Genomic DNA, 56,091 nt, shown 5'->3' on the forward strand with positions numbered 1-56,091 from the left:
AGCGGCATAGCCGCAAGATTCACGGCGCGCTGCTCGCCGCGCCTGCCGACCTCGAAACGCCGCTGCCCGCAGGCTACCCGGACTTCGAATCGCTGGCCGGGAACGGTTGGCTTCCGATTCCGCGCAAGCCCCTGCCGTTTCCGAGCATCGTGGGTGCGAGCCGCAACGATCCGCTTGCGCGCTTCGAGCGCGTCGAGACGATGGCGAGGGACTGGGGCAGCCGCCTCGTCGATCTGGGTGAAGTCGGTCACCTGAACCCCGCTGCGGGTTTCGGTGAGTGGCCTATGGCCGAGACGCTGATCGATGAACTTGTCTGACCAAAAGTGGGTGGCGCAGGCGAGCGATACGAGCGAGCGCCCCACGCTGACGATCGAAGCGTTCTTCGACTTCATCTGCCCGTGGTGCCTGATCGGCAAGCGCAATCTGGACGCAGCCGTATCGCGCTTCGCCCAGTCGCGGCCCGAAGTGAAGGTGAAAGTGCAGTGGCGCTCACATCAACTGCTGCCGTGGACGCCGCTCGACGGCATGCCGTATCAGGCGTTCTATCGCGACCGGCTGGGCAGCGACGAGGCAGTGGCGGCAAGGCGCGCGCAAGTGCAGCAAGCGGGCCGCGACGCGGGCGTGGCATTCGCGTTCGACCGCATCGAGGTGCTGCCGAACACCGCCGCGGCGCATGATCTCGTCGCGTTCGCCGCGAGGCGCGGCACGAGCGTGCAGAGCGCGGCACTGATCGACCGCCTGCTCACCGCCTACTTCATGGAAGGCGAGAACATCGGCGATTACGCGGTGCTCGAGCGCCTTGGGCTCGAATGCGGGCTTGAGCGCGAAGCCCTCGCGGCGCGACTGAGCGCATCGAGGCGCCTGGCCGACCCGACGGGCCAGCGCGTGGAAGAGGCGACGCGAGCCAACCCGCACGTGAGCGGCGTGCCGTATGTCGTGTTCAACACGGTGTATTCGCTGTCGGGGGTGTACTCGCCTGTGGCGATTGCGAGCGCGATGGCGCTGGCGGTCGACAGGTGATGCGAACGGAAGTGGACCGATGGTAGTGGAGGGGAAGGGAATGTCACGAGAAGTAGCCGTTGGCACGTTGGATGAACTCGCGCCGGGCCAGCGCAAGCTGGTCTTCGTCGATGGCCGCAGCATCGTACTGTTCAACATCGCCGGCGAGATTCACGCGGTCGACAACTCGTGCCCTCACAACGGCGCCTCGCTCGCGAGCGGCGCGCTCGAAGGATGCATGCTGCGCTGCCCCGCGCACGGGCTGCGCTTCGATGTGCGAACGGGATGCATGCCCGGCGCCGGTGGCCTCAGCCTGACGACATTCCCGGTGCGGGCCGAGGGCGGCAAGCTGGTTGTGAGCGTCGCGGATTCGGCGGCCTCCAGCCAGGCATAATACGGTATTGAATTTGGGTTCGCACGCGAACAAACAGTAGTCATTTAGGATAGCAAACCATGCAAGGTCTGATGATGGAGCAGCCGCTCCTGGTCGCTTCGCTTCTCAAGCATGCAGAACGCCATCACGGCACGCGGGAAATCGTCTCGCGCCGGGTGGAAGGCGATATTCACCGCTACCGCTACCAGGACCTCGCCCAGCGCGCGCGCCGCATGGCGAATGCGCTTTCGAGCCTCGCGATCGCGCCGGGCGAGCGCGTGGGCACGCTGGCATGGAACGGCTACCGGCACATGGAGCTGTACTTCGCCGTGTCGGGCTCCGGCGCGGTGCTCCACACGCTCAATCCGCGGCTGCACGCCGATCAGCTCGTCTACATCATCGAGCATGCGCAGGATCGCGTGATCTTCTTCGATCTCACGTTCCTGCCGTTGATCGAGACCGTCGCCCCGCGCGTGAGCAGCCCGACATTCTTCGTCGCGATGACCGATCGCGAGCACATGCCGCGCAACCATGGCCTCGGCTCGCGGCTGCTCTGTTATGAAGACCTGATCGAAGGACACAAGGCGGATTTCGAGTGGCCGCTGCTCGACGAAAACAGCGCCTCTTCGCTGTGCTATACGTCCGGCACGACCGGCAACCCGAAAGGCGTGCTCTACAGCCACCGCTCGACGCTGCTGCATACCTACGCGGCGGCGCTGCCCGATTCGCTGAACTGCTCGGCGCGCGACGCGATCCTGCCCGTCGTGCCGATGTTCCACGTGAACGCCTGGGGGCTGCCGTACATCGCCTGCATGGTCGGCGCGAAACTCGTTTTTCCGGGTCCGGCGCTCGATGGGAAGTCGCTGTATCAGTTGATCGAGGAAGAGCAGGTCACGCTCTCCGCTGGTGTGCCGACGGTCTGGCAGGGGCTGCTCTCGCACGTCGAATCGATCGAGGGATCGTTCTCCTCGATGCGGCGCACGATCATCGGCGGCGCGCCTTGCCCGACCGCGATGACCCAGGCATTCCAGAAGCGCCATCACGTCGACGTGCTGCACGCGTGGGGCATGACGGAGCTGAGCCCGGTGGGCACGGTGTGCAGTTTCAAGGCGCACCAGTCGGAACTGCCCGAGGATGCGCGCTATGCGCTTCAGGCGAAGCAGGGGCGCTCGGTATTCGGCATCGATATGAAGATCGTCGACGCGGCGGGCAACGAACTGCCGTGGGACGGCATCGCGGCTGGCGACCTGCTGGTGCGCGGTCACTGGGTCACGCGCGGCTATTTTGGCGGAGATTACGCATCGCCGCTGGAGGATGGCTGGTTCCCGACCGGCGACGTGTCGAAGATCGACCCGGACGGTTTCATGCAGATCGTGGATCGCAGCAAGGACGTCATCAAGTCGGGCGGCGAGTGGATCAGTTCAGCGGACATTGAAAACGTCGCGAGCCTGCACCCCGAGGTCGCAACGGCGGTGTGCATCGCCGCGCGCCACCCGAAGTGGGACGAGCGCCCGCTGCTGCTGATCGTGAAGAAGCCGGGCGCAGCGCTCGAAGCGAAGGAACTGCTTGCGTTTTTCGAGGGTCGCGTGGCGAAATGGTGGACACCCGACGCCGTGCTGTTCATCGATTCGGTGCCGATCGGCGCGACGGGCAAGGTTCTCAAGAACCAGTTGCGCGATCAATTCGGCGGCCATTATTTGCCGGCTTGCTGAAACGGCAACCCGGTCACAGCGTTTCATTCAGGTAAGACTCAACAGGTAACACCAAAAGCCGCCGGGACCACCGGCAGGCACCACACGGAGAGAGACAATGAAATTGAAGTTCGGCAGCGTGGCAGCGCTGGTTCTGTTCGCCAGCGCAGCGCATGCGCAATCGTCGGTGACGCTCTATGGCGTCGTGGACTCTGGTTTGCTTTACCAGAGTACGTCGGCACAGCATGCCTTCGCGCCGAAGACCGTGGGCGGCAAACTGTTCAACGGAGATGCAGGGCATCTGTTTGCGCTCAAGGACGGCGGCATTTACTCGAGCATCTTCGGTTTGAAGGGCACGGAAGACCTTGGCGGCGGATACGCGGCCAACTTCAAGCTCCAGGGATCGTATAACAGCTCCAACGGGCAGACGGGATTAAACAGTTCAGCAACTGCGGCCGCGATTTTCAACCAGGTCACCACCATTGGTGTGTCGGGGCCGTTCGGCAAGATCGACTTCGGCCGCCAGTTCGCACCGATGGCCTACGCGATGGCCGAAACGGACGTGCGCAATGCGCAGTACTTCGGCAGCACGCTGACCGCGTGGCTGACCATGAACACGATGTCGGGCTGGGCGGGAAACAACACGAACGCCCAGATTGGCGCGCTCTATGACGACAATGCGATCGTCTACAATTCGCCGTCGTTTTACGGTTTCTCTACCGCACTCGAGTACGCGCCCGGCGGTGTGGCAGGGCAGATGCAGGGCGGTACGCGCGAGTCGGCCATCCTCAAGTATGCGGGCTTTGGCCTGAACGCCGATGCCGTCTACTACAACGGTCACGATGCGAACCCCTACGCGTACTCGAGCCCGCCGACTGCCACGCCGGCAACCGGCCTGAACAACAACCGCTTCGTCTACTTTGGCGCGAAATACACGTGGCACGGTTTCTCGGTTTCTGGCTCGTTCGCCAACGGTCGCAATCCGGCCAACACGAATGGGGCGCCCAAGCCATTTGCTGTCTCCGGTGATTTCGACATGTGGACGGGCGGCCTCGGCTACCGGTTCTCCCCGGCGCTCGAGGTCACGTCGGGTGTCTACTACCTGAAGGACAACCGGAACAACTCGAACCAGTCGACCGCCTACGCAATCGGCGCCGACTACGGCATCTCGCGGCGCACGATGGTTTATGCCCAGGCCGGTTACGTGTCCAACCGCGGCCAGATGAACCAGGAGCTCATTTATGGGACGCCTGTGGCCCCGGGCAAGAACACTACCGCGGTCAACATCGGCTTGCGCCATACCTTCTAAATCGCGTCCGGCCGGAATATCGCTCGTTCCCGCAGTGGCACGCCCCGGCGCAGTCTGCCGACGGCGTTGTCTACTGCTCAGTCAGGTAATTTCAGTCTGTCGGCGTGATAGCCGGTCGGATAACAGCGTTTCACGGAGCAGCAGTAACCATTGGAGTACGGAATGAACACACTTACCAAGACCCTCGGCCTTGCACTCGTCACGCTGCTCACCGCGGCGTCCCTGAACGCGTCGGCCCAACCCGAGGCCAGCGCGGCTAGCGCTGCAGCCGCGGCGGCGACCAGCAACCCGGCATCCGCTACCCCCAGCAACACCAAGCTGCGGCGCGCGGTGTATAAGGCGATCGTGAAGCACAAGGAAATTCAGGGCGGCAGTATCGGCGTCAGCGCCAAGAATGGGGCGATCACGCTGTATGGCACGGTCACGGATGCCGCGCAGGTCGACCGGGTCGCCGAGATCGCCAGGGGCGTTCCCGGCGTGACTTCGGTGACGAACAAGCTGACGGTTCAAAAGCCTTTGGGCGGCATGTGAGCTGCAACAGAAAGCGCGGGGCACGGCAAGGCCAGGGCTGTGGTCGAACCGTGTTCCGCCTGACAGTGCGGAGGCGTCTTCCAGTTCGCCTCCCGCTGCTTTATCCGGACTGCTAATCGCAGTCCGGATCGTCGATCAGGCTCGTGTGCAGGCGCGAGTCTGGAGGCGTGAGGTTCGGCCGTAGAGTCGGAGCGTTTTGTCGCCGTTTCGTGGGTGCGGAACGGCGATTTTTTTATCCCGCCACCGCCCGCACGACCATCGCTACTCCCAACGCAACCGCAGCAACCCCGATCCCCCGCGCGAACCGCCCGCCGGCGCGCAAGGGCACCCACCGCTCCCCCGCAATAGCCGCAGCGACCAACGCCATCGCAGGCCGATCCATCACGCCCGCTGCAAGAAGCGCCGCCATCAAATTTCCGCAGCAGCACACACAATGCCTCCCCAGCCTCAAGCCGTGATGCAGTGCCGAGCGTAAATCGACCCGCGCATCCCCGCACGACGGCGCACCGCCGCAGCATGCAAGCCACCGCGCTTTCCATGCAGAGAACTGCAACACGCCCGCAATTGCGACCACAACACCGGCCAGGGCTGGCGCGGTATGCGCCAACGCAGGCGCCTCTACGGCTAGCGCGGCAAGCTGCGCCCCCACCGCGAACACGAGCACCCCAACCGCGAGCCAGACCAGGAAATAACCCGCCCCCACGATCACGGTCATCGCACCCGCACGTGCCGCGCCTCCATCGTCCGCCGCTTCGAAACACCGCCACAAGGCCGGCGCCATGGCAGGCAGCATCATCGCGACCATCATCACGTTCCACATGCCGGCAAACGACACGGCGGCGTCGAACCAGGTGCGTCCACACATGGGTGTCCAAAGCGCGGACAGCGTCCAGCCGCCAGGCATCGGCGTGCCGCCCATCGCGTCCATCGACGCACACCACACATACGTTGCCGCCGCACTCGCCGCGAATAGCAGCGACGAGACGCAGAAGAAAACCGCACGCGGCGCGCCTTCGCGCCGCCGTACCGTCATGCCGACGTTATCCATGATGATCCTCAAGCCTCGGCGTACTCGTCATGCCGGTGCCACCAGATACCGGCCTCGTTGCGCCCCCTGGGCGCGCGGTCGAGCCACTGATACATGCCCCACAGGCCGTCCAGGCCTCGCGCATACGTGGAGTAGGTGTGATAGACCACGCCGTCTTCCAGCACGAACGCGCTCATGCCCGGACGGTCGCGCGTGTAGGTGGCCGCGTCGGTGCCGCAGCTCGCCGCGAACTCGGCGACGGGCGCGGGCGCCGGTGACATGTCCATTGCGTGGCCGCTGCGCGCGTAGTTGTATTCGATGTCGCCCGCGCGCTGCTGCGCCGTGGTGAACGCCACGTTGAAGTCGAAGTTGAAATCGTTGCCGCTCGAAGAGGCCCACGGAAAACGCCACCCCATGCGCTTGCGGTAGGCCAGCAGCTTCGCGAGCGGCGCGCGCGACACGGCCATGAGCCTCACGTCGTGATTCGCGAGGTGGATGGCGATCCCGTCGAAGCCATCCGCGATCGAGGAGCACGACGGACAGCCCGCCGCGTAGTCCGGACCGAACATGAAGTGATACACGAGCAGTTGCGAGCGCCCCTTGAAGAGATCGGCGAGCGTGGCGCCGCCATCCTCGGTTTCGAAGCGATACGTCTTGTCCACCCGCACCCACGGCAGCGCCTGGCGCTGTTGCGCGAGCGCGTCCGCGCGCCGCGTGTGCTCCTTCTCGGCCGCGAGCAGTTCGATACGTGCCGCAAGCCAGTCTTCGCGTGTTCCTGTGGTATGGGTTGCCATTGCCTGGTGCTCCTATGCATTGAGTGTGGTGGCCGCGTTAGTCAAGCAGTACCTTCGGGGCCGTCTTGCGATCGATGATTCAACTGATCGCCGTGTTAGATTAGGTCCGGTCGGCAACGCAGGGGGAGTGACAAGTGTGGCGGGATTCGCATGAGCATGGATTCGCTGATCACGGCTGCGGCGCACGCGCTCGCGGCCGGTGACCCGCTCGGCGCCCTTAACCGCGTCGCGTTGCGCGAGGACGCGCCCGCGCTCGCGCTGCGCGGCATCGCCATGGCGCAGCTCGGCGATCTCGCGCGCGCAAAGGCGCTGTTGCGCGGCGCGGCGCGCGCCTTCGGCTCGCGCGAGGCCGTGGCCCGCGCGCGCTGCGTCGTCGCCGAGGCCGAAATCGCGCTCGCTTCGCGCGATCTCGGCTGGCCCACCGATACGCTCGCTGCGGCGCGGCAAACGCTCGAAGCCCATGGCGACCGCCTCAATGCCGCGCACGCGCGCTACCTCGAGATTCGCCGTCTGTTGTTGATCGGGCGGCTCGACGAGGCTGGGAGCATGCTTGCGGAAATCGTTTCGGCGCCGCTGCCGCCTGCCTTGCGCGCGGCCCATGAACTCATCGCGGCGGGCATCGCGATGCGGCGCATTCGCACGCGGGACGCCCGCCGGGCGCTGGCCGAGGCGGCGCGCGCGGCGTGCGAGGCGGGCATTGCGGGGCTGATCGCGGAGGTGGAGAGCGCCGCGCTGCTGCTGAGCGCGCCGGCGGCGCGCCTGATCGCGCGAGGTGAGGAACGTGCGCTGCGGCTGGAGGATGTCGAGGCGCTGCTCGCCTCGCGCTCGCTCGTCGTGGACGCGTGCCGCTACGTCGCGCGCGAAGGCGCGACGGTCATCGAACTCGCAAGACGCCCCGTGCTGTTCGTGCTCGCACGCGCGCTTGCCGAGGCGTGGCCCGGCGACGTGCCGCGCGACGCGCTCATCGCGAGCGCGTTCCGCACGAAGCATGCCGACGAAACGCATCGCGCGCGCCTGCGCGTGGAAATCGGCCGGCTGCGCACGCTGCTGCGCGAGGTGGCCGACATTCGCGCGACCCAGCAAGGCTTCGCGCTGGCGCCGCGCAACGCGACCGAGGTGGTGGTGCTGGCGCGCCCCGTCGAGGAAAAGCACGCGGCCGTGCTGGCGTTTCTCGCCGATGGCGAATCGTGGTCGAGCTCGGCGCTCGCGGTGGCGCTCGGCGCGAGCCAGCGCACCGTGCAGCGCGCGCTCGATTCGCTCGCCGCGGCGGACAAGGTGCAGTCGTTCGGCTATGGCCGCGCGCGCCGCTGGACCACGCCGCCCGTCCCCGGATTCGCGACGACCTTGTTACTCCCCGCCCCGCTGCCGGGCGATTAGTATGGACGCCTGAGCCTTCAACCCAGGAGGGAATCATGAAACGTTCGACCGCCGAGGTGATCCGCGAGTACGGCCCGTTTCCGGGCATCGACAAGGTGGGCGGTGTCACGTACGACGGCAAGCAGGTCTGGTTCGCCACAGGCGAGCGCATCGCGTCGCTCGATCCCGGGAGCGGCAACACGCTTCGCTCGATCGACGTCACCGCCCACGCGGGCACGGCCTTCGACGGGCGGCATCTGTTCCAGATCGCCGAGGACCGCATCCAGAAGATCGATCCCGAAACGGGCCGCGTGCTCGCCACGATTCCCGCGCCGGGCGGTGGCGGCGACTCGGGGCTCGCATGGGCGGACGGCACGCTCTGGGTCGGGGTGTATCGCGAGCGCAAGATCCATCAGGTCGACCCGCAGACGGGCGCGATTTTGCGCACCCTCGAATCGAACCGCTTCGTCACGGGCGTGACGTGGGTGGATGGCGAGTTGTGGCACGGCACCTGGGAAGGCGACGAAAGCGACCTGCGCCGCATCGACCCCGGCACGGGCGAAGTGCTGGAGCAGCTCGACATGCCGCCGGGCACGGCCGTGTCGGGGCTGGAGTCCGACGGCGGCGAGCAGTTCTTCTGCGGCGGCGGGAACAGCGGAAAGATTCGTGCGGTGCGGCGACCAAAGCGCGAAAGCTGAGCACGCAGCAAATTCAGCGGGCGAGTGAGCCATCGGCGCGGACTCGCCCGCTCGCGCTCAGCGTCAAAACGTGTAGGTCACCTTACCGAACGCCGTCCGCCCCAGCGAGTTGTACCCGTAAGCCGTCACGTACTGCCGGTTGAACACATTCGCTAGCGTGGCCGAAAGCGCGAGATGTGCGTTGACCTTGTACGAGGCGCGCAGGCCGACGGTCATCCACGAGGGCAGGTAGATCGTGTTGAGCTGGTCGTCGAACGTCGAGCCGTTATACAGCAGCGAAATGCCGGTGCTGAGCGCGTGGAGATGGAACTCGTCCCACGTGTGATCGACGCTCAGGCTCGCCGTCTGGCGCGGGCGGCGATTGAGCCAGGTCTGATCGGTCACGTCCTGCGGATTCAGAATGCCGACCGTGAGGCTCACCGGCGTGTACTGCCCGAGCGTGCCCTTGTACGAGAAGTCGATGCCCTGTATGTGCGCGCGCCCCACGTTCACGGGCAGGAAAGTCTGCGAGTTGTAGGTGATGAGGTCGTGCACGCGCGTGTCGTAGACGGCCGCCGTGAAGGTGCCGATCGAGGTGACGGCGTCGAGCGCGGCCTCGACCGAATCGCTGCGCTCGGGCCGCAGGTCGGGGTTCGAGTAGGTCGGATAGTAGAGGTCGTTGAACGTGGGCAGGCGGAACGCGTTGCCATAGGAAACGCGCGCCGTGTAAACGGGCGTGATCGCCCACGAGAGGGCGACGTTGCCCGTATTCACCGACTGCCCCTGCACGATCTCGTGGCGCCCCGCGAGAAACAGCGTGAGCGCCCCGAGCGTGGTGGACTGGTGCATCGACACGGCGGAATCGTTGCGCGCGGGCAGGCCGCCCGGTATATCCACCGGCAGGAACGCCATCTCGCGCGTGTAGTCGTAGGCGAGCTTCGTCTCGCCTTCCAGCGGCATGCCGAAGAGCGTGTGCCCCCTCTCCTGGTGCGTGACCGACGTCGAGGTGGAAAAGCGCGTCGAGTCGATCTCGTCGGTCGGGATCGTCGGGTCGTTCGAATAGAGGAACTGACGATCCGTCGCGTAGCCCACGGACTGATCGAACTGCGTGGTCGGCGTGATGTCGAGATGGAACGCGAGGCCGGTCGTGAGCTGGTTGTCGCGCTGGCGGTTATTGCCGCCCAGGTTGTCGTACGAGAGATCGGAGCGGTGGTAGAGCGCGAAAGTCGAGACCGACCAGTTGTCGTGCGCGTAGCCGAGGCGCGCGTCCAGGTTCTGCGCGTGGTACGGGTTACGGCCGTCTTCGTGGCCGAAGGCCCAGGGCTGCGTCGCGTCGATCCCGGCCGTGTTGTAGTCGTGCAGGCCCAGCGAATACGTGAGGCCGCTCAACGCGGAAAGCGGCACGGTAGAGGGGATCGTGCCCGAGGTGCGCAACTGCGTGTCGAAGGTGCTGTTCGTGCCGCCGCCGAACGAGACCGTGGTCTGATTCGGCTGATTCGACGCGTGGCGCGTGAAAAGCTGCACGACGCCGCCCACGGCGTCGGCGCCGAACGAAGCGGCCGCGGGACCCGAAATCACCTCGACACGGTCGAACGAGGCGGTCGGCAGATCGGCCCATTCCGCGATGCCCGTGGTGGGCGAGCCCACGCGTATGCCGTCGATGAACACAGGGACCTGGCTCGCCGACGACCCGCGTATGCTCACGCCCGTATAGGCGCCCGGGCCGCCGCTTTGGGAGACGGTGACGTTGGGGAGCGTGGCGAGCGCCTGCGTGATGCTCGGCTCGATGGGGGAGAGCCGGTCGAGATCTTCGCGCGTGAGCACCTGGGTGCTCGCGTAGCGCTGGTCGAACGATTGCGGCAGATGCTGTGCGTCGCCGACGACAAGGATGTTGGGCAGCGTGGCGTCGTCGCCTGGCTGCTCTTGCTGCTGCACCTGCGTGGGCGATGCAACGCCTGCGGCATGCGCGGCTTGCCATGCGCACGCGAGCACGGCGGAGGTAAAGACGAATTGCTGGAACTTCATGAGGCGATGGCTGGAAACAGCTCCTGAACACGGGCTGTCCTCGCAACGGGCGACCGCCGCTTCATGGCGGTGCTTGCGCATTGGGGCACCCCGCCCGCTGCGGCTGCTGGACTCGGCTGATGGCAGGTCTCCTGGCTCGCGGGTCGCCGTCCGTTGCCGGCCTTCCCGGTTTCCCAGTGGCCCTGTCTGGCATGGACTCGCCGCTCACAGTTGCGGGGGCAGCCGCAGTCTTTCACTGCGTTCCCTTTTGATCCCGTCGCCGGGAACCATCAGCGCGCAAGGGTAATCGGCGTGCATCGCGCGCGTCAACCTTTCGTGCGGGAAGTGTGGCGAAAAGGCGCCTCGCCGCGCAGCTCGAATGGATCGTGCGGCGTTTGCACGCTGGACGGCAAGCGCTAGCCGTGTCGCCCGCGCCGCGCCGTGCGGGCGGAAATCCACGCGTCAGACCTCGATGAGCTTTCTCAGCGTGTCGCCGGCGAGCGGCATTTCGCGCACGCGCTTGCCCGTGGCGTCGAACAGCGCGTTGACGAGCGCCCCCGCCGTGGGGCCCATCGACGCCTCCGCCGTGCCGAGGAATGGCGCGCCTGGCCGGTCGATCAGATGGACGTCGATGCGCGCCGGCACGGACGAAAAGCGCAGGATCGGATAGGTGCCCCAGTCGAAGCTGCGAATGCGGTGCGTGTCGTAGCGCAGTTCTTCATGGAGCGTCCAGCTTGCCGACTGCACGATGCCGCCTTCGATCTGGTTGCGCACGCCATCGGGGTTCACGACCTGGCCGCAATCCACGGCGGCCACCGCCTGCTCAAGCTTCACGAGCCCCGTCTCGGGCTCCACTGAAACTTCGACGGCAATGGCGACATAGCCCATCAGGTTCTTGTACTTCGCGAACGCAAAACCCACGCCGCGATTGCGCGCGCGCGGCGCACGCGGCCAGCCGAACTGCTTCGCCGCAAGCCGGATCACGTCCCCGGCGCGCGGATCGTCGAGATGGCGCAGCCGGAACTCGACCGGGTCGATGCCGGCCATATGCGCCAGTTCGTCCATCACGCTCTCGATGGCGAACACGTTGGTATGAGCGCCGAGCGAACGCATTGCCGAAGTCTGCAAAGGCATGGTCGGCGAAAAGTGGTTCATCACCTCGATGTTCGGCAGCGTGTACAGCGGAATCGCGTTGCGGTCGCCGCCGCCCTCGGGTTGCAGCATGGGCGTGGACGGCGCGGAAACGAAAGGCTTTTCGAGCATGCGCGCCGGCAGCAGGCGCCCAGCGTTGACGATGCGCTCGTTGTGCGAGCTGCTCCACAGCGCATAATGCCAGTCCACGATCTTGCCGCTCGCGTCGATGGACGCCTTCACTTCCGTCACCATGGCCGGCGTGAAGTGATCCCACGTGTGTTCCTGCTCGCGCATCCATTGCACTCGCACGGGATGCCCAGGCATGGCGGCCGCGATCAGCGCGGCATGGGCGGCGGCGTCGTCCGCGGCGTTGTGGCCGTAGCAGCCGGAGCCTTCGGCGTGGATGCAGCGCACGTTCTCCTTTTGCATCGACAGCATTTCGGCCAGCGCGTCGCGCAGCGGATAGACGCCCTGCGAATGGGTCCAGACGGTGAGCTGGTTCCCATCGAGATGCGCAACGGCACAGGAAGGGCCGATCGAGCCGTGCAGCAGATAGCGCTTGATGAAGCGTGCGTTGACCGTTTTCGCGGCGGGCGCCATCGGCGCATGGTGATCCGCGATCTTGATCTGCTGGGTAGCGATCTGCTTGAGGTCGCGATGCACCGTTGCCGGGTCCGGCAACGCGCGCCCCGGCGACCACTGCGCGCTGGCCGAGAGCGCGCGCTGCGCGACCACGGCCTGCCATTCGCCTTGCGCGACCACGGCCAGCATGCTGCCGTTGCGCACGATCCGCACGACGCCGGGCATCTTCGTGATCGCGGCTTCGTCGTACGCGAGGAGCTTCGCGTCGTACACGGGCGGCATCACCACGCGTGCATGCAGCATGCCGGGCAATTGCATGTCCTGGACGTAGCTCGCGCCGCCCGTGACTTTCGACGGGATGTCGAGCCGCGGCAACGCCGTGCCGATGGTCCGGAACGTCTTCGGGTCCTTGAGCGGAGAGCTGGAGCTCGCACTGCGATGCAGATCCACGAGGCCGACGGCCTCGCCGAAGGTCATCGTGCGGCCGTCCCGGGCGTGAATGACGGCGTCGCTGGCAGCGAGCGCACTGGCATCGACGCCGAAGTGCTTCGCAGCGGCATCGACCAGCAGGCCGCGCACCTGCGCGGCGGCATTGAGCAGCGCGCTGCCGCTGTCGGCCATGGTATGGCTGCCGGCTGTGAGCCCCTCGTCCGGCGACGCACCCGTATCGGCCATGAGGAACGTAATGAGCGAGGGGGCCATGTCCAGCTCTTCGGCGGCCACCTGGAGCAGCGCCGTGCGCACGCCGGTGCCGAGCTCCACCTTGCCGGTGAACACCGTGACCTTGCCTTCGGGCGTGATCTTGATCCACGCGTCGAGGAACGGATTGGTCTTGAGGCTGCCGGCAAGTGCCTGGGTGTCCTTGCCAATGTGCACGGCGGCGCCTTCATCGGCGATGACTTCCTGGGCGAGCGCATCGGTGCCCTTGACCAGGCTGAACGCGACGAAGAGCGCGCCCGAAATCATGAAGTGGCGGCGGCTCTCGTCGATCGGATCGTCGTGGTGGCTCATGATGCGGTCTTCGCGGCGGGGACGGGTTGCGCGGCCGGGGCGCCGGACTTCGGCGCAGGCAGGCCCGCGACTTCGCGGATGGCCGCGAGAATGCGCATGTGCGTGCCGCAGCGGCACAGGTTGGGCTCCATGTGCGAGCGCATTTCGTGCTCGGTCGGATGCGGGTTGCGTTCGAGCAGCGCCTGCGCGCGCATGATCATGCCCGCGATGCAGTACCCGCACTGCGCCGCCTGATGCTTGATGAACGACTGCTGCAGCGCGCCGGGATGTTCCGCGCTGCCCAGGCTTTCGAGCGTGCGCACGCGCCGCGTGCCGATCGCGCCGACGGGGACGAGGCACGAGAAGGTCGCCTCGCCGTCGACGATCACCGTGCAGGCGCCGCATTGGCCGAGCCCGCAGCCGAACCTGGCGCCGTGCAGCTCGAGGTCGTTGCGCAGCGCGTAGAGCAGCGGCGTGGAAGGGTCGATGTCGAGCGCGTGCTGGACGCCGTTGACGTTGAGTGAAATCATCGCGCACTGTTCTCCTTTCTGAGCCTGGCGACGAGCGGTTCGGCGTCGGGCCAGGCCGGCTTCGTCGACCAGGCGCCCCGCACCCAGGCGACGAGGTCGGCAATCTGGCGGTCGTCGTAGACGCCGGAAAACGCGGGCATGTAGTTCGCGGCGTCCTCGCCGTGCCACGCAATGCCGTTGAGGATCATCTGAATGGCGTTGCGCGGCGTTCCCGCGTTGACCGCCGTGCTGAACGCGAGCGTGGGGCGCTCGCCGATCGTCTGCATCGGCGAGCCGGTGCCGTGGCATTGCGCGCACGAAGCGTTGAAGAGCACGGCGCCGCGTTGCGCGGCCGGTGACGCTGCGCGGCTCGCGACTGGCTCGACGGCGCGCGGCGCGCCCTTCTGAAGCGAGAGGACGTAGGTCGCGATTGCCTCGACGTCTTCACGCGGTACGGTTGCGAGATCGCGCGTGACGGGAAGCATCGGGCCTGCCGCGGCGCCGTGTTCGGAGGCGCGGCCCGTGCGCAGGTAGGTGACGAGCTGCGCCTGGGTCCATGGCCTCGCCGCCCCGTCGAGCGCGTTCAGCGGCGGCGCTTCCCAGCCGTCCACGATGCCGCCGTCGAACGCGTGACCGGCTTTCTCTGCGCCAATCGCGTTCAGCGGCGAATGGCACGAGGCGCAGTGCCCGAGGCCATCGACGAGCAGCTTGCCGCGATTCCACCGTGCGTCGTGCGAGGCGTCCGCCTCGCGCGGCCCCGGGCGCAGGAAGAGCAGGTTCCAGAAGGCCACCGGCGGCCGGAAGTTCAGCGGGAAGATCAGCCGGTTCGCGGGCGCGATTGCGTGAACGGGTTCGCGGCTCATCAGGTAGGCATAGGCCGCGGCGATGTCGTGGTCGGACATGCGCGTGAAATGCACATACCGGAAGGCGGGATAGAGCAGATGGCCGTCGCGCGAAATCCCATGGCGCACCGCGCGCGCAAAGGCAGCCTCGGACCAGGCGCCGATGCCCGTCTGCGGGTCGGGCGTGATGTTGGTCGCGTAGATCGTGCCGAACGGCGTGACGAGCGGCAAGCCGCCCGCGAACGGGCGGCCGTCCTTCGCCGTGTGGCAGACCACGCAGTCGCCGAGCGCGACCACGCGCGCGCCGTCGCGCTTGAGTTGTGCATCGAAGCTGTCCGGCGCGGGCGGCGCGACGGGGGCGATCGCGGGCTCGTACAGGATGGCAACGGCGATTGCAATGGCCGCCATGACGGCGCCTGTTACGCCGATCCAGATGCGTTTGCGATTCATGCGTGTTCCCGATGCGAGATCAAGCGCACGGTCCCGGGCGCGTTGGCGGCGACCTGAAGATCTGGAGGGCAGTGCGAGTGGGACATGGTCGGATACCTGGTGCTGATGCAACGGTTGTGACCCGAGGTGATCACCTGCTGCACGCCATGCCCGACGCGCAGCCGTGCTGGCGATGCGCGCTCACGTTCCGCCGTGCGCACGTGCACGGCCGATGAACCAGTAATGGACGAAGGCAATGAGCGGGAACGCAAGGGCGACCCCGGCCACGAGCGTCCAGCCGCCATGCTCGTACAGCGGGCTTGCCAGCGCCGAGCCGAACGCCCCGCCCACGAAGATGCTCGTCATGTAGAGCGCGTTGAGGCGGCCGCGGCTCGCGGCGTGGAGCGCGTAGATTTCGCGCTGGCCGAGGACCATGTTCATCTGCGTGGCGAAGTCCAGCACGATGCCCGTCACGACGAGGCCATAGACGCCGAAGGCCGGATGGACGAGCGCCGGCGTATAGGCCAGCGTGGCCGCGGCGAGTGCGACGATGGTGGCCCGCACGGAGTGGCCAGCGTCTGCGAGGCGCCCCGCGACCGGCGCGGACGTGGCGCCGATTGCGCCCACCAGCGCGAAGAGCGCGATGGCTGACTGCGAGAGGCCGTAGTGGCGCGTGAGCTCGATGGGCACCGCGGTCCAGAAGAGGCTGAACGAGGCGAACACCATGCCCTGATAGAGCGCGCGATGGCGCAGAACCGGCATGGTGCGTACGAGCTGCACCAGCGAGCCGATGAGCTCGAAATACGTTGCCTGATGCTCGGGCTGCCGCCGCGGAATGGTGAGCGCGAGAACGGCGGTGACGAGCGCCATGAGCGCGGCGGCCGCAGCGAAAACGAAGCGCCAGCCGAAGTGATCGGCAACGAGGCTCGAAAGGGGACGCGAAAGCAGGATCCCGAGCAGCAGGCCGCTCATGATCGTGCCGACGATACGCCCGCGCGCGTGATCGGGCGCGAGGTGCGCGGCGAGCGGGACGAGAATCTGCACGGCGACCGAGCTAAAGCCGATCAGCAACGAGAGGGCAAGGAACCAGCCAGGCGAATGCGCGAGCGAGGCGGCCGCGAGGCTCGCGATCGACACCAGGGCGGTCGTGATCATGAGCTTGCGGTTTTCGAGCAGGTCGCCGAGCGGCACGATGAAGAACAGACCCAGCGCGTAGCCGATCTGCGTGAGCGAGACGATGAGACTCGCCGAACCGGCAGACATATGGAGCGACGGGCCGATCAGTTCGGTGATCGGTTGCGCGTAATAGAGGTTTGCCACGATCGCGCCGCAACTGAACGCGAACAACGCGATGAGACCCTGGGTGAGCTTGATGGCCTGCTGGCTGCCGCCAAGCGTGCTCGCGGGTGAAGACATGATGGCTCCTTGAACAAAATGGTCACGGTGACGGAGCGGCCCGATAGCGGGTGCTACATCTCCCGTGCCGTTCCGGTGTCGACTGGGCACAGCTTATGCACCTCGCGCCTGCCGTGGAATCCACCCGTGACGCAATCTCACGTTGCATGCAACGCAACGTAAGGATCGCGATTCCTGCAGCCGGCGCGATAGCCCGCCATTCGGCAATGCGTTTGCCTCCAGGTGTCTTCGTGACGTTCAGAAGGTTGTCATGGCGAGCCTGAAAAATCTTGAAATCTGGCCATTAATTCATAGGGCTCGGGCCGTCGGACCCGTCACCGGCACAGCGGCCGAAAAACTTCCCGCTGGCATAATCGGCAGATGGACAAACTTCTCGCGCTCAATACGCTTCTCGAGGTCGCGGACGCAGGCGGCTTCGCCAAAGCCGCGCAGCGCCTCGGGGTGGCGACGTCGTCCGTCACCCGTCTGATGGATGCGCTCGAAGCCTCGCTCGGCACGGCGCTGCTCACGCGCACGCCGCGCCGCGTCAGCCTGACCGATGCGGGCACGGCGTATGTCGAGCAGGTCTCGAAGGTGCTCGACGATCTCGCCCAGGCCGACGAAAGCGTGCTCGACAGCGGCGGCGCCCCAGCGGGCGCGCTGCGCATCACGGTGCCGTCCGTCTACAACCGCGTGGTTCTCGCGCCGCATCTGGCGGCGTATCTGCGCGAATATCCGCGCGTAGCGCTCGACGTGGTGGTCGCCGATCATTTCGTAGACCTTGGCATCGAGCGTATCGACATCGCCGTGCGCATCGGGCTGCCGTCGGGCGATCCCAATCTCATCGTGCGCAGGCTCGCCGACAATCCACGCATTGTCGTCGCGAACCACGACTATCTCGAACACGCCGGCATGCCCCGGCACCCTGGCGAACTGGCGGAACGCGAATGCCTGCGCATCGCGTACGGCGGCAGTTATCGCGCCCGCCAGGTCTGGACGTTCTCGCGCGGCCCAGGGGAAGACGAAGCGGAGGAAAAGGTGAACGTGCGCGGGCGCCTCATTTCCAACAACCTCGACATGCTGCTCGAAGCGGCGCTGGCGGGGCAGGGTTTTGCGCTGCTGCCCGCGTGGCTTGTCGACGAGCACATCCGCGCGGGCCGCCTGATGCACTGTTTCGACGACTGGCGCGTGACGCCGCATAACGGCGACGCCGTCGCCTACGCCGCGTATCTCCCCAACCGGCGCCATTCGACCAAAGTGCGCACCTTGCTGCAATTCCTCGAAGTGCGCGTAGGCCAGGCGCCGGGCTAGCGCCGCGCGATGGCGGGTAAATTGAGAATAATTCAGCGGCGCTCGGTGCCCGCAGCTTCCACGCGCTGTCAATATGGATTGAACCGTGAGACGAGCACCGCGTCACGGTTCGAGCAGGCGCAACAGGCGCAACTCCTCCAGATCGAGTTCGGACTCGATACGATGCAGCACGGCGTCGTCGACCTTGCCGTCCTGATGCAGATCGAGCAATGCGTCGCGCGATACGCCCACCAGATCGAGTTCGACGCGCAGGAAGCGCGCACGGTGCTCGACCTGTTCGGCGCCAAACGCGTGCGCGTTCTCGTTCGCGGCAACGCGGATCCGGTATTCGGTGACGAGGCGCTCGAATGTCGCGTGTTCGATGCCGGACGTCTCTTTGCCGGTCGTTTCGAGCGCGGCCAGCGACGCGCCGAACATGTGCACGCGCGCCTCGTGCTCGGACATGGTACGGCGTTCGCCCGGGCGTAGCCCGAGTAGCCGGATGAGCAGCGCGAGGCTCCCGCCTTGCAGGACAAGTGTCGCGATGATGAGCAGGAAGGTGCTGAAGACGATCAGATCGCGCCCAGGAAAACTGCCCGGCAGCGCAAGCGCGGCCGCGAGGCTGACGACCCCCCGCATGCCGGCCCATCCGAGCACGACCGCCTCGCCGAACGACCACGGTCGAGCCCCGGGCGTCCTGCTGCGGATGCGTCCTGGCAGCCAGACCGCCGCGAACGCCCACAGGAGGCGGGCGACGATTGCCGCCGCGGTAGCCGGCAAAGCGACGCGCAGGCCAGCGATCCATACCGCGCTTTCCTGATTCACGCGCGCGAGGATGCCGTGCAGCGCGAGGCCGATCAGGATGAACACGAGCGCGTCCAGTACGAACACGATCGCTTCCCAGGTTGCCTTGGCCTTGATACGCATATCGGCGTCGAATACCCGATGCTGCCGGATACCCAGCACGAGGCCACAGGTCACGACGGAAAGCACGCCCGAGCCGTGCGCGGCTTCGGCGATGCCGTAGCTCCCCCAGGCGGCCACGAAGGTCACGACGATGCCGAGCATCGGATCGTGCAGACGCGGAAGTACCCAGCACATCGCCTGGCCGCATAGAAGCCCGACCGCGACGCCGATCAGCGTGAGCGTGACGAACAGGCCCGTTCCGCCCGCAATGGTGATCGTGCTCGCCAGCGCGGCCGACACTGCGATCTGGTAGAGCAGCAGGCCGGACGCGTCGTTGACGAGGCTCTCGCCTTCCAGCACGGCTACGAGCCTCGCGGGCAGCGGGTTGCGCTGCAAGATCGCCTTCGCGGCCACGGCGTCGGGAGGCGAGACGATCGCACCCAGCGCGAAGCAAGCGGCCCATGGCAGGCCGGGATTGAAGGCGTGCACCGCGGCGGCGACTGCGAACGTCGTGAACGTCACGGCGCCGAGCACGAGCGACACGATGGTGCCGATCTCCCGTTGGAATTCCTTCCACGCCGTATAGAACGCGCTCGACATCAACAGCGGCGGCATGACCGCTGCGAGCAGCAGGTCGGGGTCCATGTCGGGCACGCGCTTGCCGGCAACCGCGATCGCGCAGCCACCCACCAGCAGCACGACGGCAGGCGGAATGGCCAGGCGGCCGGCGAGCCAGGTCAGCGCGCCCGCGCCGCAGATCAGCAGCAACAGGTATTGAAAGAGTTCGACGTTGTTCATTCGTGTGCTGCAGATGGCGCGGCGCGCACTCGTGCGAGTGGCGGACCGTCAGGAAGTTTGCTGGTCGCGTGCGGCCGCGTCGGGTACCTGAGCACCCGGCAGGCGCCCGAACATGTGCTGGCTGCATTTCGCTTCGCGCCATGCGGCGCCCGGCTTCAGGCCCGCTAGCACCTGGCGTGCGAGCGGCAGGATCTGCTCGCCGGCCAGCATGCCCAGCAGGCCGAGCAACGCGATCGTGGGCGGTGCCGGCGACTGCACGCCGATCGCACCATAAACGACTCCGGCAAGGATGCCGGCGCATAGCGAAAGGAAATACGGCTTCATGTTGCGGACCTCGTTGACGGGCAGCAGGGTTGCACAGCGCTTGGGGAGAAACGCTTTGAAGCGTAGCGGGTTCGCGGGATCGAGAGAAGGCCGATTCAGATTATTTAAGGATCAATTTTGCGAATCAGATTATTTCCGGTTTTTTCATTATCGATTTTCTGGGTTTGCATGTGAAATGAATGCTGCTGGACAACAGCTTTCGCAGCGAAAACGTAGGTTGGCATCCACCCGATCACTCCGGCGAGGCGGACTTGCTCCGGCCGGTTCAATGGACATACAAATCATGACTAATCCGAAACTCGAAGTACTCACCCCGCAGAACAGCCAGCTCATCATCATCGATCAGCAGCCGCAAATGGCCTTCGGCGTGCAGTCGATCGACCGCCAGGTGCTGAAGAACAACGTCGTCGCCCTCGCCAAGGCGGCCAAGGTCTTCCGGATTCCGACCACGATCACCACGGTCGAGACGCAAAGCTTCTCGGGGTTCACGTATCCGGAACTGCTCGACGTGTTTCCTGACCACAAACTGCTCGAGCGCACGTCGATGAATTCGTGGGACGACCAGAAGGTGCGCGATGCGCTTGCCGCTAACGGCCGCAAGAAAGTGGTCGTGGCGGGCCTGTGGACGGAGGTCTGCAATACGACGTTCGCGCTCTGCGCCATGCTCGAAGGCGACTACGAAATCTACATGGTGGCCGACGCATCGGGCGGCACGTCCAAGGATGCGCACGATTATTCGATGCAGCGCATGATCCAGGCCGGCGTCGTGCCCGTTACGTGGCAGCAGGTAATGCTCGAATGGCAGCGCGACTGGGCGCGCCGCGAAACCTACGACGCGGTGATGGCGATTGCCAAGGAACACTCGGGCGCGTACGGCATGGGCGTCGACTATGCGTACACCATGGTCCACAAGGCGCCGCAACGCACGAACGAGCAGCATGAGCTGCTCGCCGCGGTGCCTGCGAAGTAAACGCGTTCTTCACGCTTGCGCAAGCGGGATGCGGCGCGCTCCCTGCTAAGGCGCCGCCTGCTTGCGCACACAAGGTAATACGGAAACAGCACGCGGAGCGTGCGCCCGGTGCTCGCGTTCGGGCAGGGTTTTTCATGTTGGCAGTCCAGTCCAGAAGAAGGCACGGCATATACCTCTTCTTGAGATAAGGACAACAAAATATTGCTGGCAAACAGCGTTCTGAACCGACTGTGAGAGTGATCGTATGGAACCTTATCTGGTGTCACTGGGTGCGGGCGTGTTGATCGGCGTGATCTACAGCGTGCTCAAGGTCCGCTCGCCGGCGCCGCCGCTCATTGCCCTGGTCGGGTTGTTGGGCATGTTGATCGGCGCGCAGGTCGTTCCCACCCTCAAGCCGTTGTTCGGCTTTTAATCGTATTGAGTCAAGCGAGGAAACGCAATGAGCGCCACCGGTAGCCAACCCGATCTCATTCTGCATAACGGGCGGTTCACGACATTGGACCGTTCGAATCCGGTCGCCACTGCGGTGGCGATTGCCGACGGCCGCTTCGTGGCGGTCGGCAGCGATGCCGACGTCGTCCCGCTCGCAGGCCGCGCGACGAAAGTCATCGATCTCGCTGGCCGGCCCGCGCTGCCCGGTCTGATCGACAATCACCTGCATCTGATCCGCGGCGGTCTCAACTACAACATGGAGCTGCGCTGGGATGGCGTGCGCTCGCTCGCCATCGCCATGGAAATGCTCAAGCGGCAGGTTGCGATCACGCCGGCGCCCCAATGGGTGCGCGTGGTCGGTGGCTTCACTGAACACCAGTTCGTGGAAAAGCGCCTGCCGACGATCGAGGAGCTCAACTCGGCGGCGCCCGATACGCCCGTGTTCATCCTGCATCTGTACGACCGTGCGTTGCTCAATAGAGCCGCGCTGCGTGTAGTCGGCTATACGAAGGACACGCCGGAGCCGCCGGGAGGCACGATCCTGCGCGATGGCGCAGGCAATCCCACCGGCCTGCTGCTCGCCAGTCCCAATGCCGCGATCCTTTACGCCACGCTCGCGAAGGGCCCGAAACTGCCGCCCGAGTATCAATACAATTCGACGCGCCATTTCATGCGCGAGTTGAACCGGCTCGGGGTGACAGGCGCCATCGACGCCGGCGGCGGATCGCAGAATTACCCCGACGATTACGAAGTCATTCGCAAGCTGCACGACGCGGGCGAGATGACGATTCGCATTGCTTATAATCTGTTCACGCAAAAGCCGAAGGCCGAGAAAGAGGACTTCGTGAACTGGACCAGCACGGTCAAGTATCACGACGGGACGGACTATTTCCGCCAGAACGGCGCGGGCGAGATGCTCGTGTTTTCGGCGGCCGACTTCGAGGACTTCCGCGTCGCGCGCCCGGAGCTTGCGCCCGAGATGGAGGACGAACTCGAAGGCGTGGTGCGCGTGCTTGCACAGAATCGCTGGCCATGGCGGCTGCACGCGACTTACGACGAAACGATCAGCCGCGCGCTCGACGTGTTCGAGAAGGTCAACAAGGACATTCCGCTCGCCGGCATCAACTGGTTTTTCGATCATGCGGAAACCGTGTCCGAACGTTCGATGGATCGTATCGCGGCACTGGGCGGCGGGATCGCGGTGCAGCACCGCATGGCCTACCAGGGCGAATACTTCGTGGAGCAATACGGCGCGCGTGCAGCCGAAGCGACGCCGCCCGTCGCGAGGATGCTCGAGAAGGGCCTGAAAGTCTCCGCGGGCACCGACGCGACGCGCGTGGCTTCGTACAACCCGTGGGTGTCGCTCGCCTGGCTGGTGAGCGGCAAGACGGTCGCCGGCCTGCGCCTGTATCCTCAGCGCAACCTGCTCGACCGTGAAACGGCCCTGCGCATGTGGACGGAATATGTCACCTGGTTCTCGAACGAGGAAGGCAAGAAAGGCCGCATCGCGGTTGGGCAACTGGCCGACCTGATGGTGCCGGACCGCGACTTCTTCGCGTGCGCCGAGGACGACATTGCCGATACCACCGCGCTGCTCACCGTGGTGGGCGGCCGGATCGTCTGGGGCGCGGGCCCGTTCTCGCAGCACGACGCGCCGATTCCCCACGCGATGCCCGACTGGTCGCCGGTGCGCCAGTATGGCGGCTATGGTGGCTGGGGCGCGACGCAGAACAACGGTGCGCCGCTGCAACGAGCCGCCGCGGCGGCGATGTGCGGCTGCGCGAGTGCGTGCAACATGCACGGTCATGCGCACGCGGGCGCGTGGGGTAGCGCGCTGCCCGTTTCGGACGCGAAGGCATTCTGGGGCGCGCTTGGCTGCTCGTGCTGGGCGATCTGAAATGGCGACAATGACCGCCCGCGGCAGTCCTGCATGGGTTCGCACGTTGCTTTCGCAGCCGTGGGTCGCGCCCCTCGCACGCCTTGCGCTCGTGTCGGCGTTCCTGATCGGCGGCATCGACAAGGCGATGAACTTCGGCGCGGCGATCGCCGAGGAGGCGCATTTCGGCTTGCGGCCCGCTGCGCTCTGGGCCGCGCTCGCGGTCGCCGTCGAGATCGGCGGCTCGCTGTGCGTGATTTTTCGTCGCTTCGTGTGGATCGGCGCAGGCGGCCTTGGCATTCTCACCATCGTCGCGATGCTGGTTGCCAACGACTTCTGGAACCAGACCGGGGTCGCGCGGTTCATGGCGCTCAACGGTTTTTTCGAGCACCTCGGCCTCGTCGCAGCACTCGTGCTCGCGACCCTCTGCAGCGAAGCGGAAGATGCTGCCGGTCGCAGCATTGTCTGATTCATTGAATAGTATAACGAAACAAACAGGGAATATCGTTATGAAACCCATCCGCTCGGCGTTGCTTGCCGTCATGATTGCGTGCGGTCTCGCCGCTTCGCCGGTGACCTTCGCGAAGCCGCCTGTCATGGACGCCGGAACGCCCGCCGTTGCCGTCGGTCCGCAGTACGACACGACGCACGTGTACGTCGCGCCCGAGGATTACGATCGCTTCACCGACAGCTTCGTGGCGACCTTCGGCGGCAGCAAGTCGAAGCAAGGCGTTTTCCAGGTGACGCCCACGCCCAGCCAGACAATGTCGCAACTCGTGTTCACGCCGGTGGGCACGATCTCCGTGTTCGGCTTCAAGACGCCCATGCCTTACCCCTTCGGCGCCGAGCGCACGGGCTACCTCGTGACCGACATGGACGCCGCGGTGAACGCGGCGCGCGCGCACGGCGCCGATGTGGTCGTCGATACGTTCCCCGACCCCATCGGCCGCGACGTGGTCATCCAGTGGCCGGGCGGCGTGAACATGCAACTCTACTGGCATACCCAGGCGCCGCACTACGACGCGCTGCAGACGGTTCCCGAGAACCGCGTCTACGTGTCGGCGCAGAGCGTGCACAAGCTCGTTCACGATTTCGTGAAGTTCTCGCACGGCAAGGTGGTGTCCGATGACCTCAAGGCGCCGGGCGTCGAAATCGGCCGGCCGGACGACACCTATCGGCGCATTCGCATCGAGTCGGGCTTCGGCAAGATGACCGTGCTCGTGACGGATGGCCATCTGCCTTACCCGTTCGGCCGGGAGACCACGGGCTATGAAGTCTCGAAGCTCGACGAGACGCTGCAGAAGGCGAAGGCCGCCGGCGTGACGGTGCTCGTGCCGCCGTTCGAATCGGACGGGCGCGAAGCCGCCATCGTCCAGTTCCCTGGCGGCTATGTGGCCGAGATCCACGCCAGCGTGGCGAAATGAAATCCGAGGACACGATCCTTGCCGCGATCGCCGGGTTTGTCGATACGTTGAGCTTCGTCGCGCTGTTCGGGCTGTTCACGGCGCACGTGACGGGCAACTTCGTGCTGATCGGCGCGGGCGTCGCGGGCTATGGCCAGGACATTCTGCTCAAGCTCATTGTGTTTCCCGCGTTCATCGGCGGGGTCGTGGCCAGCAGTGTGATGGTGCGTTCGCTCTCGGCGCGGCATGCACGCCACGGCGCGCGCCTGCTCCACGCGGTGCAGGCCGTGCTCATGCTCGGCTTTTGCCTCGCCGGTGTATGGGCGGCGCCGGTCGGCCAGCCCCACGGTGTCGCGGCGATCGTGGCTGGTGTCGTCGGCGCGTTCGCGATGGGTGTGCAAAACGCGCATCCGAAGCTGATCCAGCGTTCCGGTGTGCCCAACACGGTGATGACGGGCAACGTCACGCAAGCGATCCTGGACGTGGTCGACATGTTTGCGGCCGACGCGGCCGGGAGCGTGCGCGCGGCGGCCCGCTCGCGATTCGCGCAGACGGCGCCGGCCATCGTGGCATTCGCGATCGGCGCGATTGCGGGCGCGATGGGCTTTCGTCACCTCGGATTCTGGGCGCTGCTCGCGCCCGCGTGCGCGCTCGCGGGCCTTGCGCTGACCACCGGCGAGCACGAACGCGCGGCGGCACCGGGACGCATATGAGCGGTGCGGACGATTACAACCCCAAGCGGGGAATGACAAGGAAATCCATGGCATTGACCACGACGCGCGGACGTCGATTCGAAAAGACCGCAAGCCTGACCGCCATCGCCGGGCTCTTGCTGGGCGGCGCTAATGCGGCGCTCGCGGATCCGGCTGCTGCGCCCGTAGCAGACGTGACGCCCGCGGCCGGCGCTATCGATGCCGCCGGTGGCGCCGCGGCGGCGACCGCTGACGCGGCTGCTGCTGCGTGCAACGCCAAAAGGCCCGTCGTGCTGTTCAATCGCTGGCAGGAAGACTGGTCCGTGCTCGCCAACCCCTGTGTGCAGCGCGAACCGCTCGACGGCCTCAAGTACATTCCGCTCGGCGGCGACCCGTCTTCGTATCTCTCGCTTGGCGTGAACCTGCGTGAGCGCCTCGAAACCAATAATGCGCCGCTGTTCGGCATCGGCTCGGCGCAGTCGGACACCTATGTGATCCAGCGCGTGCAGGTCCATGCCGACGCGCATATCGCCGAACACTGGCAATTCTTCGTGCAACTCGAGGATGCACGCGCGTTTGGCAAGAACGTGGTGACGCCCGTCGACAAGAATCCACTGGATCTCGAGCAGGCGTTCGCGACCTGGACGGGCGCGGTCGGCGGCGGCACGTTCAAGTTCCGCGTAGGCCGGCAGGAGATGGCGTTCGACTTGCAGCGTTTCGTTTCGGTGCGTGATGGTCCGAACGTTCGTCAGGCTTTCGATGCGGTCTGGGCCGACTACGAATACCAGAAGTGGCGCTTCATCGCTTACGCGACGCAGCCGGTGCAGTATCGCAACGCGACGGTGTTCGACGACATATCGAATCGCGATCTCACCTTCAGCGGCGTACGCTTCGAGCGCCAGTCGCTGGGTCCGGGCGATGTTTCCGGCTACTGGTCGCGCTACAACCGCAGCAAAGCGCGATACCTCGACGCAAGCGGCCCCGAGCGTCGCGACGTTTGGGATCTGCGTTATACCGGTACGCACGGCAGCTTCGACTGGGACATCGAAGGCATGCTGCAAACGGGAACGGTCGGGAACAGCACGATCGGCGCGTGGGCGGTGGGTTCGATCGCGGGCTACAAGCTCGACCTGCCGTGGTCGCCCCACATCGGCCTGCAAATCGACGCGGCTTCGGGTGACCGGCATCCGCACGATGGCCGCGTGGAAACGTTCAATCCGCTGTTTCCGAACGGTTATTACTTCACGCTAGCCGGCTACACGGGATACACGAACCTCGTCCACATCAAGCCGTCCATTACGCTCAAGCCGGCGGCGAATCTCGCGCTGCTCGGCGCGCTGGGCTTTCAGTGGCGCGAGACGACCGGCGACGCGGTGTATCAGCAGGCGAGTCAGATCGTGCCGGGCACTGCGGGCAAGGGCAGCCTGTGGACGGGCATGTATGTGCAGTTGCGCGCCGACTGGACCATGGCCGCCAACCTGATTGGCTCGATCGAAGCCGTGCATTTCCAGGTAGGCAACACGATCCGTCAAGCGGGCGGGCACAACGCCGATTACGCCGGCGTGGAACTCAAGTACGGGTGGTAGGACTCGCATCGCGCGAGCCGCCGCTTTCAAAACCGGTGCGCCGGCGCCACGCGCCGGGCGTCATGCCCAGCACCTTGAGGAACATGCGACTCAAGTGACTTTGATCGGCAAAGCCGCACAGCGTGGCAATTTCCGAGAGCGTCATGCCGGTTCGTTCGACGAGCTGGCGCGCTTGTTCCGTGCGCTGTTCCAGCAGCCACTGGTGGGGCGTTTTCCCTGTCGACCGGGAGAACGCGCGAATGAAGTATCCGCGCGAGAGATTGCATTCGCGCGCGATGTCGGCAATGGAGGCGTTCGCACGCGTTTTATCGAGCAACAGTTCCTTGGCGCGGGCCTCGTTGACGGCAGAGAGCGCACCTCTCGCGCGCTCGCCGCCCGAACCGAAATTGCCGTACTGCCGCGCGAGATGGGTGCCGATGGCAAGCCCGACCTGCTCGACGAAAAGCCGGTTGAGCGGCCCGGCGACTTCGAGATTTTCCGCTAGCGCGCGCGCCAGATGCCCCAGCACGGGGTCTTTCGGATCGGGGCCACACGTCAAGCCCCCAATCGCGGGAATATTGTGTTCGTCCTCGAGCCGGGTGAGAAACGAACGCGAGAGCTCGACGAGGACGAAATCGAAGCTCCCGTACATGTCCGCTTGATACGCTTGCGAAAAATCGCGGATATAGATCGAGTCGACTTCAAAGCGCGTGTCGAGAGCACGCGCGCCCTGAAAAATCTTTCTCCGGTGGCCGTTGGCCAGCGACACCCCCACCAGAAAGCCGCGCTCACACGCATCTGTCGCCACGCGGCTCAAGTCGGGCTCTGCCATGCATTTGCGGTAAAAGTTAATATCCCCACTGTCGAAATGGATGTTTTTCCGCAATTTGCTGGAAACACACCCCAGATTGTCTTTTGGCGCGCTTGAATGACAGGTGATCGACTCTGGCGGAATCATGGACGGCGACCTTGAATCGGGGCAACCCCGGTGAATAGTCAGGGCGAAGTCAATACGGGTATGACCGGGTCGAGATGACTTTCATACCAGCGTGGCTTCGCAGCGGCAACGCGCTTCTCATCGCGCCAAAGGATGCGGGAATGAATGACGGTCCTCGCGAATGCAATTATCCCCGAAAAATTCTCCGCAAAAAAATGTACGTGTCGAGCCTCTTTCTTTCCGTCGGCGCGCGAAGGGTGGGCAAAGGGTGCGAAAATGCGGCGGACTTTTATTCAAGACGAATTGGTTACCGCTGATTACACTTTGCCCGAAGCGACACGCAGAACAGTCGCAAAGCGCGGCATTCGCGCGATAGCCTTCCGCCGGCCATCGAATTCGATGGCTATGGAGGCTTTGGAACCGGGTAGGATGAGCCTCGGTTCAAAACATTCGATTCAATCGGAATGACTAAACGAATGTTTAACAAGGGGTGTGTCGCGAAGCAATTCGCGCTTCACACGACTATTACCTGGAGATGACCATGATTCAGATCGGCGCGTTGCGGGTCAGTTTCGAGCGGCGCGAGATTTGGCGCAATGGCCTTTCCGTACGGATCGGGGCCCGCGCGTTCGATGTGCTCGAAGCGCTCTATCGTGCGCACGGGACACTGGTCTCGAAAGACGCGATCATGGACGCTGTCTGGCCCAATACCGTCGTCGAGGAAAATAGCCTTCAGGTCCACATCGCGGCGCTGCGCAAGCTGCTGGGCGCCGATCGCGATCTCATCAAGACCGTGCCCGGACGCGGCTATGTGCTCGTCGGCGCAGGCACGGAGAATAGCGGCGCGGCAAGCGGCAGCGCCGTCGCGCGCGAGGGCGCGTCGGCGCCGAGGGCTGCTCACCCAATCGGGCGTGAAAGCGAAATCGCGCTGATCCTGGCGCAGCTCGAAGTGGCTCCCGTGACCACGGTGGTCGGCGCGGGAGGAATCGGCAAGACCTGCCTTGCGCGGTACATCGCGAGCGAGATGCAAAGCCGGTTTGGCCGGGCGGTCTGCCTCGTGGAGCTGGGCAACGCGAGCTCGAGCGAAACCGTGCTCGCCACGGTGGCCGCGGCACTCGGACAGCACGCCGGTCCCGGCGAGACCTGCGAAGACGTCATCTCCCGCGCGGTGGAGGCGTCGAACTGCCTGCTCGTGCTGGACAACGCAGAACATGTGATCGATGTCGTCGCGAGCCTCGCCGACACGCTGGTCTCGCGCAACCACGCTGCGCGTCTGCTCGTGACGAGCCGGGAGCCGCTGCACATCAGGGGGGAATCGGTGCTGCGGCTCGAGCCGCTCGCCGTGCCTGCGAGCGGCCTGCCAACCGAGGCGATACTCGGGTGTTCGGCCGTCGCGCTCTTTCTCTGCCGCGCCCGCGCGCTGGCGCCCGATTGTGCGCGAGACGAGCCGAGCATCGAACGGGTTGCCGAAATCTGCCGGCGGCTCGAAGGCCTTCCGCTCGCGATCGAACTGGCTGCCGCGCGCGTGGCGACGCTCGGCGTGGAAGGCGTGGCCTCGCGCCTCGACGACCGGCTCAACCTGCTCACGGGGGGACTGCGCTCGACCTTGCCACGGCATCAAACATTGCGCGCGACGTTCGAATGGAGCTACACGCTGCTCGATGCCGCCTCGCGCACCTTGTTCAGGCGCGTGGGTTGCTTCGCGGGCACCTTCACATTCGAGGCGGTCTGCGCGGTGGCGGCCGAGCCCGGCATGTCGATTGCCGTGATCGTTTCGAGCCTTTCCGAGCTCGCGGCCAAATCCATGCTCAACGTCGAGTTTCACGGTGCCATTGCGCTGTACCGGCTCACCGAGAGCACGCGTGCGTATGCACTCGAAAAACTGCGCGACGAAGGAGAATCGCAGGTCATCGGCGCGCGCCATGTGCGCTATATGCGCGAGCGTATCGAAGAGAGCGGTTCTTTCGTCGCTCAGCCGGAGAACGGGCAAGACGCCAGCGCGCGCCTTTCGCTCGACGATGCACGCAACGCCTACGAATGGGCCTTCTCCGCGGACGGCGATCCCGCGCTGGGCGTCGCGCTGGCGGGCGCACTCGTGGGCACGCTCCTCGGCGCATCGCACGTGCGCGAATGCTGCGAGCGGGCGCGCCGCGCGCTCGCGGTGCTCGACAGTCTGCCCGCGGGCTCGGTGGATGCCGTATGCGAAATGAAGCTCTGTGCGGCCTACGCGTCCACGCTCATGCATGCGGGCGACAACGTAGGCACGGCGCTGTCTCTGTGGGAGCGCGTGCAACGGCTTGCGCGTGAGGCGGGCGATGCCGAGTTCGCGTCCGACGCGCTCTGGGGCCTGTGGAACACCATGCTGGCGACCGGCGATATCCATACGTCGCTGCGCTATGCCACGCGTTTCCAGCAAGCCGCCACGGCCAGCGATTCGCCGTGGCGACAATGGCTCGCGGAGCAAATGATCGCCATCTCGCTCCATTGTTTCGGCGAGCACGATCAGGCCCGCGAGCGTCTCGAACGCACGGTGAACGCCATTAGCGGACTGGGCTCGCGCAATCCGGCGCGCGGCTGGCTGTCGGTTTGTCCACTGATCTACGCGTGCGGCACGCTTGCGCGCATTGCGCTGCTGCAATGCGATCCGGCGCGCGCGATGCAGCTCCTCGAACGCACGCTGGAGCTGATCCGCGGCGATATGCTTGAACCGTCGCTGTGCCATGTGCTCGCCGTCGCGGCCGTGCCCATTGCGCTCGATTGCGGCGAACACCAGGCCGCCGCAAACTATCTGGCCTTGCTGCGCTCACAGGCGGCGAGCCATCGTCTGGAGATCTGGCTGGACTACGCCGAGTGTCTGACCGCGAAGGTCGACATGATGGCCGGGCGCGGCGAGGCCGCGCTCGAACGGCTCGAGCCGGCGCTTCGACGGCTCGCTGCGCGCGGCTTCCGGCGCGTGGTCACGCCGTTCGTGGTGTTGCACGCCCAGGCGCTCGCGGGTGCGGGCCGCCTCGATGAAGGCCGTGTGCTGCTGGACGAGACCATCGTGTCCGCGAGGGCAAATGGCGAGCGATTCTTCGAGCCGGAGCTGCTGCGCTCGCGCGGCTGGCTGGAATTGCAGCGTGCGAAGCTGCCGGGTGCTTCGGCAAAAGAAGCCGCGCAGCGCGTAGCGGAGGGGCAGAGGCTCCTTGGCGCTGCCATGGAACAGGCGAATGCCGATGGCGCGCCGCTTTGGGAAATGCGCGCCGCGCTCGATCTGGCCGTGCATCTGATCGAAACGGGGAACGTTACGCGCGCCGCCGCTCTTATCGATGGCATGACCGCGCGCGTGGACATTGCATCGAAGTCGCCGGACGTTTTGCGCCTTGTGAAGCTCGCGCAAATGCTCGACGAGACCGGCGCTTGCCTGGCCAGGCCTGCGCCGCAGGCCGCCATTGCTTCGAGCGCCACCACCTGAATCGTTCTGCTTCAGAAACTTTCAGCTCACGCCAAGGACTTTAGAACGCTCCGTCACTAAGCTGCCATCAGGCATGCGGCGAAGATCGACCACGTCTAGCAGATCGCCGCATCGCCATCCAATACAACGCGCAGTGACATCGCCCGGCGCACGCGGGAGCGATGCAACGACGGAGAACCAGCATGAGCACGCAGCAACTCGATACGTCCATTCCCTCGGCGTCGCGCCGCAGGCTGCTTTCGGCGAGCGCAGGTGTGGCAGGCGCAGTGGCCGCCATGTCGAGCGTCGCGGCCGCCGCGACCGGCGCCGCGCCGCAAGCGCATGGCACGGGTCACCACCACGGTGGCGGGTACGTGAGCGCGAAGGACGGCACGCAGATCTACTTCAAGGATTGGGGCACGGGCGTGCCCGTGGTGTTCTCGCATGGCTGGCCGCTTTGCGCGGATGCGTGGGACGCGCAGATGCTCTTCCTCGTGAACCAGGGCTACCGCGTCATTGCGCACGATCGCCGCGGGCATGGCCGCTCGGGCCAGCCGTCGGGCGGCAACGATATGGACACCTATGCAGACGATCTGGCTGCGGTACTCGATTCGCTCGACGTGAAGGGCGCGATGCTCGTGGGCCATTCCACGGGCGGCGGCGAGGTGGCGCACTACATTGGCCGCCACGGCGAGAAGCGCGTGGCAAAGGCCGTGCTGATCGGTGCCGTGCCGCCGCAAATGGTCAAGTCGGCGAACAATCCGAATGGCCTGCCGATGTCGGTGTTCGACGGTATTCGCGCCGGCGTGGCCGCGAACCGCTCGCAGTTCTACCTCGATCTCGCGACGCCGTTCTACGGCTTCAACCGTCCCAATGCCAAAGTCTCCCAAGGGCTGGTGCAGGACTTCTGGCGCCAGGGCATGGCGGGGTCGATCAAGGGCCAGTATGAGTGCATCAAGCAGTTCTCCGAAGTCGACTACACCGAAGACCTCAAGAAGATCAGCGTGCCCACGCTCATTCTGCACGGCGACGACGACCAGATCGTACCGATCGACGATTCGGCGAAGCTGTCCGCGAAGATCGTCAGAAACGCGACGCTCAAAGTGTATGCCGGGGCGCCGCACGGCATGTGCAGCACGCACGTCGATCAGGTCAACGCAGACCTGATCGCTTTCCTCAAGTCCTGACACGACGCACGCCGTTCCGGGTGACGCGCGTGAAGACGCGCGTCACCCGGAACGCTTCAAATCGAGAACACACGAAGGCGTCGATGAGCGCACCTGATCAACCTGCCCGCATCGCCGACCTGGTGATCTACAACGGCAAGATCGCAACCCAGGACGAACGCCGCTCGTTCGTCGCGGCACTGGCCGTGGCCGACGGCAATATCGTGGCGAGCGGCAGCGAGCGCGATGTCATGCTATGGGCGCGCGCCGACGCGCGCCGCATCGACCTGAACGGCCGCACCGTGATTCCGGGGCTCAACGACTCGCACCTGCACATGATCCGCGGCGGGTTGAACTTCAACATGGAACTGCGCTGGGACGGCGTGCCGTCGCTTGCCGACGCGCTCGACATGCTGCGCGCCCAGGTCGCGCGCACGCCCGCGCCGCAATGGGTGCGCGTGGTGGGCGGCTGGAACGAATTCCAGTTTGTGGAGAAGCGCGGACCCACGCTCGAGGAAATCAATGCCATCGCGCCCGACACGCCGGTTTTCATCCTGCACCTCTACGACTGCGCGCTGCTCAACGCCGCGGCATTGCGCGCGGCCGGCTATGACCGCGGCACGCCCAATCCGCCGGGCGGCGAAATCCAGCGCGACAGACGCGGCAATCCCACCGGCATGCTGATTGCGCGGCCGAATGCGGGACTGCTTTACGCCACGCTGGCGAAAGGCCCGAAGCTCGGCTTCGACGATCAGATGAATTCGTCGCGCCAGTTCATGCGGGAACTGAATCGCCTGGCGGTGACGAGCGCCATCGATGCGGGCGGCGGCTATCAGGCCTGGCCCGACGACTACGCCGTCGTCATGGAGCTCGCCAAACGCGACCAGTTGACCGTGCGTATCGCGTACAACCTCTTTACGCAGAACGCGAAACGCGAGATCGAGGACTTCGCGAAGTGGGCGAAGGCCACGCGTCCCGGCGAAGGCGGTGATTTTCTCAAGCTCAACGGCGCGGGCGAGATGCTGGTGTTCTCGGCGGCGGACTTCGAAGACTTTCTCGAACCGCGTCCCGACCTGCCGGGCGAGATGGAAGAGGAGCTTGAAGATGTCGTGCGTCTGCTCGTGCAGAACCGCTGGCCGTTCCGCCTGCACGCGACCTACGACGAGTCGATCGACCGCTTCCTGAATGTATTCGAGCGCGTGAACGCCGACACGCCGTTCAATGGCCTACGCTGGTTCTTCGATCACTGCGAGACGATCTCGGATCGCAACATCGAACGTATCGCCGCGCTTGGCGGCGGCATCGCCGTTCAGCACCGCATGGCTTTTCAGGGCGAGTATTTCATCGCGCGCTACGGCACGCAGGCCGCGGCCCAAACGCCGCCCGTGCGCAAGATGCTCGAAGCCGGTCTGCCCGTGGGCGCGGGTACGGACGCCACGCGCGTGGCGAGCTACAACCCCTTCGTTTCGCTCTACTGGCTCGTTTCCGGACGCACCGTGGGCGGCACGCCCATGTATGCGCCGCGCGACCGCCTCGAACGCATGGAGGCGCTGCGCCGCTATACAGTGGGCAGCGCGTGGTTCTCGAACGACGAGACGCGAAAGGGCGCGCTCGTGCCGGGGCAATTCGCCGATTTCGCCGTGCTGAGCGACGACTTCTTCACGATCGGCGAAGAGGACATCAAGCACCTGACTTCGGTGCTCACCGTAGTGAACGGCCGCGTGGTCTACGCCGACGCCGAGTTCGAAACGCTCGCTCCGCCTGCGCTGCCCGTGAGCCCGTCGTGGTCGCCCGTCGCGGAGTTCGGCGGCTATGCGCGCTACCGTCCCGTCACTGCGAACGACGCGCTCGCCCAGTCGTGCAGCAGCGCGTGCGCGAACCTGTGCGGCGTGCACAAGCACGCGCATGGATGGGCGTGGCGCAGCAACGTGCCCGCACGCGATGCCAACGCCTTCTGGGGCGCGCTCGGCTGCAGTTGCTTCGCGTTCTGAGCAGCGCGCGCGTAGCGCCATGAATCTATCGACGCAACCGTGTGAACGCGGCGTGAGGCGTCGGATCACAAAGAGAGGAGGCAGGCATGTGGACATCATCCGGTGCAGCGAGCCTGGAAGTGGCCGGTGTGCGCATTCCGTCCACGTCGCTGGCGAGGGCAGCCGAGGAGAGCGCCCGCGCGTCGCTGCCGGCAGTGCTGCTCGGCCACGCGAAGCGCGTGTTCGTGTTCGCGGCATTGAGCGCCAGGCGCGACGGCCTTGCGTGCGACGCGCAGACGCTCTATGTGAGCGCGTTGTACGCGAACATGGGCCTGAGCGCGGCCTACGCGCATTCGACCATGCGCTACGAGCTGGACAGTGCCGACGCCGCGCGGCGGCTTCTGCATCATCACGGCGCGAGTGCGCGCGAGCAGGACGAAGCGTGGCTTGCGATCGCGCTGCACACCTCGCCGGGCATCCCGGAGCGCATCTCCCCGCTCGCGGCCGTGCTCGCGGCGGCGGTGAGCACCGACCTCGTCGCCGCGCAGTTCGATTCCTATACGGGCCGCGAGCGTGCCGGAGTGCTCGCCGCGTATCCGCGCGGCAAGGGCTTCAAGGACGCGATCATCGGTGCGATGGGGTACGGCATGAAACACCGGCCGCAAACGAGCTTCGGCACGCGCAACGCCGACCTGCTCGACCGCATCGATCCGAACTATTGCCGCGAGAACTTTTGCGGGAAGATTCTTGGCTCGCAATGGCAGGACCACGCGTGAAGGCGCAGCCACGTCTTTCGCGCATTTTGGGCGCAATGCCGACTACGTCGGCGTCCGGGCTCGGCTGGCAGACCATGGCATGGCAAGAGAAAAGATGCACACACAACCCTATAGTCTCGAACTGGTGCGGCTCGCCGCCGCGGCGCGTGCGAATATCGATGACGCGCGCGTCTGGCGCTGGTACGCCGATCTCATGGAAGACGATCGCGTGAGCTGCATGCGAATCCGCAACGGCTGGCGGATCACCGTCGACGGACGCTCCACGGTGGAGGACGAGTCGTTCGATTGCGCGGTACGCCGCGCCGCGCAGATGTGGAGCGACATCGCACAGGCCCAGGTCAAGCTGAAACGCCGCCGCAAAACCGCAGCGAAGACGCAAACGTTCGAGGTTCCGCAACTTTGGTGATTCGGGCAAACGCTTTAGTCTCACGCGCTGCGCCCCCATTGTGCTGCGGCAGTCGAATGTGCGAGCGCGCGGTGCGATACGAAGCCGGCGGTCCTGCCGGAGTATCTGGCTGATTGCGCGTCGCGAACGCTAGCCGACGATGCCGGCCACTCGCAGCTTGCGCAGCCGGGCGGTTTTTTTGTGCTGGTGCTCCTCGATGCGCACCAGCACATCCCTCAGGAAAGCTAATGTTTCGAGAATGTATGGCCCCTTGTTGAGCATCACGCACTCGGCGCGGCTGCCCATCGCCGCGTCGCTGACTTCCGCGCGTGAAGGCATGCCTCCCTTGGCGAGCGATTCGAGCACCTGGGTGGCCCAGATGACCGGCACGTGCGCGGCTTCGCATAGCCACAGGATTTCTTCCTGCACTTCGGACAGGCGCTCGAAACCCACTTCCACGCCCAGATCGCCGCGGGCGATCATCACGGCGATGGGCGGATGCCGCATCGCGCTCAGCAAAAGCTCCGGTAGCCGGCTGAATGCGGTTTTCGTTTCGATCTTGAGGATGATGCCAAGGTGCGACGCGTCGAGCCGCGCGAGCTCGTGCAGCAGGTCGTCGATGTCGTTCGCGCGCTGAACGAACGACATGGCGACGGCGTCCGCATGCTGCGCGACGAACGCGAGATCCTCGATGTCTTTGGGCGTCAGTGCGGGTAACGCAAGATTCGATTCCGGCAGGTTGATGCCCTTCCCGGACCGAAGTTTCGCCGTACCCCCTGCGGTGCCTGTGATCTCGACCCGCAAACGGTCGTCGACGATATCGCGAATCACACCCTGGATCTTGCCGTCGTCAAACAGGATCGGCTCGCCGATACGCACGCCGCCGAACACCTCGGCGAGCGCACACGAGACGAACGCCGGTTGCGCGACGCGGCCCTCGTCGTCGTAGATTGCATCGCGCCCGGGCGCCTCGCCTCGAACGACTTCCAGGACATCGCCGACCCGCAGCGAAATCCATTGTTCGACTGCCGGCAACGCGCCCACCTTTCCCTTGACGATCAACGACTGCCCTCGCCGCAATACGAAGCGCAGTCCGGGAATGACATAGGCCGACCTGTCGGTTTCGCATAGACACTCGCCAGGACGAACTTCGATGACGGCAAGCACACGCTCGCGGCCGCGCGCATCGACGAATGCAATGCTGTCGCCCGGTTTCGCGTGGCTGAGGAGCGACGCTTCGACCGGAATCGACGGAACATCCCCATCGCATCCCGTGATGTCTTCCTCCGTTAGCCGCACACGGGCGAGACGGGTCACTTGCCCCAGCGCGTTGCGGCTCGGCCGCAACTTGAAGACGGCCGGACCGGGCGCAATGGGACCGGTACGGAGCTTTGGGCCCGCGAGGTCGAACGAAATCAGGCATCGTTCACCAAGCTCGCGCTCGGCGTGGCGAAGATGCTCGACCATGCGCTGCCAGATCGCCGGGGAATCGTGGGCGCAATTGATCCGCATGATGCCCATGCCCGCTTCGACGAGTCGGCGAATCAGATCCGGATCGTCGGCCGCCTCCCCGGGCATCGTGACCATGATCCGGGTCCGGCGCCCTTGTGGCCCGGCGCCCAGGATCGCTTCCGCGTGCGCTTCGAGCAAGGCTGGGCCGCTATCGAAGGTGATCGACGGATCTTCGATAACATCGGTGGGAACGGGTTCGGCCAGCAGCGTGTACAGCACGCGTAGCACGGCCTGCAGCGAGGCCATGACGCGCGACTCCATGCGTCCCAGCGAACTGAGCCCGAGGCGCGCGAGATCGTCCTGAAGGGCTCGCACGTCATGGCGACGCACCGCGAGGTAGTGGACCAGATTGACCGTGCTGGCCCGCATCGAGGCCGCCGCGAGGTCGAACGCTGCGCAAGATCCGTGCTCCGCTGCGAGGGCGGCGAGCCGCAATTCCTCGACGCCGTCTTTCACTTGCGCGAGCCGGGTCTCCCAGGCCAGGGCGTTCCCGGTTTCTTGCGTGCTATTCATCGCAGGCCACTCCCACGTGGACCATCATGTTCCGTCCGCCGTCAACGCCAATCCCGGCTGCGGGCCAAACTTTCACCGTAGTCAGGCAGCATGACAGTTGCATGAATTGCCACCATTGCCGCGCTACCGCCAATTCCCGTTCGCAAACGCGTTGAATGCCAGGCGGGGCACGGGTTTCCGATCGGTCACGTTTTGCCGCGCGCGAAGGGGTAGCTGACTTGTCATGCCAGACTTTCTTGAATTGCCCGTGCAGTAACGTATCCTGCGGTCAGTATGCACCTGGCTTTTCCCTCTGTTGGCCAGTCCCGCGCGGTCGCCGCAAGCGCCGGCCCCTCGACCGACCGTCAACGCCCGCGCGGCGCAACCCCGCGGCATGGGCAAGGAGATGCAGATATGGGCAATACCGCCTCTTCGGACATTCCCCTCCAGGCAACGCCACTCGACAACGACGAGCTTCGAGCCATCGACGGCTGGTGGCGCGCATGCAATTACCTGTCGGTGGGCATGATCTTCCTGATAGACAACCCGCTGCTGCGAGAGCCGCTGAAGCCGGAGCACGTCAAGGCGCGTCTGCTCGGGCATTGGGGCGCGAGTCCGGCGCTCTCTTTCGTCTGGGCGCACCTGAACCGGCTCATCCGGCGCGATGATCTCAACATGATCTTCATGGCGGGCCCGGGCCACGGCGCGCCTGGCGTGCTCGGGCCCGCCTGGCTCGAAGGCACGTATTCGGAGGTGTATCCGGACAAGAGCGAAGACGCCGAGGGCATGCAGAAGTTCTTCAAGCAGTTCTCGTTTCCGGGGCATATCGGCTCGCATGTGACGCCTGAAACGCCCGGCTCGATCCACGAGGGAGGCGAACTGGGCTACAGCCTCTCTCACGCCTATGGCGCGGCGCTCGACAATCCGGACCTGATCGTGGCGTGCGTGATCGGAGACGGCGAAGCCGAGACCGGGCCCCTGGCGACGGCATGGCATTCGAACAAGTTCGTCAATCCTGTGCGTGACGGGACGGTGCTGCCCATCCTCAACCTCAACGGCTACAAGATCGCCAACCCGACGGTGCTTTCGCGCATCAGCCACGAAGAACTGGAGTCGTTGTTCGTCGGCTACGGCTACCGGCCTTATTTCGTCGAGGGAGACGACCACGAAGCGATGCACCAGAAAATGGCGGCGACGCTCGACGCCGTAGCCGCCGAGATTCGGGCGATTCGCGAACGCGCGCGTAGCGCCGGCACGGTGGAGCGGCCACGCTGGCCGATGATCGTGCTGCGCACGCCCAAAGGCTGGAGCGGACCGAAGGAAATCAACGGCCACAAGATCGAAGGATCGTGGCGCGCGCACCAGGTGCCATTCTCGGACGTGCGCGGCAATGCGGCGAACCTCGCGGTGCTGGAAACCTGGCTGCGCAGTTACCGGCCGGAAGAGCTTTTCGACGAGAACGGCAGGCTGGTGCCCGAACTGAGAGCGCTTGCGCCGCGCGGACCGCGTCGTATGAGCGCCAATCCGCATGCCAATGGCGGGGTATTGCGCCGCGAGTTGAAACTGCCTGATTTTCGGGCCTACGCCGTCGACGTGACGCAACCCGGAAAGATCCTCCGGGAAAACACGCGGCCGCTCGGCGAGTACCTGCGCGACGTCATGCGCTGCAATATGCATACGTTCCGCGTATTCGGGCCTGACGAGACGGCATCGAATCGCCTGCAGGCTATCTATGAGGTTTCGAAAAAAGTCTGGATGGCCGATCTCTTGCCCGAGGACGAGGACGGCGGCGAACTCGCTCGCGATGGCCGCGTCATGGAAATCCTTTCCGAGCACACGTTGATGGGCTGGCTCGAAGGATATCTGCTTACCGGACGCCACGGCTTTTTCCACACTTACGAAGCCTTCGCGCACGTGGTCGATTCGATGTTCAACCAGCACGCAAAATGGCTCGACATCTGCAAGAACCATGTGCCGTGGCGCGCCTCGGTGGCCTCGCAGAATATCCTGCTTTCGTCGACGGTGTGGCGCCAGGATCACAACGGCTTTTCGCACCAGGACCCGGGCTTTATCGATCTGGTCACCAACAAGAGCCCATCGGTGACCCGCGTTTATCTGCCGCCCGACGCCAACACGCTGCTCGTCACTGCAGATCATTGCCTGCGCTCGACGAACTGCATCAACGTGATCGTGGCCGACAAGCAAAAGCATCTCCAGTTCACCACGATCGACGAGGCGGTCGTGCATTGCGCAAAGGGAATCGGCGTGTGGCGCCGTGCGTGCTCCGACGAAGGTGCCGAGCCGGACGTGGTGATGGCGTGCTGCGGCGATGTCGCGACCCAGGAAGCGTTGGCGGCAACCGCGATCCTGCGCGAACGACTTCCCGAACTCAAGCTGCGCTTCGTGAACGTGGTCGATCTCTTCAAGATGCAACCGATCACCGAGCATCCACATGGCTCCAAGCCTCGTGAGTTCGATAGTCTGTTCACGGTCGACAAACCGGTGATCTTCAACTTCCACGGATATCCGTGGTTGATCCACAAGCTCTCCTATCGATTTCGCAATCACGACAACATGCATGTGCGCGGCTACAAGGAGAAGGGCAATATCAACACGCCGCTGGAACTGGCCATCCTCAATCAGGTCGACCGCTTCAATCTCGTCATCGACGTGCTGGACCGCGTGCCGCGCTTGCAGGGCAGAACCGCGCATCTTCGGGAAGACATGAGGAACGCCATCATCAGCAACCTGAACTACGCGCACACGTATGGCATCGACCGCGCCGAGATCACGGACTGGGTCTGGCCGGAGTAGCGGCGCATCTGCATGCCGCTTGACACCATCGAGCGGCGAAAGTCAGCGCGGGAAAGTACTCAGATGCGCGGACTTCGGCCGCGCTGCCGATCGTAGTATTCTCTACCGACGCGGCTTTCGGGGGACGCTCATGTGCCGTCGCGAAGCAGTCCAGTAGCCGGAAAAACCCAAACACTCACATAACGAGGAGAGATTCAATGAAGCTGTCGAAACTCCTGTTCACCAGCGCGCTGGCCGTATCGGCACTCGGATTTACCGCCGTTTCCGCGTATGCGGAAGATCTGCTGGATTCCGTCAAACAGGCCGGGGTGCTCAAGATCGGCCTCGAAGGCACCTATCCTCCGTTTGATTCGCGTGACAGCAAGGGCGAACTCGTCGGCTTCGACGTGGATGTCGCGAAAGCCGTGGCCGCCAAGCTCGGCGTCAAGCCCGAATTCATCCCCACCGAGTGGAGCGGCATTATCGCGGCGCTGCAGTCCGGCAAGTTCGACGTGATCGTCAACCAGGTGACGATCACGCCGCAGCGCCAGCAGGCGCTCGACTTCAGCCAGCCGTACACGTACTCGGCGGCCCAGCTCATTCAGCGCTCCGACGACAAGCGCGACTTCAAGTCGCTCGACGAGTTCAAGGGCGACAAAAAGCTCGGCGTGACGCTCGGCACCAACTACGACCAGATGGCGCGCGCCGTGCCCGGCATCAACGTGCAGACTTATCCCGGCGCGCCCGAGAAACTGCGCGACCTGGCCGCGAAGCGCATCGACGCGACGATCGACGACCGTCTGATGCTGCCGTACATCATCAAGACGTCGCAGCTGCCGCTGCGTCCGGGTGCGGTGCTCAAGGGCGCCGATCAGCAACAGGGCATTCCGTTCCGCAAGGGCAACCCGAAATTCGAAAAGGCGATCAACGACGCGCTGACCTCCCTGAAGGAGGACGGTACGCTCAAGAAGATCTCCATGCACTGGTTCGGCCAGGACGTCACGCAGCCCGCAGCGCAGTAACGCCTCGCGCAATGGCATTCGATCGCGCTGACCGGGTTTTTGGCCAGCGCGATTGCTTCACGTGCTGAAGCATTGCCTGTGTTGGAGGTCGCAGCTCCGGCGCCTCCTGGAAGGGAGGCACTCACGCCCAAACCGTCGAAGCGCGTCAGGGCTACACGCGTTCAATTCGCCCCGCTGTTGTCCGCCCAGACCGGCGCGCCACCCCAAGGTCAAGCCGTTCATGAAGGTAGCCATCGATACCGCGATGGTTGCGCAGACAAGCTTCGCGCTGTTTTGAGCATCAAGAGCGGGGCGGACAGGAACTTGCCTCGCGTGGGGGAATCGGTTCCCCACGGTCCCCGGTTGCCCACACGGTGCGACGAGGCTTTCAGTCTGGCGATCTGTTGGGCTTCGGGATCGGTTCACCAACCCTGTTATGTTGACCGCTCACCATTCCAGCGTGAGCATGCCTTTTATCTCCTGTAGATAGAACGCGTCACGAATAAACGCGAACCCCCTCACTTTCCTTCCTCTGTCGTGCGGACCTGGCTGCTATGTGCGGTCTGCTGGTCGTTGTCTTCGTCGCGTGGATTTTGGCGGGCGGCGCAAACCGTGTTCAATGCGAAGACATGTTCGCTAACTAACGCATGGATGAGCGGGTTTCATCAAAAAAGTGTCTTGACTTGCGTTTAGATGATGACTACCATCTAAATCACATCGAGTCACGAAGCAGGGCGGATCATGAGGAAGTCGAGGGAAGAAGCTGCCGAAACGCGCCGGCGCATCGTGGCGGTCGCGGCCGAAGCGTTCAGGGCCAACGGCATTCACGCAACGGGCCTTGCCGACGTCATGGCGGCTGCGGGACTGACTCATGGCGGCTTCTACCGGCATTTCGAATCGAAGGACCAGCTGGTCGCGCAGGCGTGCGAAGCGGGGCTTGCCGGCATTGTCGGCACGCTTGCCGGCGCGGCGCAGGGGTGCGAGGGGGAGGAGGCGTACCGCGCCATCGTCGATGCGTACCTTTCCACCGGCCATCGCGACGCGCCCGCGAACGGTTGCCCGTTCGCAAGCATGGGCAGCGAACTGGCCCGTGCGGACGAGGCCACGCGCGCGGCAGCATGGCGCGGGGCCGAGGAACTCATCGACATGCTGGCCGCACGCATGGGCACGCCGGAGGAAAAGGCGGACCGCACGCAGGCCGTGTTCGCATTCGCCGCCATGGTCGGCGCGCTGACCATGGCGAGAATCATCCCGGACGCCGACGCTTCCACGTCGCTGCTCGAAGACGTCAGGCAAAACATTGAAATGATTTGAACGTAAGCAGTCGCCGAGGTCATGGCGACTTTCGCTCGCCCTCAAATGTGCATATGCACTGAAAGAGGCATCAGAGAAAAACGGGGATGTCGTTTGCCGCACTCGCTGCGAGTGCGCCAACTCACGAAATGGAGGATGCATCATGCAACAGCGTAAATTCCTGATTACCGGCGCAACGGGCAAAACCGGCGTGCACGTGGTCGACAATTTGCTCGAGGCCGGACATGCCGTGCGCGCGATGGTCCACAAGGAAGACGCACGCAGCGCGGCGCTGCGTGCCGCCGGCGCCGAAGTGGTCGTGGGCGATCTGCTCGATCACGACGACCTGATTCGCGCCACGGCGGGCGTGTCCGGCGCTTACCTCTGTTATCCCGTGCGGCCCGGGTTCATTCAGGGCACCGCCTACTTTGCCGACGCCGCGCGCCGCGCCGGTCTCGAAGTCGTCGTGGAAATGTCGCAAATCTCCGCCCGCGAAGATGCGAAGAGCCACGCGGCGCGCGATCACTGGATCGCCGAGCGCGTGCTCGATTGGGCAGGCGTGCCGACCATTCATATTCGCCCGACCTTTTTTTCCGAATGGCTGATCTTCCCGTGGGTGCTCGACACCATCGTCAAGGAAGGGCAGATTACCTTGCCTTATGGCGCGGGGCGCCACGCGCCGATTGCCGCGGAAGACCAGGCACGTTTCATTGCGCACATGCTCACGCAACCGTCCGGCCATCTCGGCAAGACCTACGAACTTTGCGGCCCGGTCGAACTCGACCATCACGGCATTGCCGACGAAATCGGCAAGGTCATCGACCGCAAGATCGTCTATCGCCCGGGCACGCTCGAAGAATATCGCGCACATTTGCAAAAGTACGATCTCCCCGAGTTCGCGATTCAGCACTTCATCGAGGTTGCCGTCGATTACCAGAACGGCGTGTTCAAGGGCACCGACAACGTCATCGAGCAGATCACGGGAAAGGCGCCGCAAACGGTGGAAGCTTTCGTGCGTGCCAATCGTGAGCTTTTCCAGGCCTGATTCGAACGATCATCGTGCAGTATCCATTCAGGAGATTCGAAATGAAGATCAAGGATTCCATCGTATTCGTAACAGGCGCGAGTCGCGGGCTCGGTCTGGCATTTGCGCGCGAGGCGCTCGCGCGCGGAGCCGCAAAGGTCTATGCGGGCGTGCGCAATCCGGAGCGCTTTAGCGAGCCCGGCATCGTGCCCGTCAAGCTCGACGTGACGGATCCTGCCTCGGTCACGGCGGCCGCGAAAATCGCATCGGATGTGACCGTGCTCGTGAACAATGCGGGTATTGCGGAAGTCAGCGAGTCGCCGTTTGCGCAAGACGTGGAAGACCAGGCGCGCCGCATCTTCGAAACGAATTTTTATGGGGTCGTCCGCACGACCCGCGCGTTCGAGGCATCGCTGCCCTCCAATGGCAACGGCGGCATCATCAACGTGCTTTCCGATGTTACGTGGCGGCCCGTGCCGTTCCTTGCGCCGTATTCGGCGTCGAAGGCCGCGGCCTGGAGTTATACCAACAACGCGCGGCTTCAGCTCAGGGAGCGCAAGATCGGTGTGGTCGGCGTGCACGTCGGTTTCGTGGATACGGATCTCACCAAGGGCTTCGACGTGCCGAAAGCCGATCCCGTCGATGTCGTTCGTCAGGCCTATGACGCCCTCGAAGCGGGCGAAAGCGAAGTGCTGGCCGATGACGGCAGCCGCGACCTGAAGCAGTCGCTCTCGGCTGCGGTGCCGGGTTACATCGACCCTTCGGTTTTGCAGGCATAGCTCGGCCTGCTGCAAAACGTCACGATTTGCGCGGCACCGGGCCATCGCTGACTCGCTCAGAATTCCATATCGAGCTCGTCGATGTCCTCGGTTTCCGATTGAGCGGCCGCGATCCATTCGGCGACATAGGGCTGCTTGAGCACACGCATGCAGTACTCGCCGATATCGGCATCGAGCGGCACATCGTAGGTCAGGAGTCGCGTGACGACGGGGGCGTACATCGCGTCGGCCGCGCCGATCTCGCCGAAGAGCCAGGGGCCGCCGTAGCGCTGGAGGCAGTCGCGCCAGATCGTGAGAACGCGCTCGATGTCGTCATGCGCGCGCGACCAGATCCGGAAATTCGGGAAATGGCCGCGCAGGTTCATCGGCAGCGCCGAGCGAAGCGCGCTGAAGCCCGAGTGCATTTCGCCGCAAACCGAGCGGCAGTGCGCACGCGCCTTGCGATCCTCCGGAAGGAGCCGCGCCTGCGGGCGGATCTCGTTGAGGTATTCGCAGATCGCGAGCGTGTCCCAGATCTCGATGCCGTCGTGTCTCAGGCAGGGCACGAGTATCGAAGGCGAGAGCAGCAGAAGCTCGGCGCGCGCGGCGGCGTCGTCGACGGGGACGGTGACCGCTTCGAATTCCAGTCCCGCAAGTTTCGCGAGCAGCCAGCCTCGCATGGACCACGAAGAATAGTTTCGACTGCTGATCGTCAAGGTGGTGTTCATCTGAACTCTTCCTGTGCGCGAGAATTCGCCACGGCGCCCATGCATCGCGCATGCGCGCCGCGCGGGCGTGCTGCACCACGAACGACGCCGTTATGCACTGTTTTGCTGCACGCGGCGGCGTGATTCGCGCTTGCACGCACCGCGAGCCCCGAGCGCGAGGCGGGTAGACGGCGCGCCATGCACACAGGCCTCGGCGTGGCTCTTGCCGGAGCCACGCGGTGCAAGCACCGTGCCATGGAATGCGCTCTGGAGCGCTCGCTGGCATATGTATTGCCTATTGAGCGTTCACCGAAATCGGGGACTCGCGCCCATGAATCTGCTTGCCTATCCGGCCTACCAGGCGATGGCGGACCTGGCGCTTCCGCTTCGTGCCGCCGCAACGCTCGTACGCACCACGCTCGCCGCATGGCCTGCTCTCGCGGGCGGACTCGACGCGCGCGATCTCGACGCGAGTTGGGAAATGCTCGAAATAGCCGGCTTGACGCATTCGCGCCCGCCATTCGGCATCGAGTCGGTGCAAGTGGACGGCAAACCGGTGCCGGTTACCGAAGAGGTCGTAAGGCGCACCCCGTTCGCCACGCTCCTGCGCTTTCGCAAGGACGCGCCCGCCGCGCAACCGCGCGTGCTGCTCGTCGCGCCGATGTCGGGGCACTTCGCCACCTTGCTGCGCGGGACCGTGCGCACGATGCTGGCCGATCACGACGTCTACATCACCGACTGGCACAATCCGCGCGATGTGCCGCTGGCGGCCGGGCGCTTCGGCTTCGACGAATATGTCGAGCACGTGATGGCGTTCCTCCGCGCGGTCGGGCCCGATTCGCACCTGATGGCGATCTGCCAGCCCACGGTCGCCGCACTGGCGGCCGTTTCGCTGATGGCCGCCGACAACGATCCGGCGCAGCCCGCGAGCATGACGCTCATGGCCGGCCCAATCGATTGCCGCGTGAATCCCACCGCGGTCAACACGCTGGCCAACAGCAAGCCAATCGAATGGTTCGAGCGCAATCTCATCAGCACGGTGCCTGGCGGCTTTGCGGGCGCGCATCGGCGCGTGTATCCCGGGTTCGTTCAGCTAGGCGCGTTCATGTCGATGAATTTCGAGCGGCATCTGGCCTCGTTTGCCGAGATGCGCCGGGAGCGCGCCAAGGGCGACGCCACCAAAGCCGATGCGATCCGCGCCTTCTACCGCGAGTATTTCGCCACGACCGACCTCACCGCCGAGTTCTACCTGGAAACGGTGCGCTCTGTGTTTCAGGAATACGCGCTGCCGCTGGGCAAGCTCAAGGTGGGCGATCGCCTCGTCGAGCCGCATGCGATCCGGCGCACGGCGCTGCTGACGATCGAAGGCGAGAAGGACGATATCTGTGCGATCGGGCAGACGGTCGCCGCGCAGGCGCTGTGCACGGGCCTGCGGCCGTACATGAAGACGCATCACGTGCAAACGGGCGTGGGGCACTACGGTGTGTTCAACGGCCGGCGCTGGGATACGCAGATCTATCCGCTCGTTCGATCCACGATTCACGATCATGAGCCGCGAGCGCGGCGCTTTGCCATGACGGCGGCTTCAGGGGGCACCGGTCAAGTCACGCTGCGCGCGTTGCTCGAAGCGGACACGCAGGCGACAGCGGCGATTTCGACGGCCGCGCAAGTGCAATCCAAAGAAGGACGATGACCGGACCGGCCCCCGCAGCCAGGTTCGGAGCCGACCTCAGACGTGAGCGCTGCCGAGCATCGTTCCGCGGCACGCTGGCGATCCGCAGCGGCAAACGTATTCGCGCAGGGTGTCTTCGCACGTATCCTCGGGCAATTCGAGGGCGTAGTCGATGAAAAGCTCCTCGCCCGGCAAGATGTCGCGGCACGCGTCGATGAATACATGTCCGTCGATTTCGACGGTTTCACAGTTCGCCTGGCATGCGTGATTGAGCCAGCGCGCCCAGTTGCCGCCCTGGCCGCCGTCGATCACCCGGCCATCGGAAAGACCAAAGAGAAAAGTATGCGCGCCGTCTTCGCGCAGCCGATAACGCCGCGCCGCACTGCGCCAGGTGATGACTTTCCCTTTGTATTCGAAGATGCGCTCGCCGGCCCGCAGGGGGCGCAATGCATAGACACCTTTGCCGTGCACCGGCGACTGCCGGACAGTCATTCGTTTGCTCATGGCCATGCTCGCGCGTTGAACGCGTGAAGTATAAGCGGCCGCGATGAAAGCAAGTAACTAAATTGCCTGTGTGCGATGGCGCCGGCGATTGGGCATTCACCGCGTGCTTGCACGGCATGAAAGCGTGCGCGACAGCACAGCCTCGACTGCTCTACAGTTGACCTCGCGGCCGGGATCAGGGCAACATACGCGGGTTTACCGAGTGGGCTTCCGGATCCAATTTTTTGAGCGGACATATGGCAAGTACGAATGAGCCAGGCGCAGACGCCTCATTGACCTACCGGCTGAAGGCATTGACCAAGATTGCCGATCGCATGAGCAGCGAGTTGTCGCGCGAAAAGCTCGGCGTGCCGTATCCCGAGGCGAGCATCATCGCGGCGATCGGCACGTTCGGCCCGCAGACCGTCATGGATATCTCCCGGCGCGCCAATCTCGACAAGAGCCAGGCGAGCCGCACGGTCGAGGCCATGCTGACCAAGGAGATCCTCGCGCGCGCGGGCAACGACAAGGACGGGCGCAGCGTCATCATTTCGCTCACGGCCGAGGGCAAGAAGATCTTCAAGAAGGTCGGCCCGACGCTGGAGAAGCGCGACAGCGACCTCTACCAGGGACTCAACGAGGCGGAGCGCGTCGCGCTGCGCTTTCTGCTCGACAAGATCCTCGCCTCCCACGGCTGGGACGCCGGGGCCTGATCTCCTCCTTGCGACATGCCGGGCCGTTGGAGCCGGCGTGCCCGCTTCGCTTCGCGTGCGTTGCTGGCAGGCACGCGAGCAGTCATTGAATTGTCATCAAATTGCCGACGTGAAGCGCAATGCCGTCTCGCGGCGCATTGGGTGTTAACGCGCAGTGGCGCATACGCCTAAAACAATGGCATTTGAAGCGAAAAGCGCTTCAACGGATTGCCGTATCGTTCGCTCACATCGAAAAGGATGCCGGACGCGCTGCGTGAAGTCACAGCGGCCGTGCGGATCAATATTCTCTTTGGAGCACGATCGCAATGAAACACATCATCATGGAGAGCCCCGAGGCGGGCGCCGAGGGCAGCGTGGCGGGGACCGAGCCGCGCAGCGGTGCGGACGTGGCAAGCCGCAGTGCCGCACTGCAGTCGCCGTCGAACTGGGCGTGGGCGAGCGCGACCGGCCAGTACGACTGGATGGACAACTACGCGCCTTTTGTCACGCTCGACTAGCAAGTGACGCGCACTAGCAGCACGAGCGCGGTGGCCCATATCGCAAGAAGCGCCGCCTTCCGATGGAAGGCGGCGCGCAAAAGTAGAACGCCAGGAGAACGTCAGGCCTCGATGTTCTCGAAGATGGCGGCAATGCCTTGCCCGCCGCCGATGCACATCGTGACGAGCGCGTAACGGCCGCCCGTGCGCTTCAGTTCATAAAGCGCCTTGACGGTGATGAGCGCGCCCGTCGCGCCGATCGGATGACCGAGCGAGATGCCCGAGCCATTGGGATTCACCTTCGCCGGATCGAGCTGCAGTTCCTGACTCACGGCGCAGGCCTGAGCGGCGAAGGCCTCGTTCGCCTCGATGACATCGATGTCGCCGATGCGCAGACCCGCGCGTTCGAGCGCGAGACGAGTGGCAGGCACGGGGCCGATGCCCATGTAGCGCGGATCGACCCCCGCGTGCGCATACGCGACGAGCCGCGCCATTGGTTTGATGCCATGGCGCGCGGCGGTTTGCCGCTCCATCATCAGCACGGCGGCAGCGGCGTCGTTGATGCCCGACGCATTGCCGGCCGTGACGGTGCCGTTCTCCTTCCTGAAGACCGGGCGCATGGCGGCCAGGTCGGCGAGGTCGATGTCCGTACGAACATGCTCGTCGGTATCGAACACCACTTCCTTGCCTTTTACCTTGCGCGTGACCGGCAGGATCTGCTCCTTGAAGCGGCCCTCGGCAATCGCGCGCGCCGCCCGGCGATGCGACTCGACGGCGAGTGCGTCCTGCTGCTCGCGCGTGATGCCGAATTTCTCCGCGACGTTTTCGGCGGTGACGCCCATCGGCACGGTGTCGAACGGATCGTTCAGCGCGCCGAGCATCATGTCGACCAGACGGCTGTCGCCCATGCGCGAGCCAAAGCGCGCATCCATGGAGAGATACGGGGCGCGGCTCATGTTCTCGGCGCCGGCGCCGATGGCGACTTCGGCGTCGCCCAGCAAAATGGTCTGGGCCGCGGACACGATCGCCTGGAGCCCCGAGCCGCACAGGCGATTGACGTTGAAGGCGGGCGTGGACTGCGCCACCCCGCCCTGGATCGCGGCTACGCGGGAGAGATAGAGGTCCCTGGGTTCGGTCGGGATCACATTGCCGAAGACCACGTGGCCGACCTGGTCGCCCGCCACCCCGGCGCGCGCGAGCACCTCGCGCACCACCAGCGTGCCGAGTTCGGTTGTGGGCAAGTCCTTCAGGCTACCGCCAAATTTGCCAATAGCGGTGCGCACACCGCTCACTACGACGACTTCGCGTTCCAATTTCAATCGCTCCGTAAAAAGATGGGTGAGTGGGTCATCCGCTGTGCCGTAAGGGTGATATATCAACCAGATGGCGATGGCCACGCGGTTGGTTTGCTGTTGCCTGAGGAGCCTGAAAGAAGGGGCAAATCATCAGAGAAAAAGCCGGGCGGCACGGCGTCATGCAACACAGATTATGCAGCAGTTAGCGCGCTGTGTCTCCCTCTGCAAAAGATGATAAGTAAACTAATCTGTCAATGATCTGCGCGGGAATTCACTCAATTAAACGATGATTGGCGACAAGATGACGCCGACGACCCGAAGGCGTCGCATATATAGTTGATTTGTCATTCAACGCAATCGACGGCGACAAGTCGGCGCCGTACAGGAGGCAGTATGTTAAAGAACGCTAGCGAAGCGTATCCGGATCTGGCGGGCGATCTGACTCGCGTCCAAACCTCGCGCGTGACGCAGGCGCTATTCATCAAGGACAGGTTGGGCGGCCAGCTACTGGTGATCACCCGGCAGGGCGAGTCACAAGCCGTGTTTCCGGCGACCGACCGCAATATCGAAGTGATTTTGTGCGCGGGCTTGCGCATTCACGAATACGTCATGATCGACGGTGAAATCGACTATCAGGAAATTGCCGAAAGTCGAGACCATTTCAGAGACGCTGCAGAGTGCATCACCTTCGGAGCCGCGGATATCCGTGCGGCGGGCTGCCTGCTTGCCGGCGCGCACGGGTGACGGCGCGGCGGCTCGCGCGCCCGGGCAGGCGCGCGGTAGGTATTAGTTCTCTCGTCCCTGCTTCGGCGCCTGGATCATCTTCCAGCCGTTGCCCGCGGGATCGCGAAAACCGGCGTCGATGCTGCCGTAGCGGTCGACCGGTTCCTGTGTGAATTCCACGCCGAGCTTTTTCAACCGCTCGAAACTGGCCCTGCAGTCCGCCACACAGAGCACGAGGGGCGGCATCGCGCCCTTGGCCACCATGGCGCGCAGCGTTCGTGCGGTGGCGTCGTCGTGCACGGGCGGCCCCGGCACGAACAGGCCGAGCTGAAACGATGGCTGTTCCGGATGCTGGACCGTGAGCCAGCGGTACGCGCCGTTGCGCACGTCCGTATGCACCCGGAATCCGAGTTTGTCGACGTAAAACCGCAGCGCTTCGTCCTGATCGTCGACGTACAGGCCCACCACGTTGATCCCCTGGTTCATGTCGCCTCCTTGATAGATGGCCGCACTGTAGCTTTGGCCGCGCGCCGGCGCTTCTCCAAAACTGCTGTGGTGAGATCGGGGCGCTGCGCCGCCTTCAGCACGCAGGCCGGTATGCGGTCGAGCTCGCGCAGGCTCGCCCTGGCCTCGATGCGCATGGCGCTGGGGCTCATGCCGGTGATGTCGCGGAAGGTGCGGCCGAACGTGCCGAGGCTCTCCCAGCCGGTGGCGAAGGCGATTTCGGTGATGTCGAGCGCGGTGTCGCGCAGCAGGGTGGCCGCCTGCTCGATGCGCCTCGTGAGCAGATAGCGATGCGGAGGGAGACCGAAGGCGCGCTTGAAGGAGCGCGCGAAATGGGCTTCGGAAACGCCGCTGACTTCCGCGAGGCGCTTGACGGGCCAGGCCTCATGGGAGGCGGCGTCCATGCGGTCCTTCGCGCGCAGCAGGCGGCGCAGGAGGGCGGGGTCCTGCAAGGCATCGGCGGTGGCCAGTTCGCGGCGCGTGTTGTCGACCGCGAATGTGCCGCATTTGAGGGCGGCGCAAGATGGCATGCAGGCGTCTGAAGTGGGCGGCATGCCGGTAGTTTAGGCCCAACGGCGCCAGCGCCACGCGAGCGTGCGCTGGCGCGAGCGAGGCGCCTTACTTCAAGCGCCCCGCGAGGAACTGCTGCAACCGCTCGCTGCGCGGCGCGTTGAGCACTTCCTTGGGATCGCCTTGCTCCTCGATCTTCCCCTTGTGCAGGAATACGACATGATTGGAAACGTTGCGCGCGAAACCCATTTCGTGCGTGACGACGATCATCGTGCGGCCTTCCTCCGCCAGCTTTTGCATGACCTTGAGCACTTCGCCCACGAGTTCGGGGTCGAGCGCGGACGTGGGTTCGTCGAAGAGCATCACTTCGGGCTCCATGGCCAGCGCGCGCGCGATCGCCACGCGCTGCTGCTGGCCGCCGGAGAGATGCGACGGGTACTTGTGCTCGACGCCCGCCGCGAGCCCCACCTTGTCCAGGTACTTGCGCGCGCGGGCCTCGGCTTCTGTGCGGCTCAGGCCCAGCACACTCACGGGCGCTTCGATGATGTTCTCGAGCACGGTCATGTGCGCCCAAAGATTGAAATGCTGAAAAACCATCGAAAGGCGCGTGCGCATCTTCTGCAACTGCTTCGGGTCGCTCACGCGCAGCGCGCCGGCACGATCGGCGCGGGTGCGGATTTCCTCGCCGTTGAGCGTAATGCGTCCCGAGCACGGCGACTCGAGGAAGTTGATGCAACGCAGGAATGTGCTTTTCCCCGAGCCGCTCGACCCGATCAGGCTGATCACGTCGCCAGCCTTCGCCTTGAGCGATACGCCCTTCAATACCTCGTTCTCGCCGAACTTCTTGTGCAGGTCGTCGACAATCAGCTTGTACATACTCGATTCACTCCATCAGGACTGCGTGAAATTCTTAGTGGCCTTGCGGCTTCAAATAAGCCAGCATGCGCGTCTCCACGCGCCGGAAGGCCCAGATCAGGGCGAAGACGATGGACGCGTAGAGCGCCGCTGCAATGCCATAGGCCTGGAACGTCATATAGGTGGCGGAGTTCGCGTCGCGCGCCACCTTCAGGATATCGGGCACGGTTGCCGTGAACGCGAGCGTCGTGGCGTGCAGCATGAGGATGACCTCGTTGCTGTACGAGGGCAGCGCGCGCCGCAACGCGGAGGGCAGGATGATGCGCGTATACACCTTGGTCTTCGACATGCCGTAGGCCTGCGCCGCTTCGATTTCGCCGTAGGATGTTTCGCGAATCGCACCAGCGAAGATCTCGGTGGCGTAAGCGCACTCGTTCAACGCAAACGCGAGCAGCGTGCAATTCATGGCACTGCGAAAGAAGTCGCCCAGCACTGCGTTGTAGTGAACGAAGTGCAGGCTGTAAATGCCCGTGTAAATGAGCAGAAGCTGCACATAGAGCGGTGTGCCCCTGAACACATAGGTGTAGACCCAGACCGGCCGCGAAAGCCACGGATTGCGCGACGCGCGCGCAATCGCGAGCGGCACGGCGAGCACGAAACCCGCCACGATCGAAACGACCAGCAGCCAGAGCGTGATGGCGAGCCCGCTAATGTTGAAGCCGTCGCTATACAGAAAGTTCGGCCAGTATTGACGAAGCAGTTCGATCACAGCGCTGCCCTCCGCACACCGGTCGAGTAGCGCTTTTCGAGCCGGTGCAATGCCAGGTTGGAAACCGTGGTGATGGCGAGATAGATCGCGCCGGTCACGAGTGTGAAAAAGAAGAACGACTGGGTGGCCTTGCCCGCGTCCTGTGCGGCCTTCACCACGTCGGCGAGCCCGATGATCGAGACCAGCGCCGTGGCCTTCACGAGCACCTGCCAGTTGTTGCCGATGCCCGGCAGCGCGAAGCGCATCATCTGTGGGAACAGGATGCGCCTGAACACGCGCGTGGAGCTCATGCCGTAGGCGAAGCCCGCTTCGATCTGGCCGCGCGGCACGGCGAGAAACGCGCCGCGGAAGGTCTCCGTGAAGTACGCGCCGTAGATGAAGCCGAGCGTGATGACGCCGGCCACGAACGGATCGATGTCGATCTGGTCCATGCCCATCATGTCGGTCGCGTCGTTGAGCCAGATCTGGATGCTGTAGAACAGCAGCAGCATGAGCACGAGGTCGGGTACCGCGCGAATGAGCGTGGTGTACATCGTGCCGATGCGCGAGAGCGCGCGATTGGGCGAAAGCTTCGCCGCGGCGCCTGCGAGCCCCAGCACGAATGCCGCGCCGAGCGAGAACACGGCGAGCTTGATGGTTTCCCACGTGCCCGCGAGGAGCAGCGGGCCAAAGCCTTGAAAGTCCATGAAAGGATGACCTCCGTTAATGCAGATGCAGACAGCGGTGCCTAGCCGCCGTAGACGTCGAAATCGAAATACTTCGACTCGATTTTCTTGTATGTGCCGTCCTCGATCATCTCGGCGATCGTCTTGTCGATCTTCGCCTTGAGGTCGGCGTCTTCCTTGCGCAGGCCGATCGCGGCGGCGCCCGTGGGGATCGCCTGACCGGCAAACGCAAAGCCCGCGCCGCGCGGCGTCTTCAGGAAGCCGAGACTGGCCTGCACTTCGTCTTGCAGCGCGGCGTCGAGGCGTCCCGACTGCAGGTCCAGGTAAACCTGATCCTGGTTCTGGTAGGCAATGACGTTGACCCCCTTCGGTGCCCAGTTCTGCTTTGCGTAGGTTTCCTGAATAGAGCCTTGCTCGACGCCCACCGTCTTGCCTTGCAGCGACGCGATGGTCGGCTGCAGCGGCGAACCCTGCTTCGCGACGAGACGCGTAGGCGTATTGAAAAGCTTGGTCGAAAAGGCGATTTGCTGCTCGCGCTGCGGGGTGATGGTGAGCGCGGAGAGCGCGCCGTCGAACTTCTTGGCCTTGAGGCCCGGAATCATGCCGTCGAAATCCTGCTCGACCCACACGCATTTAGCGTTCAGGCGTCGGCAGATTTCGTTGCCGAGGTCGATGTCGAAACCGACCAGCTTGCCATCGGTCGCCTTCGATTCGAACGGCGCATAGCTCGCGTCGGTGCCGAAGCGGATCGTGGCCCAGTCTTTCGCGTACGCGCCACCGGCGGCAAGGGCGAGGGCGACACACAAGGCAAGTTTCTTCATGAAGTCTCCAGTAAGAATGAGGGGCGCCCATGCGGGACACGCGCCTGTGTCCGTTCGTGTACGGCGGCTCGGTACTACAAGTTGTCTATACAATTATCGATACGTCGCAAAGGCCGGCAATCGGTGTTAGTACCTGGTGAAACAACCCGATCCAGCTGAAATCTGTCGTAAACCGGGCATTGCGAAGGGGAGATACGGGTAAACCTGAAGTAAATTGAACTTGTATAGACAAGCTCGTTTCTGTAATCTGCTCTCACCTTGTCCAGACAACTTTGAGACTGCGATGAACATCAAACTGACCCCCGGCCATCTGACCCTCCCGCAACTGCGCCAGATCGCGCGTTCCGCCGAAAACGGCGGCGTGAAGCTCGAACTCGATCCGGCGAGCTTCGCGGCCATCGATGCGGGCGCGCGCGCCGTTGCGGAAATCACGGCGAAGGGCGAGCCCGCGTACGGCATCAACACCGGGTTCGGTCGTCTAGCCAGCACGCATATCCCGCGCGACCAGCTCGAACTCCTGCAGCGCAATCTCGTGCTCTCGCATGCCGTGGGCGTGGGCGAGCCGATGGAGCGTCCGGTCGTGCGTCTCTTGATGGCGCTGAAGCTGTCGAGTCTCGGCCGCGGTCATTCGGGCATTCGCCGCGAAGTGATGGATGCGCTCATCACGCTCTTCAACGCCGACGTGCTGCCTGTGATTCCGGTGAAGGGTTCGGTGGGCGCCTCGGGTGACCTCGCGCCGCTCGCGCATATGTCGTGCGTGTTGCTCGGTGTAGGCGATGTATTCGCGAAGGGCGAGCGCATGAGCGCGGTCGAGGGTTTGCGTCTCGTCGGCCTCAAGCCGCTCGCGCTCCAGGCGAAGGAAGGTCTCGCGCTGCTCAACGGCACGCAGGCCTCCACGGCGCTCGCGCTCTACAACCTGTTCGCGATCGAAGACCTGTACCGTACGGCGCTCGTCTCGGGCGCGCTGAGCGTCGACGCGGCAGCGGGCTCGGTGAAGCCGTTCGACGCGCGCATCCACGAACTGCGCGGCCATCGCGGCCAGATCGAGGCGGCTGCTGCATACCGCACGCTGCTCGAAGGCTCGGCGATCAACCTCTCGCACCGCGACTGCGGCAAGGTCCAGGATCCGTACTCGCTGCGCTGCCAGCCGCAGGTGATGGGCGCGTGCCTCGACCAGATGCGCCACGCCGCGCAGGTGCTGCTCATCGAGGCGAACGCCGTCTCGGACAACCCGCTGATCTTCCCGGAAACGAACGAAGTGCTTTCGGGCGGCAACTTCCACGCCGAGCCGGTCGCCTTCGCCGCCGACAACCTCGCGCTGGCCGCCGCCGAGATCGGCGCGCTCGCCGAGCGCCGCATCGCGCTGCTCATCGACGCGACGCTCTCGGGCCTGCCGCCTTTCCTCGTGAAGGACGGCGGCGTGAACTCGGGCTTCATGATCGCGCACGTGACGGCGGCCG

At 64.7% G+C, this 56,091-nt stretch carries 52 protein-coding genes and 1 riboswitch (1 of these 53 cut by a window edge); of the genes, 32 read left to right on the forward strand and 20 right to left on the reverse strand.

The genetic code is table 11. The features are described 5' to 3' along the window. The 6 genes from VSR34_RS23770 to VSR34_RS23795 form a co-directional block, all read left to right on the forward strand. On the forward strand, positions 1 to 317 hold the 3' portion of the coding sequence (locus tag VSR34_RS23770; RefSeq protein WP_028212253.1) for an alpha/beta hydrolase. Its footprint begins 244 nt before the window's first position; only the last 317 of its 561 coding nucleotides appear in the window; its start codon lies beyond the left edge, outside the window; its stop codon occupies positions 315 to 317. After that, positions 304 to 1,020 (forward strand): DsbA family oxidoreductase, encoded by a 717-nt coding sequence (locus VSR34_RS23775; protein WP_342963718.1) that lies wholly within the window; start codon positions 304 to 306, stop codon positions 1,018 to 1,020. Before VSR34_RS23770 ends, VSR34_RS23775 begins: the two co-directional genes overlap by 14 nt. 40 nt (positions 1,021 to 1,060) lie before the next feature. Continuing rightward, positions 1,061 to 1,393 (forward strand): Rieske 2Fe-2S domain-containing protein, encoded by a 333-nt coding sequence (locus tag VSR34_RS23780; protein WP_028212251.1) that lies wholly within the window; start codon positions 1,061 to 1,063, stop codon positions 1,391 to 1,393. A gap of 59 nt (positions 1,394 to 1,452) precedes the next feature. Then, positions 1,453 to 3,084, forward strand: a complete 1,632-nt coding sequence (locus VSR34_RS23785; protein WP_028212250.1) for a 3-(methylthio)propionyl-CoA ligase — start codon at positions 1,453 to 1,455, stop codon at positions 3,082 to 3,084. A 97-nt stretch (positions 3,085 to 3,181) separates the two neighbouring features. Further along, on the forward strand, positions 3,182 to 4,372 hold the full coding sequence (locus VSR34_RS23790; RefSeq protein ID WP_028212249.1) for a porin: 1,191 nt from the start codon (positions 3,182 to 3,184) through the stop codon (positions 4,370 to 4,372). Positions 4,373 to 4,534: 162 nt separating this feature from the next. Further along, entirely contained in the window at positions 4,535 to 4,903 is a 369-nt protein-coding gene (locus VSR34_RS23795; RefSeq protein ID WP_028212248.1) for a BON domain-containing protein, read from the forward strand. 232 nt (positions 4,904 to 5,135) lie between these two features. Here the strand turns inward: VSR34_RS23795 and VSR34_RS23800 are convergent, their stop codons facing one another. Both VSR34_RS23800 and VSR34_RS23805 read right to left on the reverse strand, forming a co-directional pair. Beyond that, positions 5,136 to 5,831 carry a DUF2182 domain-containing protein gene (locus tag VSR34_RS23800; RefSeq protein WP_342963719.1) on the reverse strand — a complete coding sequence of 232 codons (696 nt, stop codon included), beginning with the start codon at positions 5,829 to 5,831 and terminating at the stop codon, positions 5,136 to 5,138. Between the two features lie 128 nt (positions 5,832 to 5,959). Then, on the reverse strand, positions 5,960 to 6,724 hold the full coding sequence (locus tag VSR34_RS23805) for a DUF899 domain-containing protein (protein WP_342963720.1): 765 nt from the start codon (positions 6,722 to 6,724) through the stop codon (positions 5,960 to 5,962). 156 nt (positions 6,725 to 6,880) lie between these two features. Between VSR34_RS23805 and VSR34_RS23810 the strand changes: the two genes are divergently transcribed. Both VSR34_RS23810 and VSR34_RS23815 read left to right on the forward strand, forming a co-directional pair. Further along, positions 6,881 to 8,101: a helix-turn-helix domain-containing protein gene (locus VSR34_RS23810; protein ID WP_342963721.1), complete on the forward strand. Its 1,221-nt coding sequence runs from the start codon at positions 6,881 to 6,883 to the stop codon at positions 8,099 to 8,101. A 35-nt stretch (positions 8,102 to 8,136) separates the two neighbouring features. After that, a complete protein-coding gene (locus tag VSR34_RS23815; protein WP_028231128.1) occupies positions 8,137 to 8,778 on the forward strand; it encodes a PQQ-binding-like beta-propeller repeat protein in 642 nt (213 codons plus the stop codon). Between the two features lie 63 nt (positions 8,779 to 8,841). Here the strand turns inward: VSR34_RS23815 and VSR34_RS23820 are convergent, their stop codons facing one another. From VSR34_RS23820 to VSR34_RS23840, 5 genes are all read right to left on the reverse strand, one after another. Further along, complete coding sequence (locus VSR34_RS23820; RefSeq protein ID WP_342963722.1) at positions 8,842 to 10,782, reverse strand: TonB-dependent receptor; 1,941 nt, start codon at positions 10,780 to 10,782, stop codon at positions 8,842 to 8,844. A gap of 103 nt (positions 10,783 to 10,885) precedes the next feature. Further along, positions 10,886 to 11,068, reverse strand: a riboswitch (cobalamin riboswitch). Between the two features lie 155 nt (positions 11,069 to 11,223). Next, the gene (locus VSR34_RS23825) at positions 11,224 to 13,488 is read right to left on the reverse strand and encodes a molybdopterin cofactor-binding domain-containing protein (protein ID WP_342963723.1); all 2,265 of its coding nucleotides are present in this window, start codon (positions 13,486 to 13,488) and stop codon (positions 11,224 to 11,226) included. After that, positions 13,485 to 13,997, reverse strand: a complete 513-nt coding sequence (locus VSR34_RS23830) for a (2Fe-2S)-binding protein (protein ID WP_028231125.1) — start codon at positions 13,995 to 13,997, stop codon at positions 13,485 to 13,487. The genes VSR34_RS23825 and VSR34_RS23830 overlap by 4 nt, the downstream gene beginning before the upstream one ends. After that, the gene (locus VSR34_RS23835; protein WP_342963724.1) at positions 13,994 to 15,268 is read right to left on the reverse strand and encodes a c-type cytochrome; all 1,275 of its coding nucleotides are present in this window, start codon (positions 15,266 to 15,268) and stop codon (positions 13,994 to 13,996) included. The genes VSR34_RS23830 and VSR34_RS23835 overlap by 4 nt, the downstream gene beginning before the upstream one ends. A 180-nt stretch (positions 15,269 to 15,448) precedes the next feature. Beyond that, entirely contained in the window at positions 15,449 to 16,663 is a 1,215-nt protein-coding gene (locus VSR34_RS23840) for an MFS transporter (protein ID WP_028212239.1), read from the reverse strand. A 360-nt stretch (positions 16,664 to 17,023) separates the two neighbouring features. Between VSR34_RS23840 and VSR34_RS23845 the strand changes: the two genes are divergently transcribed. After that, the gene (locus VSR34_RS23845) at positions 17,024 to 17,953 is read left to right on the forward strand and encodes a LysR family transcriptional regulator (protein ID WP_342963725.1); all 930 of its coding nucleotides are present in this window, start codon (positions 17,024 to 17,026) and stop codon (positions 17,951 to 17,953) included. A gap of 102 nt (positions 17,954 to 18,055) precedes the next feature. On the opposite strand, the gene VSR34_RS23850 is transcribed toward VSR34_RS23845, so the two are convergent. Beyond that, a complete protein-coding gene (locus tag VSR34_RS23850) occupies positions 18,056 to 19,636 on the reverse strand; it encodes a sodium:proton antiporter (RefSeq protein WP_028212237.1) in 1,581 nt (526 codons plus the stop codon). A 48-nt stretch (positions 19,637 to 19,684) separates the two neighbouring features. Further along, on the reverse strand, positions 19,685 to 19,960 hold the full coding sequence (locus VSR34_RS23855; protein ID WP_028212236.1) for a DUF1427 family protein: 276 nt from the start codon (positions 19,958 to 19,960) through the stop codon (positions 19,685 to 19,687). Positions 19,961 to 20,243: 283 nt separating this feature from the next. Between VSR34_RS23855 and VSR34_RS23860 the strand changes: the two genes are divergently transcribed. From VSR34_RS23860 to VSR34_RS23890, 7 genes are all read left to right on the forward strand, one after another. Next, the gene (locus tag VSR34_RS23860; protein ID WP_028212235.1) at positions 20,244 to 20,930 is read left to right on the forward strand and encodes a hydrolase; all 687 of its coding nucleotides are present in this window, start codon (positions 20,244 to 20,246) and stop codon (positions 20,928 to 20,930) included. A gap of 244 nt (positions 20,931 to 21,174) precedes the next feature. Beyond that, the gene (locus VSR34_RS23865) at positions 21,175 to 21,342 is read left to right on the forward strand and encodes a DUF1427 family protein (RefSeq protein ID WP_036019146.1); all 168 of its coding nucleotides are present in this window, start codon (positions 21,175 to 21,177) and stop codon (positions 21,340 to 21,342) included. Positions 21,343 to 21,369: 27 nt separating this feature from the next. After that, on the forward strand, positions 21,370 to 23,259 hold the full coding sequence (locus tag VSR34_RS23870) for an amidohydrolase (RefSeq protein ID WP_028232171.1): 1,890 nt from the start codon (positions 21,370 to 21,372) through the stop codon (positions 23,257 to 23,259). Position 23,260: 1 nt separating this feature from the next. Beyond that, on the forward strand, positions 23,261 to 23,707 hold the full coding sequence (locus VSR34_RS23875; RefSeq protein ID WP_342963726.1) for a DoxX family protein: 447 nt from the start codon (positions 23,261 to 23,263) through the stop codon (positions 23,705 to 23,707). A 40-nt stretch (positions 23,708 to 23,747) separates the two neighbouring features. Next, positions 23,748 to 24,662 carry a glyoxalase/bleomycin resistance/dioxygenase family protein gene (locus tag VSR34_RS23880; protein ID WP_028232173.1) on the forward strand — a complete coding sequence of 305 codons (915 nt, stop codon included), beginning with the start codon at positions 23,748 to 23,750 and terminating at the stop codon, positions 24,660 to 24,662. Then, positions 24,659 to 25,354, forward strand: coding sequence for a YoaK family protein (locus tag VSR34_RS23885; RefSeq protein ID WP_028212231.1), 696 nt, complete (start codon positions 24,659 to 24,661; stop codon positions 25,352 to 25,354). The genes VSR34_RS23880 and VSR34_RS23885 overlap by 4 nt, the downstream gene beginning before the upstream one ends. Before the next feature lie 47 nt (positions 25,355 to 25,401). Next, entirely contained in the window at positions 25,402 to 26,919 is a 1,518-nt protein-coding gene (locus tag VSR34_RS23890; protein ID WP_028212230.1) for an alginate export family protein, read from the forward strand. On the opposite strand, the gene VSR34_RS23895 is transcribed toward VSR34_RS23890, so the two are convergent. Then, positions 26,903 to 27,856 (reverse strand): helix-turn-helix domain-containing protein, encoded by a 954-nt coding sequence (locus VSR34_RS23895; RefSeq protein ID WP_051390916.1) that lies wholly within the window; start codon positions 27,854 to 27,856, stop codon positions 26,903 to 26,905. The two genes, VSR34_RS23890 and VSR34_RS23895, sit on opposite strands and share 17 nt — an antisense overlap. Before the next feature lie 144 nt (positions 27,857 to 28,000). Between VSR34_RS23895 and VSR34_RS23900 the strand changes: the two genes are divergently transcribed. The 6 genes from VSR34_RS23900 to VSR34_RS23925 all read left to right on the forward strand — a co-directional run bounded on the left by VSR34_RS23900 (position 28,001) and on the right by VSR34_RS23925 (position 35,586). Then, positions 28,001 to 28,303 (forward strand): hypothetical protein, encoded by a 303-nt coding sequence (locus VSR34_RS23900; RefSeq protein WP_155836864.1) that lies wholly within the window; start codon positions 28,001 to 28,003, stop codon positions 28,301 to 28,303. A 73-nt stretch (positions 28,304 to 28,376) separates the two neighbouring features. After that, a complete protein-coding gene (locus tag VSR34_RS23905; protein WP_042291404.1) occupies positions 28,377 to 31,289 on the forward strand; it encodes a winged helix-turn-helix domain-containing protein in 2,913 nt (970 codons plus the stop codon). Between the two features lie 182 nt (positions 31,290 to 31,471). Continuing rightward, entirely contained in the window at positions 31,472 to 32,455 is a 984-nt protein-coding gene (locus tag VSR34_RS23910; RefSeq protein WP_028212229.1) for an alpha/beta hydrolase, read from the forward strand. A gap of 83 nt (positions 32,456 to 32,538) precedes the next feature. Beyond that, positions 32,539 to 34,425, forward strand: coding sequence for an amidohydrolase (locus tag VSR34_RS23915; protein WP_028212228.1), 1,887 nt, complete (start codon positions 32,539 to 32,541; stop codon positions 34,423 to 34,425). Positions 34,426 to 34,511: 86 nt separating this feature from the next. Next, complete coding sequence (locus tag VSR34_RS23920; RefSeq protein ID WP_028212227.1) at positions 34,512 to 35,180, forward strand: phosphohydrolase; 669 nt, start codon at positions 34,512 to 34,514, stop codon at positions 35,178 to 35,180. A 94-nt stretch (positions 35,181 to 35,274) separates the two neighbouring features. After that, positions 35,275 to 35,586, forward strand: a complete 312-nt coding sequence (locus VSR34_RS23925) for a hypothetical protein (RefSeq protein WP_155836863.1) — start codon at positions 35,275 to 35,277, stop codon at positions 35,584 to 35,586. A 129-nt stretch (positions 35,587 to 35,715) separates the two neighbouring features. On the opposite strand, the gene VSR34_RS23930 is transcribed toward VSR34_RS23925, so the two are convergent. Next, a complete protein-coding gene (locus VSR34_RS23930) occupies positions 35,716 to 37,590 on the reverse strand; it encodes a pyruvate kinase (RefSeq protein ID WP_342963727.1) in 1,875 nt (624 codons plus the stop codon). A gap of 393 nt (positions 37,591 to 37,983) precedes the next feature. Between VSR34_RS23930 and VSR34_RS23935 the strand changes: the two genes are divergently transcribed. The 5 genes from VSR34_RS23935 (at position 37,984) to VSR34_RS23955 (ending at position 44,459) form a co-directional block, all read left to right on the forward strand. Beyond that, positions 37,984 to 40,383 (forward strand): phosphoketolase family protein, encoded by a 2,400-nt coding sequence (locus VSR34_RS23935; protein WP_028212224.1) that lies wholly within the window; start codon positions 37,984 to 37,986, stop codon positions 40,381 to 40,383. A gap of 197 nt (positions 40,384 to 40,580) precedes the next feature. Beyond that, positions 40,581 to 41,384 (forward strand): transporter substrate-binding domain-containing protein, encoded by an 804-nt coding sequence (locus VSR34_RS23940; RefSeq protein ID WP_028212223.1) that lies wholly within the window; start codon positions 40,581 to 40,583, stop codon positions 41,382 to 41,384. Positions 41,385 to 42,104: 720 nt separating this feature from the next. Continuing rightward, a complete protein-coding gene (locus VSR34_RS23945; RefSeq protein ID WP_028212222.1) occupies positions 42,105 to 42,677 on the forward strand; it encodes a TetR family transcriptional regulator in 573 nt (190 codons plus the stop codon). A 142-nt stretch (positions 42,678 to 42,819) separates the two neighbouring features. Beyond that, positions 42,820 to 43,701, forward strand: coding sequence for an NAD(P)H-binding protein (locus VSR34_RS23950; protein ID WP_342963728.1), 882 nt, complete (start codon positions 42,820 to 42,822; stop codon positions 43,699 to 43,701). Between the two features lie 41 nt (positions 43,702 to 43,742). Further along, entirely contained in the window at positions 43,743 to 44,459 is a 717-nt protein-coding gene (locus tag VSR34_RS23955; protein WP_028212220.1) for an SDR family oxidoreductase, read from the forward strand. Between the two features lie 56 nt (positions 44,460 to 44,515). On the opposite strand, the gene VSR34_RS23960 is transcribed toward VSR34_RS23955, so the two are convergent. Beyond that, positions 44,516 to 45,166 carry a glutathione S-transferase family protein gene (locus VSR34_RS23960; RefSeq protein WP_028212219.1) on the reverse strand — a complete coding sequence of 217 codons (651 nt, stop codon included), beginning with the start codon at positions 45,164 to 45,166 and terminating at the stop codon, positions 44,516 to 44,518. 310 nt (positions 45,167 to 45,476) lie between these two features. Between VSR34_RS23960 and phaZ the strand changes: the two genes are divergently transcribed. Beyond that, complete coding sequence (gene phaZ / locus VSR34_RS23965; RefSeq protein ID WP_028212218.1) at positions 45,477 to 46,838, forward strand: polyhydroxyalkanoate depolymerase; 1,362 nt, start codon at positions 45,477 to 45,479, stop codon at positions 46,836 to 46,838. A 36-nt stretch (positions 46,839 to 46,874) separates the two neighbouring features. On the opposite strand, the gene VSR34_RS23970 is transcribed toward phaZ, so the two are convergent. Then, positions 46,875 to 47,321 carry an SET domain-containing protein-lysine N-methyltransferase gene (locus VSR34_RS23970; protein ID WP_028212217.1) on the reverse strand — a complete coding sequence of 149 codons (447 nt, stop codon included), beginning with the start codon at positions 47,319 to 47,321 and terminating at the stop codon, positions 46,875 to 46,877. 236 nt (positions 47,322 to 47,557) lie between these two features. On the opposite strand from VSR34_RS23970, the gene VSR34_RS23975 reads away from it, so the two are divergent. Both VSR34_RS23975 and VSR34_RS23980 read left to right on the forward strand, forming a co-directional pair. Further along, positions 47,558 to 48,013, forward strand: coding sequence for a MarR family transcriptional regulator (locus VSR34_RS23975; protein WP_028212216.1), 456 nt, complete (start codon positions 47,558 to 47,560; stop codon positions 48,011 to 48,013). Between the two features lie 305 nt (positions 48,014 to 48,318). Continuing rightward, positions 48,319 to 48,510: a hypothetical protein gene (locus VSR34_RS23980; protein WP_036019141.1), complete on the forward strand. Its 192-nt coding sequence runs from the start codon at positions 48,319 to 48,321 to the stop codon at positions 48,508 to 48,510. 101 nt (positions 48,511 to 48,611) lie between these two features. Here VSR34_RS23980 and bktB read toward each other — a convergent pair whose 3' ends face one another. Beyond that, entirely contained in the window at positions 48,612 to 49,802 is a 1,191-nt protein-coding gene (bktB, locus tag VSR34_RS23985; protein ID WP_028212215.1) for a beta-ketothiolase BktB, read from the reverse strand. A 375-nt stretch (positions 49,803 to 50,177) separates the two neighbouring features. Between bktB and VSR34_RS23990 the strand changes: the two genes are divergently transcribed. Beyond that, the gene (locus VSR34_RS23990) at positions 50,178 to 50,528 is read left to right on the forward strand and encodes a hypothetical protein (protein ID WP_028212214.1); all 351 of its coding nucleotides are present in this window, start codon (positions 50,178 to 50,180) and stop codon (positions 50,526 to 50,528) included. A gap of 42 nt (positions 50,529 to 50,570) precedes the next feature. Here the strand turns inward: VSR34_RS23990 and VSR34_RS23995 are convergent, their stop codons facing one another. From VSR34_RS23995 to VSR34_RS24020, 6 genes are all read right to left on the reverse strand, one after another. After that, complete coding sequence (locus tag VSR34_RS23995) at positions 50,571 to 50,993, reverse strand: VOC family protein (RefSeq protein ID WP_028212213.1); 423 nt, start codon at positions 50,991 to 50,993, stop codon at positions 50,571 to 50,573. Continuing rightward, positions 50,990 to 51,565, reverse strand: a complete 576-nt coding sequence (locus VSR34_RS24000; RefSeq protein ID WP_174480151.1) for an AraC family transcriptional regulator — start codon at positions 51,563 to 51,565, stop codon at positions 50,990 to 50,992. Before VSR34_RS24000 ends, VSR34_RS23995 begins: the two co-directional genes overlap by 4 nt. Before the next feature lie 64 nt (positions 51,566 to 51,629). Continuing rightward, positions 51,630 to 52,397 carry an ABC transporter ATP-binding protein gene (locus VSR34_RS24005; RefSeq protein ID WP_028232185.1) on the reverse strand — a complete coding sequence of 256 codons (768 nt, stop codon included), beginning with the start codon at positions 52,395 to 52,397 and terminating at the stop codon, positions 51,630 to 51,632. A 34-nt stretch (positions 52,398 to 52,431) separates the two neighbouring features. Continuing rightward, positions 52,432 to 53,145, reverse strand: coding sequence for an ABC transporter permease (locus VSR34_RS24010; RefSeq protein WP_028212210.1), 714 nt, complete (start codon positions 53,143 to 53,145; stop codon positions 52,432 to 52,434). Next, positions 53,142 to 53,831: an ABC transporter permease gene (locus VSR34_RS24015; protein WP_342963729.1), complete on the reverse strand. Its 690-nt coding sequence runs from the start codon at positions 53,829 to 53,831 to the stop codon at positions 53,142 to 53,144. The genes VSR34_RS24010 and VSR34_RS24015 overlap by 4 nt, the downstream gene beginning before the upstream one ends. Positions 53,832 to 53,872: 41 nt before the next feature. Beyond that, positions 53,873 to 54,631, reverse strand: coding sequence for an ABC transporter substrate-binding protein (locus VSR34_RS24020; RefSeq protein WP_028212208.1), 759 nt, complete (start codon positions 54,629 to 54,631; stop codon positions 53,873 to 53,875). Between the two features lie 283 nt (positions 54,632 to 54,914). On the opposite strand from VSR34_RS24020, the gene hutH reads away from it, so the two are divergent. Next, on the forward strand, positions 54,915 to 56,091 hold a 1,177-nt coding region (gene hutH, locus VSR34_RS24025; RefSeq protein ID WP_342963730.1), incomplete at its 3' end, for a histidine ammonia-lyase.

The sequence above is a fragment of the Paraburkholderia sp. JHI2823 genome (assembly GCF_038900695.1).
Lineage (GTDB): Bacteria > Pseudomonadota > Gammaproteobacteria > Burkholderiales > Burkholderiaceae > Paraburkholderia > Paraburkholderia mimosarum.

Bases quoted from the DNA above. Each gene is read 5' to 3' on its own strand.
- VSR34_RS23810 (WP_342963721.1), top strand. From the start codon at position 6,881: ATGGATTCGCTGATCACGGCTGCGGCGCACGCGCTCGCGGCCGGTGAC.
- VSR34_RS23980 (WP_036019141.1), top strand. From the start codon at position 48,319: ATGAAACACATCATCATGGAGAGCCCCGAGGCGGGCGCCGAGGGCAGC.
- VSR34_RS24000 (WP_174480151.1), bottom strand. From the start codon at position 51,565: ATGCCGCCCACTTCAGACGCCTGCATGCCATCTTGCGCCGCCCTCAAA.
- VSR34_RS23970 (WP_028212217.1), bottom strand. From the start codon at position 47,321: ATGAGCAAACGAATGACTGTCCGGCAGTCGCCGGTGCACGGCAAAGGT.
- VSR34_RS23865 (WP_036019146.1), top strand. From the start codon at position 21,175: ATGGAACCTTATCTGGTGTCACTGGGTGCGGGCGTGTTGATCGGCGTG.
- VSR34_RS23815 (WP_028231128.1), top strand. From the start codon at position 8,137: ATGAAACGTTCGACCGCCGAGGTGATCCGCGAGTACGGCCCGTTTCCG.
- VSR34_RS24020 (WP_028212208.1), bottom strand. From the start codon at position 54,631: ATGAAGAAACTTGCCTTGTGTGTCGCCCTCGCCCTTGCCGCCGGTGGC.
- VSR34_RS23805 (WP_342963720.1), bottom strand. From the start codon at position 6,724: ATGGCAACCCATACCACAGGAACACGCGAAGACTGGCTTGCGGCACGT.
- VSR34_RS23900 (WP_155836864.1), top strand. From the start codon at position 28,001: ATGACGGTCCTCGCGAATGCAATTATCCCCGAAAAATTCTCCGCAAAA.
- VSR34_RS23850 (WP_028212237.1), bottom strand. From the start codon at position 19,636: ATGAACAACGTCGAACTCTTTCAATACCTGTTGCTGCTGATCTGCGGC.
- VSR34_RS23940 (WP_028212223.1), top strand. From the start codon at position 40,581: ATGAAGCTGTCGAAACTCCTGTTCACCAGCGCGCTGGCCGTATCGGCA.
- VSR34_RS23905 (WP_042291404.1), top strand. From the start codon at position 28,377: ATGATTCAGATCGGCGCGTTGCGGGTCAGTTTCGAGCGGCGCGAGATT.
- VSR34_RS23950 (WP_342963728.1), top strand. From the start codon at position 42,820: ATGCAACAGCGTAAATTCCTGATTACCGGCGCAACGGGCAAAACCGGC.
- phaZ (WP_028212218.1), top strand. From the start codon at position 45,477: ATGAATCTGCTTGCCTATCCGGCCTACCAGGCGATGGCGGACCTGGCG.
- VSR34_RS23920 (WP_028212227.1), top strand. From the start codon at position 34,512: ATGTGGACATCATCCGGTGCAGCGAGCCTGGAAGTGGCCGGTGTGCGC.
- VSR34_RS23955 (WP_028212220.1), top strand. From the start codon at position 43,743: ATGAAGATCAAGGATTCCATCGTATTCGTAACAGGCGCGAGTCGCGGG.
- VSR34_RS23820 (WP_342963722.1), bottom strand. From the start codon at position 10,782: ATGAAGTTCCAGCAATTCGTCTTTACCTCCGCCGTGCTCGCGTGCGCA.
- VSR34_RS23835 (WP_342963724.1), bottom strand. From the start codon at position 15,268: ATGAATCGCAAACGCATCTGGATCGGCGTAACAGGCGCCGTCATGGCG.
- VSR34_RS23890 (WP_028212230.1), top strand. From the start codon at position 25,402: ATGGCATTGACCACGACGCGCGGACGTCGATTCGAAAAGACCGCAAGC.
- VSR34_RS23895 (WP_051390916.1), bottom strand. From the start codon at position 27,856: ATGATTCCGCCAGAGTCGATCACCTGTCATTCAAGCGCGCCAAAAGAC.
- VSR34_RS23930 (WP_342963727.1), bottom strand. From the start codon at position 37,590: ATGAATAGCACGCAAGAAACCGGGAACGCCCTGGCCTGGGAGACCCGG.
- VSR34_RS23870 (WP_028232171.1), top strand. From the start codon at position 21,370: ATGAGCGCCACCGGTAGCCAACCCGATCTCATTCTGCATAACGGGCGG.
- VSR34_RS23915 (WP_028212228.1), top strand. From the start codon at position 32,539: ATGAGCGCACCTGATCAACCTGCCCGCATCGCCGACCTGGTGATCTAC.
- VSR34_RS23960 (WP_028212219.1), bottom strand. From the start codon at position 45,166: ATGAACACCACCTTGACGATCAGCAGTCGAAACTATTCTTCGTGGTCC.
- VSR34_RS23945 (WP_028212222.1), top strand. From the start codon at position 42,105: ATGAGGAAGTCGAGGGAAGAAGCTGCCGAAACGCGCCGGCGCATCGTG.
- VSR34_RS23790 (WP_028212249.1), top strand. From the start codon at position 3,182: ATGAAATTGAAGTTCGGCAGCGTGGCAGCGCTGGTTCTGTTCGCCAGC.
- VSR34_RS23990 (WP_028212214.1), top strand. From the start codon at position 50,178: ATGTTAAAGAACGCTAGCGAAGCGTATCCGGATCTGGCGGGCGATCTG.
- VSR34_RS23795 (WP_028212248.1), top strand. From the start codon at position 4,535: ATGAACACACTTACCAAGACCCTCGGCCTTGCACTCGTCACGCTGCTC.
- VSR34_RS24015 (WP_342963729.1), bottom strand. From the start codon at position 53,831: ATGGACTTTCAAGGCTTTGGCCCGCTGCTCCTCGCGGGCACGTGGGAA.
- VSR34_RS23995 (WP_028212213.1), bottom strand. From the start codon at position 50,993: ATGAACCAGGGGATCAACGTGGTGGGCCTGTACGTCGACGATCAGGAC.
- VSR34_RS23780 (WP_028212251.1), top strand. From the start codon at position 1,061: ATGTCACGAGAAGTAGCCGTTGGCACGTTGGATGAACTCGCGCCGGGC.
- VSR34_RS23910 (WP_028212229.1), top strand. From the start codon at position 31,472: ATGAGCACGCAGCAACTCGATACGTCCATTCCCTCGGCGTCGCGCCGC.
- VSR34_RS24005 (WP_028232185.1), bottom strand. From the start codon at position 52,397: ATGTACAAGCTGATTGTCGACGACCTGCACAAGAAGTTCGGCGAGAAC.
- VSR34_RS23935 (WP_028212224.1), top strand. From the start codon at position 37,984: ATGGGCAATACCGCCTCTTCGGACATTCCCCTCCAGGCAACGCCACTC.
- VSR34_RS23860 (WP_028212235.1), top strand. From the start codon at position 20,244: ATGACTAATCCGAAACTCGAAGTACTCACCCCGCAGAACAGCCAGCTC.
- VSR34_RS23880 (WP_028232173.1), top strand. From the start codon at position 23,748: ATGAAACCCATCCGCTCGGCGTTGCTTGCCGTCATGATTGCGTGCGGT.
- VSR34_RS23885 (WP_028212231.1), top strand. From the start codon at position 24,659: ATGAAATCCGAGGACACGATCCTTGCCGCGATCGCCGGGTTTGTCGAT.
- VSR34_RS23855 (WP_028212236.1), bottom strand. From the start codon at position 19,960: ATGAAGCCGTATTTCCTTTCGCTATGCGCCGGCATCCTTGCCGGAGTC.
- VSR34_RS23785 (WP_028212250.1), top strand. From the start codon at position 1,453: ATGCAAGGTCTGATGATGGAGCAGCCGCTCCTGGTCGCTTCGCTTCTC.
- VSR34_RS23875 (WP_342963726.1), top strand. From the start codon at position 23,261: ATGGCGACAATGACCGCCCGCGGCAGTCCTGCATGGGTTCGCACGTTG.
- VSR34_RS23840 (WP_028212239.1), bottom strand. From the start codon at position 16,663: ATGTCTTCACCCGCGAGCACGCTTGGCGGCAGCCAGCAGGCCATCAAG.
- VSR34_RS23800 (WP_342963719.1), bottom strand. From the start codon at position 5,831: ATGGACGCGATGGGCGGCACGCCGATGCCTGGCGGCTGGACGCTGTCC.
- VSR34_RS23825 (WP_342963723.1), bottom strand. From the start codon at position 13,488: ATGAGCCACCACGACGATCCGATCGACGAGAGCCGCCGCCACTTCATG.
- VSR34_RS23830 (WP_028231125.1), bottom strand. From the start codon at position 13,997: ATGATTTCACTCAACGTCAACGGCGTCCAGCACGCGCTCGACATCGAC.
- VSR34_RS23975 (WP_028212216.1), top strand. From the start codon at position 47,558: ATGGCAAGTACGAATGAGCCAGGCGCAGACGCCTCATTGACCTACCGG.
- VSR34_RS23925 (WP_155836863.1), top strand. From the start codon at position 35,275: ATGCACACACAACCCTATAGTCTCGAACTGGTGCGGCTCGCCGCCGCG.
- VSR34_RS23775 (WP_342963718.1), top strand. From the start codon at position 304: ATGAACTTGTCTGACCAAAAGTGGGTGGCGCAGGCGAGCGATACGAGC.
- VSR34_RS23845 (WP_342963725.1), top strand. From the start codon at position 17,024: ATGGACAAACTTCTCGCGCTCAATACGCTTCTCGAGGTCGCGGACGCA.